Below are 56,174 nucleotides of genomic sequence, written 5' to 3' on the forward strand. Positions count from 1 at the left end.
CTCCGGCTGCGCCTGCCGCGAAGCCGCCCGCGTCGGCTCCGGTGAGGCCTCCGGCTGCGCCTGCCGCGAAGCCGCCCGCATCGGCTCCGGTGAAGCCACCGGCTGCGCCTGCCGCGAAGCCGCCCGCATCGGCTCCGGTGAAGGCGGCACCGGCTCCGGCGAAGTCACCCGCCTCGGCTCCCGCGAAGCCGCCGGCCCGGCCCGCCGGCAAGGGCTCCCGTCCGGTCGCCGATGCCGCACCGGCCCGAGGCGGGACCGCGGAGCAGACCCGGCGTCAGCCCCTGCGCCGTCCCGGCCGTCCGGCCGGCGGTGCCGCCAGGCCTCCCCGGCAGCTGAAGCTCACGCGGCGCGGCCGCGGCGCGGTCGGGGTGCTGGTGTGCTCGGTCCTCGTCGCCGGGGTGGTGCTGACCTTCCAGGGCTTCGCCGGGATGGACGGTCCGCCCCAGCCGTCCGCGGCCTCCGCGGCGCTGTCCGACGCGGCGGGGATCAAGGCGCCGCCGCCGCTCCCGCCGGCCCAGCCGACACGCATCCGCATCCGCTCCGTGAGCATCGACGCGCCGATCATGAACGTGGGGCTGGACAGCCGCGGCGTGATCGCGGCCCCGCCGCTCGAGAAGGCGGGCGAGGCCGCCTGGTTCAAGGACTCGGTCAGCCCGGGGGCCCGGGGCTCCTCCGTCATCGTGGGGCACGTCGACAACGAGAGCGGGCCCGCGGTCTTCTACAGCCTGGGGGCGCTGAAGAAGGGCTCGACCATCGACGTCGTCCGGGACGACGGCACCACGGCGATCTTCACCATCTACGGCATCGAGGTGTTCACCAAGGCCGAGTTCCCCGCCAAGCGCATCTACGCGGACACCAATGACCCCGAGCTGCGCGTGATCACCTGCGGCGGCACCTACAGCAAGGACTCGGGGTACTCGGGCAACGTCGTGGTCTTCGCCCGTATGTCCAAGACGAAGGAGGCCAAGGTGTGACGGGTGCCGGCGGGCGACGGGTACCGGCCGTCAGGTCCAGGCCCCGCGTTCGGTGTACACCGCGCGCAGGGCCTCCAGCCGGTCCGTCATGATCCCGTCCACGCCCAGGTCCAGCAGGGCGCGCATCCGGGCCTCGTCGTTGATCGTCCACACGTGTACCTGCAGGTCCAGTCTGTGCGCCGCCGCGAGGAACGCGGGGTCGACGACCCGGATGCCGTACGCCTGCTCGGGCACCTGCACGCACACCGCGCCGCGCCGCCGCGCCGCGGCGAGGAGCAGCCGCGCGGCGGCCCGGCCGCCGCGCGAGAGCAGCCGGAGCTCCGCCACGCCCCGGGTGCCCAGCGAACTGGCCAGCCGCGGGCCGCCCAGCGCGCGGGCCCGGACCAGCCGGGCCTCGGAGAACGAGCCCACGCACACCCGGTCCCAGGCGTCCGCGCGGCGCACGGCCTCCACCAGGGGCTCGACCGCCGCGTCCGACTTGGTGTCCACGTTCCAGCGGGCGTCCGGGAACTCCTCCAGCAGTTCCTCGAACAACGGCACCGGCTCGCGGCCCGCCACGCGGGCCCGGCCCACCTGGCTCCAGGGCAGGTCCGCGATCCGCCCGCGCGTGTCGGTGACCCGGTCCAGGGCCGCGTCGTGGAACGCGACCAGCATGCCGTCCGAGGTCAGGTGGACGTCGGTCTCCAGGTAGCGGTAGCCGAGGTCGACGGCCCGCCGGAAGGCCCAGGCGGTGTTCTCCAGGCCGTCCGCCGTGCCTCCGCGGTGGGCGAAGGCGATCGGGGCCGGGCTGTCCAGGTACGGATGGCGTATGGCACTCACTCCGGCAGTATGGCGCGCCCCTCCGGCGTGTCCGCCACCGGCCGCCGCCCACGGGCGACGACCACGGATTCGTCCTCCGGCCGCGACCGCGGCAGCTCGAACAGCCGCAGGAAGAACTGGGCCAGCGGCCCGATCGACACCGCGTAGACGACCGTGCCGATCCCGACGCTGCCGCCGAGCACGAAGCCGACCGCCAGCACGGTCACCTCGATCGCGGTGCGCACCAGGCGGATCGAGCGGCCCGTGCGGCGGTGCAGGCCCGTCATCAGGCCGTCGCGGGGGCCGGGGCCGTACCGGGCGGTGATGTAGAGGCCGGTCGCCACGCCGTTGAGCACCACGCCCGCCACCAGCAGCGGGATCCGCACGCCGAGACCGTGCGGCTGGGGCAGCAGGGCGAGGGTCGCGTCCATCGACAGGCCCACGACGAAGACGTTGGAGACGGTGCCGAGGCCCGGCCGCTGCCGCAACGGCCACCACAGCAGCAGGACGAGCGCGCCCACCGCCACCGAGACCAGGCCGATGCTGACCCCGGTGTGCCGCGAGATGCCCTGGTGGAGGACGTCCCACGGGTCGAGACCCAGCGCGGCGCGCACCTGCAGGGCCGCGCTCGCGCCGTAGAGGGCCAGTCCTGCGTACAGGTGCAACAGGCGGCGTGCGGTTCTGGATTGGCCCTCCATGGGACCCCCCTATGGCCATGACGAGTGGATGCGCGACACTATGTGGCATGGTCCTGGGAGAAATCCATGGCCAATATGCGGAAGGTGGACCGGAAACCATGTCGCAGTGGACCGCAACGGTAGGGGTCACTCATCTCGCGCGCCTGCTCGAGCCCCGTCCGGCGCAGCGTGCCACCGGCCGCCGCGTCCCCGCCTACCGGGGGCTCGCCGACGGCATCCGGGTCCTGGTCCTGGAGGGACGCGTGCCCGTGGCCGCGCGGCTCCCCGCGGAACGCGAGCTGGCGCTCGCCCTGGCCGTCAGCCGCACCACCGTCGCCGCAGCGTACGAGGCGCTGCGCGCCGAGGGCTTCGCCCGGTCACGGCGCGGCGCCGGCACGTGGACCGCCGTCCCTGAGGGCCACGCCCTGCCGACCCGCGGCTTGGAGCCGCTGCCCCCGGACGCCGCGGGCACCGTCATCGACCTCGGCTGCGCGGCGCTGCCCGCCCCCGAGCCGTGGCTGACGCGTGCGGTCGAGGGCGCCCTGGCCGACCTGCCGTCCTACTCGGCCACCCATGGCGACTTCCCCGCGGGACTGCCCGTGCTGCGCGAGGCCATCGCGGCCCGCTACACCGCGCGCGGCATCCCCACCCTCCCCGAGCAGATCATGGTGACCACCGGCGCCATGGGCGCCATCGCGGCCGCCGTGCGCCGCCTGGGCGCCCCCGGCGAGCGTGTCGCCGTCGAGTCGCCGAGCTACGCCAACGTCCTGGAACTGCTGCGCGAGAACGGCGCCCGGCTCGTCCCGGTCGCCATGCGCGAGGGGCTCGGCGGCTGGGACCTCGACGCCTGGAAGCGCGTCCTGCGCGACGCGGCACCCCGCATGGCCTACGTCATGCCCGACTTCCACAACCCCACCGGCACCCTCGTCCCCGACGACCAGCGCCGCGCCCTCGTCGAGGCCGCCCGCGCCGCCGGGACCGTCCTCGTCGCCGACGAGACCATGGCCGAGCTGCCGCTCGACGCCGCGGCCTCCGCGCCGCGCCCGATGGCCGCCTTCGACCGCGGCGGCAGCGTCATCACCGTCGGCTCCGCGAGCAAGGCCATCTGGGCCGGGCTGCGCATCGGCTGGGTCCGTGCCGCGCCCGACGTCGTACGCCGCCTCGTCAGCGCCCGCGCCTACCTCGACCTCGGCTCGCCCGTCGTCGACCAGCTCGCCGTGGCCTGGCTGCTGCGCACCGGGGCGTGGGACGACGCGGTCGCGGCCCGTCGCGAACGGGCCCGCGCCCACCGCGACGACCTCGTGGCGGCGCTGCGCGAGCGGCTGCCCGACTGGGAGTTCGCCGTCCCGTCCGGCGGCATGACCATGTGGGTGCGGACCGGCGACGTCTCCGGCTCCCGCCTCGCCGTCGCGGGCGAGCGCCTCGGCGTCCGCGTCCCCTCGGGTCCGCGCTTCGGCGTCGACGGCGCCTTCGAGGGCTACGTCCGGCTGCCCTTCACCGTCGGGGGGCCCGTCGCGCGTGATGCCGTCGAGCGCCTGGCGGCGGCCGCGCAGACCGTCCGCGACGGAGGCGGCTCCGAGGGCGAGGGCACCGGGCTCTTCGTGGCGTGACGTCGCCTGACGTGGCCTGATGAGCCCCCGGACAGGAGCCGGGACGGCTCGCCTGGCGAGCCGTCCCGGGCGGGGACGCCGTACGGCTCAGCGGCCGTCGGGGAGCTCGGTGAGGCGGAGGCGGAGCTCGACCTCCTGGTCGCCGGAGACCGATCCCTGCTCCTCGAGGCGGAAGGAGTCGCCGAGCACCTTCTTGACCTCGCGTACGTGGCGGGGCCCGCCGGAGAGGTCCGCGGTCAGGGAGCCGTCGAGGTGGACGGGGCCGAGTTCGTGGCCGTGGCTGCGGGTGTCGACGGAGGCGGCCCACACGGTCGGGTGGGAGGACCCGGGGCGGGGCTCCACGGCCTCGGTGAGCGACTCGCCGGGACGTGTCGGGAAGGCGGCCTCCAACGCGCCGAGCACGGCTCCGGCGTCCTGCCGCTCGCAGCCGGTGAGGAGGACGTCGACGTGGGAATTGGTGTGATGACTGCTCATCAGCGGTTCTCCTCTCGCGGGAGGCCCGGCACGGTGCGTCCGGCACCGCAAGCCGCGCCCCTCTTCAGCGTAGGACGGTGACCGGGTACCCGCAGCGGGCGCCCCGCGCGCCCGGCGCGTAGAGCGAGGGCGGGGTCACGTTCCGTCGTGGCCCACGTGGGCGGCGCCCGCGATGGTCCGGGTGGCGGCCCCCTGCGTGGGAACGGGGGCCACCACCGGCGCGGGCGGCTAGAAGGTCAGCTTCCAGCTGTTGATGTAGCCGGTGTCCTGGGAGGCCACGTCCTGCACGCGCAGCTTCCACGTGCCGCCTGCGACCTCGCTCGAGGCGTTGACCGTGTACGTGGCGATGACGTTGTCCGCGGAGTCGCTGCTGCTGGAGTTCTTCAGCCGGTAGCTGCTCCCGTCCGGGGCGACCAGGTCCACGACGAGGTCCCCGCGCCAGGTGTGCCGGATGTCCACGCCGACCGCGAGGGCCGCCGGGGCGTTGCCGCTGATGCCGCTGACGGTGATCGAGGACGTCACGGCCGCGCCGTTGTCGGGGACGCTGACGTCCGCGGTGTTCTCGAAGACCGTGCCGGGCGGGGGAGCGGTGGCGGTGCCCAGGGTCCAGATCGCGTTGGCGATCGCGTCGCTGTTGTTGTCCAGCGCGGTGTCGTTGATGTTCGACGCCGTGTCGCAGGAGGAGTGGTAGCAGCGGTCGAAGGCCTGCCCGGCCGTGCCGCCCCACTTCTGCGCCTGGGCCGAGGTCTTGGTGTAGTCGGCGCCGGAGAACAGCCCGCCGACCGGGATGCCGGCGTTCTTGAAGGGCGCGTGGTCGGAGCGGCCGTCGCCCTCGGTCTCGATCTCGGTCGCGATCCCCTTGGCGGTGAAGAAGTCCTTGAAGACCTTCTCCAGCGCGGCGTTGTCGTCGTAGACGAAGTAGCCGGGGTTGGGCGAGCCGATCATGTCGAAGTTCAGGTAGCCGTCGATCTTGGCCCGGTCGGTGGTGGCCAGGCCGTTGACGTACGCCTTGGAGCCGATCATGCCCAGCTCCTCGGCGCCCCACCAGCCGAACCGCAGGTGCTTCGTGGGCTGCAGGTTCTCGCGCGCGACGGCCAGGGCGGTCTCCAGGACCGCGGCGGAGCCTGAGCCGTTGTCATTGATGCCGGGCCCCGCGGTGACCGAGTCGAGGTGCGCCCCCGCCATGATCACGTGGTTGGTGTCGCCGCCGGGCCAGTCGGCGATCAGGTTCCAGCCGGTGGCGCCGCCGGAGGTGAACTGCTGGAGCGCGGTGGTGTAGCCGGCGGCGTCCAGCTTGGCCTTCACGTAGTCGATCGAGGCCCGGTACCCGGCTCTGCCGTGGGCACGGTTGCCGCCGTTGGCGGTGGCGATCGACTGCAGCTGGCTCAGGTGCGCCTTGACGTTCGCCACCGGGATGTCGGGAGCGGCCGCGAGGGCGGCGGGCCGTGCGGAGGCGGGTGTCGCTGACGCGGGTGTCGCGGAGGCGGTGAGCAGGGCCGCGGCAAGCGCGGTGGCGGCCCCGGCCGCGACGATCTTGAATGCGGGCACAGGTCACTCCGGTGTGTGGGGGATGGAGTTGCGCGGGACTGTGCGGGCGGTACGGAGGCACGTTTGACGTGTGCATGCCTGGGCGCATCCTGTGGGCCGCGGGGCCTTCCGTCAAGAGCGCATACCGGACGCCGCGTTCCGGGAACCGGGCGCGCTAGGGTCGTGGCATGGCTGACGACGAAGGCCCTGTGCGGGTCGACGCCTGGATCTGGTCCGTACGGCTCACCAAGACGCGCTCCATGGCCGCCACCGCATGCCGTGCCGGGCACGTGCGGGTCAACGGCGAGCGCGTCAAGCCCGCGCACGCGGTCCGCCCCGGTGACGAGGTGCGGCTGCGAGGTGCGGGGCACGAGCGGATCGTCGTCGTCACGCGCCTGGTGCGGAAGCGGGTCGGCGCGGCCGTCGCCGCGGAGTGCTTCGTCGACAACAGCCCTCCGCCGCCCACCCCCGAGCAGGTGCCGGCCCCCGTCCTCCGCGACCGCGGCACGGGCCGGCCGACCAAGCGGGACCGGCGGGACATGGAGCGGCTGCGCGGCACGCGCTGAGACGGGGCGGTCGGCGGTCAGCCCGTGGCGGTGGCCGGGAGGCCGAGGGCGGTGAGACGCGCGCGTGCCTCGTCGAGCTGCGGCCAGCCGTCCGTTCCGGCGAGCAGCGCCTCGCCGGAACGCTGCTCCCGGGCGGCGCCCGCGGGGTCACCCGCGAGGGCCAGGGCCTCGGCCAGGTGCAGCCGGCACAGCCCCTCCGCCACGGGATGGCGCAGACCGCCCAGCACCGTGAGGGCGGCCTCGAACTCCCGGACCGCCGCGGCGGGATCGCCCAGCAGGACGAGCAGACCACCGAGGTCCCCGTGGGCGGAGGCGGTCCCCGGCGCGTTGCCCAGCTCCTCGAACAGGCGCAACGCCGTACGGTGACAGGCCAGCGCGGTCGCCGTGTCCCCCTCCTCGCGGGCTACCAGGCCCAGGCCGCCCAGACCGTACGCCTCGCCCAGCCGGTTGCCGGCGCGACGGTGGACCGCCACGGCCTCCTCCGCCGCGGCCCGGGCCTCCGCGACGCGGCCCAGCCGCAGGTACGCGGCCGCGGCGAGCCCGCGCAGCTGGGCGTACGCGGGTGAGGAGCCCGCGCCGTCCGCCAGCAGTGCCAGCGCCCGCTCGGCTTCCCGCGCGGCCTCGTCGAACTCCCACCGCACCAGGTGCACCGTGGCCAGTTTCCCGAGTGCGTCGGACTCGTCGGGGGGCATGCCGAGCGCGCGGTACAGATCCCGCGCACGGCGCAGGTGGTGCAGGGCCTCGGCGGTTCCGCCCGTCTGCCGCAGTACGTCCCCGAGGTGGCGGTGCGCGTCCGCCTCCCACTTGGTGTCGCCGGTGCGGCCCGCCAGCTCCGCCGCCTCCCGCAGCAGGGGTGCCGCCTGCTCCAGGTTGCCGTCCGCGCCGTGGATGGAGCCGATGACCAAGGCGGCGCGCGCGGTGACGTGTGCGTCGCCGGCCGCCCGTCCGGCATCCTCGGCCGCCTGCCAGACCCGCAGCCGCTGCGCGTGGTAATGCTGCAGGTGCCAGCCGTGCTCGGCGGCCTCGGCCAGCCGGAACACGCGCTCGGGAGCGCCGGCCGCGGCGCCCTGCCGGGCGACCGCGGCGAGGTTGGCCGCCTCGTCCGCGATCCAGCGGGGCGGGTGGTCCCGGGCGGCGTCCGCGTACCAGTCCAGGAGGCGTTCGGTGATGCGGTCCGCGGAGCCCGGTGGCTCCTCCGCCGCGAGCCGTTCGCGGGCGAAGAGCCGGATCAGGTCGTGCAGGCGGTACCGCTCCCCGCCCGCGCCCTCCACGAGCTGCGCGTCCACCAGGCGGTCGAGCCCGTCACGCGCCTCGGACCCGCCGGTCCCGGCCAGCGCGGCCGCCGCCCCCACGGGGAACTCCCCGCCCGGGAAGGCGCCGAGCCGCCGCAGCAGGCGGCGGTCCCGCGGGGCCAGGTCCTCGTAGGCGGTGCCGAGGGTGGCGCGGACGGCCCAGGCGCGGAAGTGGAGTTCGTCCAGCCGGGTCCGTTCGTCCGCCAGCCGCCGGGCGAGTTCGGCCACCGCCAGCCGGGACCGGGCGGCGCGCGCGCCCGCCACCCGGATCGCCAGCGGCAGCCCCCCGCAGGCCCGGACCACCGCCGCGGCGGCCTCCGCGTCGGCCGCGCCGCCGTCCGATCCGCTGACGCGGGCCAGCAGCACCAGGGCGTCGGCGGTGCCGAGTGGCGCGAGCTCGAACGCGACCGCCTCGGGCAGATCGGCCGGCAGCGGGCGGCTGGTCACGATCGCCACACATCGCGGGCCCGCGGGCAGCAACGGCCGTACCTGGGCGGCGTCCTGGGCGTCGTCCAGGACGACCAGCAGCCCGCGGTCCGCCACCAGGCTGCGGTAGCGCGCCGCCAGGGCCTCGGCGTCGCCGTACGGGGCCGGTTCGGCGTCGCCGAGCGCGGCCAGGAACCGGGCGAGCGCCTCGTCCGGGGGCATCGGATCGCCGCGCCCCGCGCCGAGGTTCACGTACAGCTGGCCGTCCGGATACGCCGCGCGCAGCAGGTGCGCCAACCGGTTGGCCAATGTCGACTTGCCGACTCCCGGGGGGCCGGCGATCGCCACCACCCGGGCGCCGCCCGCGATCGCGGCCCGCAGCGCCGCCTCGTCGGCCTCCCGTCCGGTGAAGTCGGCGACCTCGGGCGGTAGTTGCGCGGGGGTGCGACGCGGGGCCGGATCCGTTGCGACCGCGGCGGACGGCGCCGCGGGGAGTTGGAGACGCTGCTGCCACAGGGCCAGCCCGGCCGCGGCGACCGCACCCGCGCCGACCGCGGGCCAGGCCCAGGCCGCCAACGGGCGGAGCGCGGGCGGCAGGACGCCTCCCGTGGCGACGTTCACCGCGACGGCCAGGGCCACCGACACCACGCCCGACGCCAGTGCCAGCAGCCCGAGCACCCAGCCTCGCCGCACCGCCCCACCCCCAAGACCACCGCCGCCCGGTCCCGCGCAGGATCCCGCGAACCCCACCCCTCGCGGAAGTGCCCCGCCCCACGGAGGCGCGGTGCGTCCGGGCACCGGCATGCCCGGGGAACGCGGTTGCCGCCCGCCGACGCGCGCGCCCGACGCATCGGCAGGGCACCCAAGGTGCCGGTGGCTTCGTCGAGCACGGCCACGGGTGGAGTCGCGCGTGAGCGATGGATCGGTGGAGGCGTCGGCGCCCGCACGGTACCCGTGGCCGGCATCGCCATGCAGGCCACAGCCTCGGCCCGAGGTATGCCTTGGATCCGCCAACGCCTGGTCCTACGCGGGTCAACGCGTCGGGAGCGGTCGCGCAGGCCGCACGTGGGGTCTGTCGGCACCCCCGGCTCTGTGATGCGGCGCAGGTACCCGGCCCGGCGCTGGGGCGACGCCGGGGCGTGCTGAACGCGCGGCGGGCCGCCGGTGGGCCGACGCTTGGAGACGCCCGACGCGCCCCAGGTGCTGACCACTGTGCGCGATCGCGGACGGGACCCGACACGGGGATTTACGTTGTTCCCGGCTGGTTGTTGCCGGGGCACCTTGTGCGGCCGGCAGGTGGGCCTGGGCCAGGCGATGCCTGCGGGAACCCGCCATCCCGGCTTCGGGCGGGCCCACGCCGGGTGCCCCTTCCCCGGCCGGCGGCAGGGGCTCCCGGCGTGGGGCGCGGGGGCGGCTCGCGGGCGCGCCGTCACTCGTTGTGCAGGACCTGCGCGATGGTCAGGCGGGCCGCACGGCGGGCGGGGAGGTACGCGCCGAGGACCGCGATGGCGATGCCCGTCAGGGCGAGGGCGGTCAGGGCCGGGGGGTGCCAGACGTCCGTCATGTACGGGGGGAGGGTGAGGTCGACCGCGTCCACCATGCGCGGGACGACCTGCCGGTAGCCCCAGATGCCCAGCGGGACGCCGAGTGCGGAGCCGAGGGCGCCGAGGGCGGCCATGGAGATCGTCATCATCACCGTGACCTGCCGCGGGGTCATCCCGATGGACTTGAGCATGCCCAGGTCGCGGCGCCGGTCGCGGGTGTTGAGGACGACCGTGTTGAAGACGCCGAGCGACGCGACGACGGCCAGCATCGCGGTGAGCACCGAGGCGGAGCCGACGACGGTGTGGGTGATGGCGTTCGGGCCCGTGACGGCCGGGCTGACGCCCGGGTCGGCGGCCGCGGCCGCGCGGGCGTAGGCCGCCGGGTCGGTGCCGTCGCGGAGCTTGACGTGGTAGGCGATGGGCTTCTCCTCGGGGGCGAGCGCCGTGAACGTCGGCCAGTCGACGACGAGCAGTTCGCCGTTGCTCTCCATGAACGCGCCGACGACGGTCACCTCCTCGCTCCGGTCGCCCTTCCGCAGCCGCACGTCGTCGCCGACGCGCACGCCCGACTGCCGGAGCCAGGCCGTCCCCGCGACGACTTCTCCGGCCCGTTGCATCCAGCGGCCCTCGGTGAGCACGCCGTCCAGTTCGGGCCCGTCGCCGCGGCGGCCCTCGAGCATGGCCTTGCGCGTGGAACCGGCGACCGTCACTTCCGCGTCCCCCCGGGCCGTGATCCCTGCGACTCCCGGCAACGAGCCGAGCAGGGAGTCGAGTTCGGGGTCCGTGTGTTCCGGGTCGACGACCTCGCCGTGCCGCACGTTGCTCGCGTACACGGTGACCTGGTACGCGTCCCGGCCCGCGCTGCCGAACCGGGTCATCGTCGTGGCCAGGCCGGACGCGAACGTCACCGTGGTCACGCCCAGGACCACCGCGGCCACCGTGAGGGTGCTGCGGCCGGGCCGGGCGAACGGCAGCCCCAGGCCGAGGCTCACCGAACGCGGCAGCCGGCTGCCGGCCAGGCGTCGCTGGACGCCCAGGGCGCGCCCCGCCCGCGGGGCGGTGCCCGCGCTGATCGCCCGCGCCGCGGAGAGCCGGTGCGCGCGCAGCGAGGGGGCGAGCGCGGCGAGGACGCAGACGGCCGGCATGCCGAGCAGGGCGAGCACGTTCACCCACGGCGCGATGCCGACGCTGTCGTGGAACACGCCCGCGTCGGGTCCGGTGAACGTGAACTCGAAGAAGGGCCCCGCCAGCAGGTTCCCGGCGACCACGCCGACGGCGCAGCCCAGGACCGCGGGCGCGGTCACCATCACCAGGTACACGGCGAGCACCTGTCCCGGTGTGAACCCCAGGGCCTTGAGGATGCCGATGTGCCGGAAGCCGGAGATCACGGCGCCGCTCACCACGTTGGCCACGATCAGCACGGACACCACGATGCCGAGGATGCCGAAGGCCATCAGGTACGGCGCGTACGCCCGCGCCGCCCCACCGATCCGGTGCTTGAGCGTGAGGTACGACTGGGAACCGGCGAGCGCGCCCTGCGGGAGCCGTGCGGTCACCGCCCCGAGCTGCTCGCGGAGCCCGGCGTCCGACGACGCGTCGGAGAAGCGGAGGAGCAGCTGCGTGGTGGCCGGGTGCAGCGCGTCGATCTGGGCGGGCGCGACCCAGGCGTCGGCGGTGCGGCTCAGGTCGAAGGCGAAGCCCACGATGGTGAGCGTGGGACCGGAGGGGACCGGGATGCGTTTGCCCAGGTCGTCGGCGGTCCAGTCCGGCTGCCGGTTGAGGACCACCTCGCCGGGCGCGGTCGCCCAGCGGCCCGCCCAGAGGTCCAGCCGGTCCACCGCCCCGCCCGGCTCCGCCCGGCCGACGACGGTGACCTCGCCGAAGACCCCGTACTTGGCGGTGTCCCGCGGGAGCTCGACCGTGGCCTGCGGGAACGGTCCGGAGACGGCCTCGACGCCGGGTTCCCGTGCCGCCTCGGCCAGTTGGGCGTCCGAGGTCCTGGACCGGTCGAACGCGGCCACGACATGGGGTCCGTGCTGCTTGCCGAAGGCCTTGTCGAAGGGCGCGGAGGCAGCGTCGACCAGTCCGAGCGCGACGACGATCGCCCCCGTCGAGGTCAGGGTGACCAGCGCGATGACGAGGGTCTGGAGCCTGCGCCGCCGTACGGCCGCCCGCGCGGCCCGCCACACCGCCCTCATGCGGACGGCTCCAGGGTGTGCTGCCCGGTCACCCGGCCGTCGGCGAGGGTGACCAGGCGGCTGGCGCAGCGGCGTGCGAGGTGCTCGTCGTGCGTGACCAGGACGAGCGTCTGCCCGATCTGGTTGAGGTCGAGGAGCAGGTCCATCACCTGCTCGCCCGCGCGGCTGTCCAGGGCGCCGGTCGGCTCGTCGGCGAGCAGCAGGGCGGGCCGGTTCATCAAGGCGCGTGCCACGGCGACGCGTTGCCGTTCGCCGCCGCTCAGCACGGCCGGATAGGCGTTCGCGCGGTCCGCGATGCCGAGTTCCTCGAAGAGTTCCAGGGCGCGGCGCCGGGCCGGCCGGGCGGGGGTGCCGGTCAACTGGGCGGCGAGCGCGACGTTGTCCAGCGCGGACAGGTCGTCGACGAGGTTGAAGAACTGGAAGATCATGCCGATGCGGCGCCGCCGGTACAGGGCGAGGCCCCGCTCGCTCAACCGCCCCACGTCCTCGCCGTGCACCAGCACCGTGCCGGACGTGGGCCGGTCCAGGCCGGCGATCATGTTGAGCAGGGTGGACTTGCCGCACCCCGAGGGGCCCATCACCGCGACCGCCTCCCCGGCGCGGATCTCCAGCGTGACGCCGTTCAGGGCCGTCGTCTCGCCGTATTCCTTGCGTACGCCGTCGAGCCGTACGACGGTCTTCCCGCTGCTGTCCTCAGTGACCATGCACAGGACGCTAGGGGCGCGGCGCGGCCCGGACATCCCTCCCCGGATGGCACCTTGCCGGGGATCTCATCCTGGGGATGCAGGAACCCTGCATCCAGGGGCTGATGCGTCCGGGGTGGTCGTCTGCGAAGGTGATCCCGTGGCGAAGGGGGGAGCCGGACGTGCTGGTCGTGGCCCTGGGGGTGGCGTGCTTCGCCGCCGTGTGCCTGGCGGTGGCCCTGGTGCGCATGCGGCGCCGCTGGCAGGCGGCCGTGGGGGAGCGCGGCTGGCTGCTGGAGCGGGAACGGGAGAGCGCGGCGCGCGCCGCGGTGGCGGCCGAACGGGACCGGATCGCGCGGGAGTTGCACGACATCGTCAGTCACAACGTCAGCCTCATGGTGGTCCAGGCCGGGGCGGCGCGTGAGGTGCTGGGCACCATGCCGGACGAGGCCGCGGCGGCGCTCCGGGCGGTCGAGGACGCGGGGCGCGGTGCCATGACCGACCTCCGGCACCTGCTGGGACTGCTGGCGCCGTCCCCGGACGGCGTGGACGGCGTGGACGGCGAGGACGCCGGGGCCGGGGAGTCTGCTCCGGATGGGCCCGGCGACGAGGGCGTCGAGGCGCTGGCCCCGCAGCCCGGCCTGGACCGGCTGGGGGCGCTCGTCGACCGGGTCTCCTTCGCCGGGCTGCCCGTCGAGGTGCGCGTCTCCGGCGAACCGCGCCCCCTGCCGCAGGGCATCGACGTGACGGCGTACCGCATCGTCCAGGAGGCGCTGACCAACGCGCTCCGGCACGGCGACGGAGGGAAGGCGGAGGTGACGGTGCGGTACGCGGAGCGTGCGTTGCGCGTCGAGGTGCTCAACACCGGCCCCAGCGTGCTGAACGGAGCCGGGAGCGCGCAGCCCGCGCAGTCCGCCCCGGCCCGCGCCGTGGCGCGCCGCCGTGAGGGCACCGGACGCGGTCTGCTGGGCCTGCGCGAACGGGTCGCGGTGTACGGGGGAGACCTGGACGCCCGGCGCCGCCTCGGCGGCGGTTACCGGGTCAGGGCGCGCATCCCGCTGGACCGGCCGTGACGGCGGCCGCGGACGGGGCGGCCCCCCGCGTGCTGATCGCCGACGACCAGACCCTCATCAGGACGGGCTTCCGGCTCATCCTCACCGCGCGCGGCATCACGGTGGCCGGCGAGGCCGCGGACGGCGTGGAGGCGGTCGCCGAGGCACACCGGCTGCGGCCGGACGTCGTGCTGATGGACATCCGCATGCCGGTCATGGACGGCCTGGAGGCCACCCGCCGCATCCTGGAGCGGACCCCGCAGTGCCGGGTGCTCATCCTGACCACCTTCGACCTGGACCGCTACGTCTACACGGCGCTGTCGGTGGGGGCGAGCGGCTTCCTGCTCAAGGACGTCACCCCGGAGCACCTGGCGGCGGCCGTACGGCTGGTCGACACGGGGGACGCCCTGCTGGCGCCGTCGATCACGCGGAGGCTGGTGGAACGCTTCGCCTCCGGGGCCGCGGCCGCGCAGGACGGGCCTTCGGTCCACGCCGACCTCGCCGCCCTGACCCCCCGTGAGCTGGAGGTCCTCACGCTGCTGGGCGGCGGCCTGTCCAACCTCGAACTGGCCGCGGAACTGACGCTGAGCGAGGCGACGGTGAAGTCGCACGTCGCCCGCATCTTCGCGAAGCTGGCGCTGCGCGACCGGGCCCAGGCGGTGGTGCTGGCCTACGAGACGGGCCTGGTGCGGCCGCGCGGCCTCGGTGCCGGGGGCTCCCCGGAGCGGTGACCCCGCCGCCTTCGGACGGCCGGTGAGGCGCCCGGTCCGCGCAGCACCGTCGCCCCTCCGTAGCCCGTGTGCGGGTTGCTCGCTCCCCGCCCTCCCGCCGGCGTTCGGCCGGGGCGTCGGTGCTGCGACGGCATCGCCGGAAGTCGCTTGCTTCCTCGCCGGGGTGCCGCTCCAGGACCGAGCTCAGGCGATGGGCCGGCGGTAGTCCGCCGCGCGGACGGGTTCTCGCACGGCGAGGTGCCGCGGCGGCAGAGACGTCGCACGTCTACCACCTTCTTGCCCCGCTTGGTGTGTGCGACCGCGCCCCGGCAATGGTGCCGCCCCGTGGGGCGGGCGGACGGCATGCACGCCGGGAACCGCCGGGCGGTGGGCCGCAGTCGATGGTGACGCCGCCGGGGCTCCCGGAGCGATGAGCCCCGGCAGACGGGTCAGGTGAGGGGGCGGCCCGGGACGCTCGGCGCCGAGGGCTCCCCGGGCGGTGCGCCCTCGCCGCGACGCGCTCAGGGCAGGGGCGCCACGTAGACCCAGGCGCCGTCGTGGCGGACGAAGCGGCTGTTCTCCTCCATCGCGTCGTGCTCGCCGCGCAGGCTGTAGTGCGCGCGGAAGGCGACGGTGCCCTCGCTGTGGAAGGCGCTGCCGTCGGTCGTGGCGAGGATCTCCAGCCGCTCCCAGCGCAGGTGGTGGTCGAGGTCCAGCTCCGCGGGCCGGGTCTCCGGGTGCCAGGTGCGCAGTACGTACGCCGCGTCGTGCACCGCGTAGGCGCTGTAGCGGGAGCGCATCAGGGCCTCGGCGGTGGGGGCGGCGGCGTGGCCGCGGTGGTAGCGGCCGCAGCAGTCGCCGTACGTGGCGGGCAGCCCGCAGGGGCAGGGCGTGCCGGGGGAGTGCGGCACGGGACGGGAGTGCGGGCGCGGGGCGGAACGGCGGCCGGGGCGGGACTTGGGCATGCCGCCATTGTGCACGGCCGCCGTGGGCGTGCCCGGAGGCCCCGTGACCACCGGCGATTCCCCCCCCGGGTAGCCTGCGGGACGGCAAGATCTCCGCCCGACCCCGAGGAGCCCCCGTGCCGCAGCCGAGGATCGCCCTGGTGACCACCGCGCACCTTCCGGAGGGCACCGTCGACCGCGACCTGCCTGTGCTGCGGGACGCCGTCGCGGCGGCGGGCGCCGAGGCCGTGATCGTGCACTGGGACGACCCGGACGTCGACTGGGCCGGGTTCGACCTGGTGGTCATACGGTCGACCTGGGACTACACCGTGCGCACCGAGGAGTTCCTGGCCTGGGCCGACCGCTGCGGCGCCGCCACCACCTTGTTCAACCCGCCCGCGGTCGTGCGCTGGAATTCCGACAAGCGCTACCTCGGTGAGCTGGCCTCCCTCGGCGTGCCCGCGGTCGCCACCCGCTACCTCCCGCCGGGCGGCGGCACCGGCGGGCTGCCCGGCGACCGGGATTTCGTGGTCAAGCCCGCCGCGGGCGCGGGCGCCCGCTACGCCGCGCGCTACCGCCCCGGGCAGCACGAGGAGGCGCGGGCGCACGTGGCGCGGATGCACGAGGAGGGCTTCACCGCGATGGTCCAGCCCTACATGCCGCGGATCGACACCACCGGCGAGCGCGCCCTGGTCTTCCTCGGGGGCCGGTTCCTGCACGCCATCGCCAAGAACGCCGTGCTGTCCCCGGACACGCGCTACGACCAGCGCAAGGTCGCCCACCCCGGGGTGCGCCCCTGGATTCCGACCGAGGCCGAACTGGCCGCCGCGGAGCGGGCGCTGGCCGCCGTACCGGGCACGCCGGAGCTGCTCTACGCCCGGGTCGACCTGGTCGACGCCGAGGACGGCACCCCGTGCGTGATGGAGCTGGAGCTCATCGAGCCCAACCTGTTCCTGGCGGACCACCCGGGCTCGCTGCCCGTGGTCGCCGGCGCGATCGTGCGCGCCGCGGGCTGAGTCTCAGCGGGTCACGGGCAGCCCGGCACGCTCGGCGGCCGTCGCGAGGACCTCGCGCAGCATGGCGGGGGTGAGCCGCCCGGTGAAGGTGTTCTGCTGGCTGACGTGGTAGCAGCCGAACAGGTGCAGCGGAGGCTCCCCTTCCGCGGGGGCCGCCAGTTCCACGTGCGCGCCGTGCCCGAACCGGGGCAGCGGCCGCGGCAGCCGGTACCCCGCGCCGCCGAGCACGGGAAGCAGCGCCTGCCAGCCGAACGCGCCGAGGACGACGATCGCGCGCAGCGTGGGCCGCAGCAGTTCCAGTTCACGCACCAGCCAGGGGCGGCAGGTCAGCCGCTCCTGGGGGGTGGGCTTGTTGGCGGGCGGCGCGCAGTGGACGGGCGCGGTCACCCGTACCCCGTACAGCTCCAGGCCGTCGCCGCGTTCCGTGGAGGTGGGCTGGGAGGCCAGGCCGACGGCGTGCAGCGCCTCGAACAGCACGTCGCCCGAGCGGTCGCCGGTGAACATCCGGCCGGTACGGTTGCCGCCGTGCGCGGCGGGGGCCAGACCGACCAGGGCCAGCGCGGCGTCCGGCGGGCCGAAGCCCGGCACGGGACGGGCCCAGTACTCCCACCCGGCGTAGGCGCGGCGCCGGACCCGGGCGGTCTCCTCGCGCCAGGCGACCAGCCGCGGGCAGGCCCGGCAGCCGGTCAGCCGCTCGTCGAGCGCGGCCAGGTCCCCCGCACCGGGCGCGGCCAGGGCGGGGAAGTCCGCCGATTCCTGCTGCACCGTGCGCCGTCCCTTCACGGCCCGTACGGCGGTCGCAGGGCCCGCGCCCCACGCTACCCACCAGGCCCCCGGCCCCGCCGCAGGGGCGCGGCGGGGCCGGGGGAACGCGCCGGGGAGAGCGCGGGGTCGGGCGTGGGGTCAGGCGCGGGCCGGCTCCGGTTCCGCCGCCGTACCGGACGGTTCCGCCCCGTCCGCGGCGGGCACGGGGCGCAGCCCCTCGCCCTCGACGTCGACGTTCGGCAGGATCCGGTCCAGCCAGGACGGGAGCCACCAGGCGCGCCGGCCCAGCAGCGCCAGCACCGCGGGGACGATGGCCATGCGCACGATGAAGGCGTCGAAGAAGACCGCGATCGCCAGCCCGAACCCGATCGACTTGATCATCGCCTCGCCCGAGCCGATGAACCCGGCGAAGACGGCGATCATGATGACCGCGGCGGCGGTGACCACCCGGGCGCCGTGCCGGAAGCCGGTGACGATGGCCTGCCCGGGCCGCTCGCCGTGGACGTGCGCCTCGCGGATCCGGGTGACCAGGAAGACCTCGTAGTCCATGGCGAGGCCGAAGACCACGCCCACCAGGAAGATCGGCATCATCGACATGATCGGGCCGGTCTGTTCCACGCCCAGCAGGGAGGCCAGCCAGCCCCACTGGAAGACCGCGACGACCGCGCCGAGGGCCGCGGCCACCGACAGCAGGAAGCCGAGGGCGGCCTTCAGCGGGACGAGCACCGAACGGAACACGACGATCAGCAGTACGAAGGCGAGGCCGACGACGAGCGCCAGGTAGGGCAGCAGCGCGTCGGTGAGCTTCTGCGAGGTGTCGATGTTCAGCGCCGTGGTGCCGGTGACGGAGACCTTGGCACCGGTGCGCTCGGTGATCCCGTCACCCGTGGTGCGGATCGCCTTGACCAGGTCCTCGGTCTCGGCGCTGCTCGGCTTGGACGCGGGCACCACGTTGATGATCGCGGCGTTCCCGGCCTTGTTGAACGTCGCCGGGGTCACGGCCGCCACGTCGTCGAGGCCCTTGATGTCCGCGACGGCCTCCCGGACCGCGCCCCGGGGGTCGTCGGCGCCCTTGACGTCGGCGACCACGACGAGCGGCCCGTTGAAACCGGGGCCGAAGCCCTCCGACAGCAGGTCGTACGCCCGGCGCTGGGTCGTCGAGACGGGCTGGGAGCCGTCGTCGCCGAGGCCGAGTTCGATCGACGCGGCCGGCACGGCCACCGCGCCGAGCGCCGCGACGCAGACGAGCAGGACGGCGACGGGCCGCCGGATGACGAACCGGGCCCAGCGGGTGCCCATGTTGGGACGCTCGGTGGGGGGCCTGCGGTGGGCGTGGTGCGCGTTCCGTTCGCGGCGGCGGAACAGGCCCCCGGCGTCCGCCGGCCGGACGCGCCGGCCGGCGAGGCCGATGAGGGCGGGCACCAGGGTGAGGGCGATGAGGACGGCGATGACGACCGTGCCGGCGGCGGCCACGCCCATCTTCGTCAGCATCGGGATGTTGACGACCGACAGCCCCACCAGCGCGATCACGACGGTCAGCCCGGCGAAGACCACGGCGGAGCCCGCGGTGCCGACGGCGCGGCCGGCCGCCTCCTCGCCCTGCCGCCCCTCGGCGAGTTCGGCGCGGAAGCGGGACACGATGAACAGGGCGTAGTCGATGCCCACGGCCAGGCCGATCATCATCGCCAGGATCGAGGTGGTGGACCCCAGGTCGAGGGCGCTTGCGAGCGCGGTGATGGAGCTGACGCCGATGCCGACGCCGATCAGCGCCGTGACCAGGGGCAGGCCGGCGGAGACCAGCGAACCGAAGGTGATCACCAGGACGACGGCGGCGACGGCGATGCCGATCACCTCGGTGGACCCGGTCTCCGGGCTCGTCTGGAGCGCGTCACCGCCGATCTCCACGGTCAGCCCGCTGTCGCGGGCGTGCCCGGCGGCGGTCTCCAGTTCCTCGCGGGAGGAGTCCCGCAGCTCCATGCCGGGGACCTCGTACGCCACGCGGACGTAGGCGACGGTCCGGTCCTCGCTCACGGCCTTGGCCGTGTACGGGTCGTCGACGGAGGCGACCTCGGCGCCCTGCCGCAGCTCTTTCACGACCTGCCGGACGGCCTTCTTGTTGGTGCTCTCCGTCATCTTCCCGCCGGCGGGGGCCTTGAAGACCACGCGGGCGGTCGCGCCGTCGGAGCCGGCGCCGGGGAAGCGTTCGTCGAGGAGGTCGAAGGCCTTCTGGGACTCGGTGCCGGGCACGGAGAAGGAGGAGCTGCCCGCGGCGGGCGCGTTGGCGGCGCCGACACCGGCGAGGGTGAGCAGCGCCACCCAGATCAGGACGACGAAGTGCCGTCGCCGGAAGGCGAACCGGCCGGTCCGGTAGAGGAACGTGGCCACGGGGGCGTACTCCCTGTCGGGTTGGTGGGTCGGTGGAGGAGGGGCGCCGTCAGGGAGCGGGCGCGGGGACGGGTCCGGGGCGGACGCCGAGCGCGGGCAGGATCACCGCGTCGAGGAAGGCCAGCAGGTACCTCTGGGTGGGCGGGACGCCTTCGAGCACCTGCCGGGTGGCGAAGGCGCCCAGCAGCATGGGCACGAGGTAGGGGATCGCCGGGTTGTCCGCGCTGATCTCCCCGCGGTCGACGGCGCGCCGCAGCAGGGTGTCCAGGCCCGAGCGCTCCGGCTGGATCATGACCTCGCGCAGGGCGTGCAGCAGGTCGGGGTGGGCGTGCAGGGCCATGGCCAGACCGCGCATGAGCGCGCAGTCGCGCTCCAGCCGCCGGTCGTCCTCGAGGGTCAGCAGGGCGCGCAGGTCGCCGCGGAGGCTCCCGGTGTCGACGTCCCCGGCGCTGACGGGCTTCTCGTGCCGCAGTGCCATGGCGACCAGCTCGGCCTTGCCGCCCCACTGGCGGTACAGGGTGGCCTTGCTGCAGTGGCAGCGGGCGGCGACGGCGTCCATGGTCAGGGCCTCGTAGCCGACCTCGCGGAGCAGGTCGAGGGTGCTCGCGTAGACCGCGGCCTCGCGTTCCGGGGTGAGGCGGCTGCCGCGGCGGGCGGTGACCGGGGCGGTGACCGGTGCGGGCATGGGCCCTCTCCCTCCTAAACGAAACGGTTTCGTACTCGTCTGAGCATAGGGTCGGAGTCTATCGAAACGAAACGGTTTCGTACGTGGTCTGTGTCACGCCGCGGACGGGAACTCCCGGAGGAAGCCTCAGAAGGCGTAGCGGATGCGGAGCCACGGCGCGTGCTCCGCGGCGAGCGCCAGCAGCCGGCGTACGGACGCCGCCTTCTCCGCGGCGCGGTAGCGCACGTTCAGATCCCCGTTCTGCGAGCGCTTCGGCTCCTGCAGCGCGGGGCGCCACAGCAGTTCCTCGGCCCGGGGATGCCAGCCCAGGTTGACCTCGTGCAGCCCGGCGTTGTGGGTGAGCATGATCACCTCGGCCGCGGCCTGGGCCTTCACCGCCGCCGGAAGGACGTCGTCCAGGTGCCGGAACAGCTCCGCCCACGCGGCCTGCCAGCCGGGGCGTACGACGACCGGCGACAGGTTGAGGTGCACCTCGTACCCGGCCTCCAGGAAGTCGCCCGCGGCGGCGATCCGTTCGGCCACCGGGCTGGTGCGGACGTCCAGCAGCCGGGAGTCCTCGGGCGGCATCAGCGAGAAGCGGATCCTCGTGCGTCCCCGGGGGTCGAGCCGCAGCAGGTCGGGGTTGACGAACTTGGTCGCGAAGGAGGCCTTCGCCGTGGGCCACTGCCGGAAGGCCGATACGAGGTCGGCGGTGTTGTCGCTGATCAGGGCGTCCACCGAGCAGTCGCCGTTCTCGCCGATGTCGTACACCCACGCCCGCGGGTCGCACTGGTTCGGCGCGGGCTTGCGGCCCTGCTCGGCGACGTGCCGCGCGATGCGGCCGATGACGCGGTCGATGTTGGTGAAGGTGGTGACCGGGTTGGCGTAGCCCTTGCGGCGCGGGACGTAGCAGTAGGCGCAGGCCATGGCGCAGCCGTTGGAGGCGCCGGGCGCGATCCAGTCGGCCGAGCGGCCGTTGGGGCGGACGGTGAGCGTCTTCTTCACCCCGAGGACCAGGGTCCGCGTCTTCACCCGCACCCAGCGCGCGGCGTTGCCCTCGTTGCCGTGCAGGCCCGGGATCCGCCAGTGCGACGGCACCTCGACGACGACGGCGTCCGGGAAGCGGGCGAGGATCTCCCGCCCCCGCGGGGACGCGGCCGCCTCCGGCTCCGCGTAGACGGTGCGGACGTCCAGCAGACGGGCGGCGGCGGGGGAGTCGCGGAAGGACGCGCCGCCCGCCGCCCTGTGCCGCGCGGGCAGGACGTCGTCGAGCGGGAAGAGCCCGTCCGGTTCCGGTGCCACCGTCCCGACCCTACCCGGACGGTCGGGGCCGCCCGGGTAGCCGGCGTGCGGCGGCCCGGTCGCCCGTCACGGGACGGCGGGGCCGGTGATCATCCGGCCGTGCCGGTCGTACGGCCAGGCGTTGGCGACGCAGCCGTGCAGGCCCTTGATCTGTTGCATCATCGCCGGGGCGGGCCGCCCAGGACCGGGGCAGCCACGGTGGCCGCGGCCGAGACGGTGGCCGACCTCGTGGTTGACGATCAGGGCGCGGTACTCGGCCGGGCGGCCCTTGTAGTACGGGCTCAGCAGCACCCAGCGCTTGAGGTTGACCACGACGTCCTTGCCGCCGCTGCAGTTGACCTCGCCGCCGGTGTCCAGGCCGTACCGCGCGCACAGGGCGTCCGTGGTGTCCGGGGTGGCCAGCCGTACGAGGAAGTCGTACGGCGGCGCGGCGACGCGCCGGAAGGCGGCTCCGGCCGTCGTCCAGCCGCGCTTGTCGGCGAGTATGCGGTCGACCTCCGCGGCCACCGAGGCGGCGGAGAACCCGGTGCCGTCCTCGACCTCCACGCCGTACCGCAGCGGGGTGCCGTGCCCGATGGTCCGCCGGCTGCCGGCGGCCTTGGTGAACCTGCCGTCGCCGTGCTCCGGCACCCGGGTCGCGGTCGGAGTCGGGGTCGGCGTTGCCGTCGGCGCCGGCGTCCGTGGGGGTGCCGAAGGCGGCAGGACGGAGGCGGCCGGGCCGTGCCGGCCGGCCGCGGGGACCGCCCGTTCGTGGGCGTTCTGCACGGCCGGCACCGCGCACAGCGCGCCGGCGCAGACCCCGAGGACCGCGAGGCGCGGGACCGTCACACGCCACCGGGGCTTCGTGGCGGGGGCTCGGTCCGTCCGGCGGTGCTTCATTACGTCGTACTCCATACGGCCGCGTGTGGACCGGCGGCGGGCGCCGGAGCTCACGCTCCTCTCACGGTTGTGCGGTCATGCCGGCGGGCAGTGCGACGCCGGCGGAAGGGCTCGACGGGTGCTCCGGCGATCCCGGACCCGCGCAGGTCACAGGCAGGTCCGGCTTTCAAGTATGCGCAGGGAGGTGAACGGGAGGTGAGCCCTCAGGCTTCCCGCGACGCGGCCAGCCGGGCCGCGGCGCTGTCCAGGAGCATGTCGAGGGCGGTGGGGTAGGCGCTGCGGTTCATGCGGTCGACCAGCAGGCCGGCGGTGGCCGCGATGTGCGGATGGGTCCGCGCCGGGAGGCGCGCGTATGTCTCCCGCCACACGTCCCGGTCGGCGGACCGGGCGGCCTCGGGCAGGGCCAGGGTCGCCGCGTCCAGCGCCGCGAAGGCCAGGGCCTGGTCGATGAAGGCCTGGTAGATCGCGACCGCGGCGGGGTCGGGGAACCCGGCGGTGCGCAGGATGCCCAGGACGGTCTCGTCGGCCGCGGTCTCGTGGGCGCGGCCGGAGACCCTGCTGGCGGTGAGCACCGCCGCCTGCGGATGGGCGAGGTACGCCGTGTGGATGCGCAGCCCCAGGTCGCGCAGGTCGGCGTGCCAGGTGCCGGTGGACCGCCAGCCCTCCACCGCCCGGCCCATCAGGTCGTCCGCGATGGCCAGGGTGAGGTCGTCCATGCCGCGGAAGTAGCGGTACAGCGTGCTCGGGTCGGCGCCGAGCGCGGTGCCCAGCCGGCGCACGGTCAGCCCGGCGGAGCCGTGCTCGCGCAGCATCCGCAGCGCGGTGTCGACGATCAGCCGGTGCGAGAGCACCGCCCCGCTCCTGGTGGGGCGCCGGCGCCGGCGTGCCGCCTCCTGGACGACCTTCTTTGGCACGTGCCCCTCCCTTCCCGTCTGGGCCGGCCTTATGCCAACACCATTGACCATACGTCGCGCGGCGGCGTTTCATCCCTGGGCAGAGGCGCCTCCGCCTCGGAAACGGAGACTTGTCAGCCATGCGTGTACTGCTTGTGGGAGCCGGCGGGGTGGGTACCGCCATCACCCGGATCGCCGCCCGCCGCTCGTTCTTCGAGGCCATGGTCGTCGCCGACCGGGACCTCGTCCGCGCCGAGGCCGCCGTCGCGGCCGTGGACGACGGGACGGGCCGGTTCTCCGCCGCCCGCGTCGACGCCTCCGACGAGGCCGCTGTCACCGCGCTGCTCGCCGAGCGGCGCTGCGACGTCCTGCTCAACGCCACCGACCCGCGCTTCGTGATGCCCCTGTTCGGTGCCGCCCTCGCCGCCGGCGCCGACTACCTCGACATGGCGATGTCGCTGTCCCGCCCGCACCCGGAGCGCCCCTATCAGGAGTGCGGGGTCAAGCTCGGTGACGAGCAGTTCGAGCGGGCCGCCGAATGGGAGAAGGCCGGACGGCTGGCCCTGGTCGGGATGGGCGTGGAGCCGGGCCTGTCGGACGTCTTCGCCCGCTACGCCGCCGACGAGCTGTTCGACGCGATCGAGGAGATCGGGGTGCGCGACGGCGCGAACCTCACCGTCGACGGCTACGACTTCGCACCGTCGTTCAGCATCTGGACCACCATCGAGGAGTGCCTCAACCCGCCGGTGGTCTACGAGGCCGGACGCGGCTGGTTCACGACCCCGCCCTTCAGCGAGCCCGAGGTCTTCGACTTCCCCGAGGGCATCGGCCCCGTCAGTTGCGTGAACGTCGAGCACGAGGAGGTGCTGCTGATGCCGCGCTGGGTCGACGCGGGGCGCGTCACCTTCAAGTACGGCCTGGGGGAGGAGTTCATCGGCACCCTCAGGACCCTCCACCAGCTCGGCCTGGACCGCACCGAACCCGTCGCGGTGAGCAGCGACCTGGGAGCGGCCCGGGTCAGCCCGCGGGACGTGGTGGCCGCCTGCCTGCCGGACCCGGCGACACTGGGCGAGCGCATGCACGGCAAGACCTGCGCCGGGACGTGGGTCAAGGGGACGAAGGACGGCCGGGCGCGCGAGGTGTACCTGTACCACGTCGTCGACAACCAGTGGTCGATGCGCGAGTACGGCTCGCAGGCCGTCGTCTGGCAGACGGCCGTCAACCCCGTCGTGGCCCTGGAACTGATGGCCACGGGCACCTGGGCGGGCAGCGGGGTGCTGGGCCCGGAGGCCTTCGCACCGCGTCCCTTCCTCGACCTGCTGACCTCCTACGGCGCCCCGTGGGGCGTACGGGAGTCCTGACAGCCGCCCAGCCAGTCGGCGATGGCCGCGGTGATGGGCTGCCCCGTCGCCAGCTCGACGAAGCCGAACTGCCCGCCCTGGTTGCACTCCAGGAACCACCAGGTCCCGTCGGTGTCCTCGGCGAAGTCGAAGGCGCCGTAGGCGAGTCCGGCCGCGGCCATGTACTCCCGCACCGAGCGCGCGATGCGCGCCGGCGGCTCGACGGGCTCCCAGTCGGCGTCCTCGGGGCTGCCGAACCGGCCGTCGACCTGGTCGGGGCCGGACTTCTTGCGGGCCGCGAACAGCCCCGTCCCCACGCAGGTCAGCCGGATGTCGGCGGCCTTGGGTATGTACTGCTGCAGCAGTGTCGGCCCGGCGGCCACCGCGGAGAAGTCGGCGTCCGGGGCGACCAGCGTGGTCGGCAGCGCCATCGGCGGATCGCCCGGGTGCGTGCCGGAGACCGACTTGACGACCAGCCGCGGGTGCTGCTCGGCGAACTCCCTCGCCGCCTGCGGGAAGGTGGTGATGAGCGTGGCGGGGACCGCGAACCCGCAGTGGTGCGCGGTGAACAACTGCCACGGCTTGTAACGGGCCTGCGCCGCGGCGCCCGGGTGGTTCATCCACCGGGCCCGCACGCAGCGCAGCGCCCCGTACAGTGCTCCGCCGGCCTCGGCGGTCAGCCAGGCGGACTGCTCCGCCGCGCCCGCGCCGGGTGTGCCGGGTCTTCGGATCCAGATCGAGCGCACGCTGTCCATGCTCACCATGCGCTCCTGGACCGACAGGTACCCGCGTACGTCACCGCGTACGTACTCGGCGGACATGGACACCTCGCCGGGGAGGTCCGCAGGGTCCAGGCGGACCACCGGCGTCCCGCGGTCGTGCAGCGCGGCCACCACGAGGTCGGCTGTCACGTCCTCGGGTGAGGTGAGGATCAGGACGGTCATCGGGTTCGGGGTGCTCAGTCGTCGAAGTGCGTCTTGGAGCCTGCGGTGGAGACGGTGGCGGCCGTGGCGAGCAGCAGCGCGCGGTCGGTGATGACGGGGCGTCCGTCGGGGAGCACGTTCAGCTGCAGGGCGGAATCGTAGGTGTACGGCGAGACAAATGTTTCGGGTGTGGCCGGCCGGGCATGAATCAGCGCGAACGGTCGCATGGCTTCTCCTCACTACTCCTGCGCGTCGGGCAGCAACCAGCTCCAGTGCCCAACTGCGGCCCTACGTATGAGACTCACATGGGCCCCTGAACCGTTCCCTGTTACTGGTGTGACGCAGGTAACTATACGTGCCTGAAGTGCATTGAGTTCGCTACGCAGAGTGACGAAGCGACTCTCGTTCGTAGGTATCGCCAGGGGGCACCGGTGTTCGCGTACCCCCTGCACGGCCGAGGTTGCGCACCGTCACGGAGCTCGTCGTCCGCGTTCCTCCTCCAGGGCCAGCACCTCGGGCAGGTTCCCCAGCCGCTCCAGCCCCCGAACCGCCCTCGCCGTACGGTGGTTGGCGGCGAGCAGGTCCCGGTGCCGGTGCACGAAGGACCAGTACCCGGTCGTGTACGGGCAGGCGCGCTCGCCCGTCCGTTCGGCGGGCCGGTAGGCACAGCCCTCGCACAGGTCGCTCATGCGGTGGATGTAGGCGCCGGCCGAGGTGTACGGCTTGGTGGTCATCAGCCCGCCGTCCGCGTACTGGGACATCCCGACCACGTTCGGCGCCATCACCCAGTCGTGGCCGTCGACGAAGCAGCGGTGGAACCAGTCCGTCAACTCCGCCGGGTCCCAGCCATGTTGGAGGGCGTGACTGCCCAGCACCATCAGCCGGGGGATGTGGTGGGTCCACCCCGTGTCGCGGACCTGGGCCAGCACCGTCGACAGGCAGCGCGCCCGCACCGCTTCCGCGTCCAGTTCCAGGAACCAGCGCGGCAGCCGTGTGTGGTGGCGCAGTTCGTTGCGGTGCCGGTAGCCGGCGCCGAAGTGCCAGTACAACTGCTGTACGTACTCCCGCCATCCGGCGACCTGCCGGACGAAGCCCTCCACGCTGTTCAGCGGCGCCTCACCGGACCGCAGGGCGCGCTCCGCCCGCTCGACGCACTCGGCGGGGTGCAACAGCCCCAGGTTCAGGGGGGCGGAGAGCAGGCTGTGGCTCATCACCGGGTCCCCGGCGAGCATGGCGTCCTCGTAGCGCCCGAACTCCGGCAGCCGGTGCGCGACGAAGGCGCGCAGCGCCGACAGGGCCTCGCGCCGGGTCGCGGGGAACAGGCGGGGGCCGTCGCGTCCCACGAAGCGGACCCGGCCCTCGCGCTCCCAGCGGTCCAGGTCGCGCCGCACCTCCTCGTCGATCTCGTCCTCGTGCGGCCGCCAGGGCGGCGGCACCCCGAGACCGTCCCGGTCGCGCGGCGGCGGCTCCCGGTTGTCGTGGTCCAGGTTCCAGCGGCCGCCGGCCGGTTCGCCGCCGTCCATCAGCAGGTCGTGGGAGCGGCGCACCCAGCGGTAGAAGTCCTCCAGCAGCAGGCGTCCGCCGGAGCGGCCCTCCAGCCACCCGGCGAAGTCCTCACGCGGCACCAGGAATGCGCGGTCCGGCAGCACCTCGACCCGGTCCAGCGACTCCACCAGCCGCAGCGCGGCCCGGGAGCTCGGCCGGCACACGGTCACGCCCGCGTCGCCGACCGCCTCGCGCAGCCCCTCGCGGTAGGTGTCGGCCCGCACGTACCGCACGCGGTCGCCGAGTTCCGCCGCCCGGTGCCGCATCGCGGACAGCACGAGATGGGCCTTGGCCCGGTGCGAGCGGCGCCGGGCGAACGCCGAGCGTGCCTCGATCATCACCACGGGGACGCCGGGGTCGAGGAAGTGCGGCCCCAGCTGGTCGCCGAAGAGCCAGTGCGGACGTGGCGCCATGCGGGCTGCCTCCGGTGCGACGTCGGACGGGACGTCCGGGATGTGCGGGATGTCCCGGGCGGGGGACATCCTTCAGCACGGCGGTGCCCGACGCCCGCAACGGCGCCCGTGGCGGTCCGGCAGTGTCGTCGTACCGGAGTACCGGAATAGGCGCCCCGGGCCGCGTCACCCGCCCTGTGCGCCGCCGGGCGGGGTGACGTCGCGCTGCCAGCGGATCTCGCCGTCCACGACGAGGGACGTCGCGGCCAGGCCCGCGGCCGCGGCGACCGCCCCGGACGCCCGGTGCCCGGGGTGGACGTGGGCGACGACGCGGTCCACGGGGAGCGCGGCGAGCCAGGCGACGAGGGCGACGGCCGCCTCGGTGGCGATGCCCCGGCCCTGCCAAGGGGTGCCGACCACCCAGGCGACCTCCGCGACCGTGCCGTCCGGCGTGTCCCACGCCACCGTCGCCTGCAGGGTGCCCGCGAGGCGGTCGTCCGCGCGGAGCCGGATCACCCAGTTCCACCAGGACACGCTCGGGTCCCCGGAGCCGGCGACCAGGCGGGCGTAGCGGGCGCGCAGGCCCGGCGCGTCGTACGGCGTGCCGCCGGTGAACTCGTGGAGCCGGGGGTCGCCGAGCACGGCGGTCATCTCCTCGGCGTGCTCCACCAGCAGCGGTTCGAGCACCAGCCGCGGCGTGGTGAGCGTCTCGGGGCCGCCGGGCCGCAGGGGCGGCGTCACCTGGCGAGCCCGAACAGCCGGACGGCGTTGCCGTGCAGGACGCCCCGCGTCCACGCGTCGCCCAGCTCCAGCCGCGTCAGCGCCTCCAGGGCGTGCGGGTACGCGTACGGGATGTTGGGGAAGTCGCTGCCGAACAGGACGCGCTCCCCGAGGTCGGCCAGGCGCCCCCGCTCCGGGGGCGGGAAGGGCGCCGCGGTCTCGCTGAAGTCCGTGAAGGCCATCGTCGTGTCCAGGTGCACGCCCTCGTACCGCCCGGCGAGGTCCAGGAACGCCCCGTACTCGGGCATCCCCATGTGGGCGACGACCAGCCGCAGCCGGGGGTGCCGGGCCAGCAGCCGCGCGATCGGGCCGGGACCGGTGTGGCGGCCGGGGACGGGCCCGGACCCGCAGTGGGTGACGACGGGGACGCCGCTGTCCGCGAGCAGCCCCCAGACGGGGTCGAGCAGCGGGTCGTTGGGGTCGAAGGCCCCGACCTGGACGTGGCACTTGAAGACCCGGGCGCCCGCCTCCAGCGCCTGCCGGACGTAGCCCGGCGCCTGCGGCTCCGGGAAGAAGGTCGCCGTGTGCAGGCAGTCGGGCGTGCGGGCGGCGAAGCCGGCGGCCCAGGAGTTCAGCCAGGCGGCCATCGCGGGCTTGTGCGGGTAGAGCATCGAGGTGAAGGCGCGCACCCCGAACGCCCGGAGCGTGGCCACCCGCGCGTCCTCGTCGGTGCGGTAGGCGATGGGCCACGGCCGGCCCGTGAGCGGGCCGGCGGAGTCGAAGTACGCCCAGACCTTGGCCAGGACGCGGTCCGGCATGAAGTGCGTGTGCACGTCCACGATCCCCGGCAGGCCCAGGCCCTGCCAGAGCTCCCTCACCCGTACGGCGTCGTCCGGCGGCGCCACGTCCGTCACCTCTGCCACTGTGCCTCCTCCATGGCGGTGATCCTCACACGAACCGCGGCCCGCCGGGGCTGCGGCCCTTGTCAACGGCATCGCGCATCCATAGCATCGCCAGTGTTACAGCAATACTGTCATGCTCGTTTCGAAGCCGGAGGCCCCCGATGACCGAGGCGGGAACGCGACCCGGGGAAGCGGTCTCCGCCGGCGGGCCGCTCGCCGGTGTGCGCGTGGTGGAGCTGGCCGGCATCGGCCCGGCCCCGTTCGCCGCCATGCTGCTCGGCGACCTCGGTGCCGACGTCGTCCGCGTCGACCGGCCCGGCGGCGCACGGCTCGGCATCGACCCGGCGCACGACGTCACCAACCGCAACAAGCGCTCCGTGGTCGCCGACCTCAAGAGCGAGGAGGGCGCGCGGCTGGTCCTGGACCTCGCCGCGCGCGCCGACATCCTGCTGGAGGGCAACCGCCCCGGCGTCGCCGAACGCCTCGGCGTCGGTCCCGCCGACTGCCACGCCCGCAACCCCCGCCTCGTCTACGGCCGGATGACCGGCTGGGGCCAGGACGGGCCGCTCGCCCCGCGCGCCGGGCACGACATCGGCTACATCGCCGTCGCCGGGGCCCTCGGGATGATCGGCTCCGGCGACGGACCGCCCGCGGTCCCGGCCAACCTGCTCGGCGACTACGCGGGCGGCTCCCTCTACCTCGTCACCGGCGTCCTCGCGGCCCTGCACCACGCCCGCGCCACCGGCACCGGACAGGTCGTCGACGCGGCCATCGTCGACGGCGTCGCCCACCTCGGCGCGATGATCCGCGGCATGGTCGCCGCCGGCGGCTGGCAGGACCGGCGCGGCGCCAACCTGCTGGACGGCGGCTGCCCCTACTACGCCGTCTACGAGACCGCCGACGGCGGCTGGATGGCCGTAGGCGCCCTGGAACCCGCCTTCTACGCGGAGTTCGCCCGGCTGCTCGACCTCCCCCACGATGCGCCGGACCGGGGCGACCTCGGACGCTGGGACGAGCTGCGCGCCGTGATCGCGGCCCGCTTCAAGTCCCGTACCCGCCAGGAGTGGACGGAGGTCTTCGAGGGCAGCGACGCCTGCACGGCGCCGGTGCTGTCGCTGACGGAGGCCGCGGCCCACCCCCACCTGGCCGCCCGCGGCACCTTCGCCGGCGCCGGCGGCATCACCCAGCCCGCTCCCGCCCCGCGCTTCTCCGCCACCCCCGGCGCGCTGCGCCGTCCGCCCGCGATGCCCGGCGCGCACACCGCCGAGGTCGCCCGCGACTGGGACCTGCCGGCGCCCGCCCCCGGGGCCGCGCCGCCCACCACCACCCTCGTCGAGCAGGCCGGGGACCGGCTCCCGTAGCCGGGCCACCGGCGGAAGGCAGGCACAAGCATGCAGCGCGACCTCTTCACGGCCGAGCACGAGGCGTTCCGGGAGACCGTGCGGACCTTCCTCGCCAAGGAGGTGCTGCCGCACCACGAGCGCTGGGAGAAGGCCGGCATCGTCGACCGCGAGGCCTGGCTCGCCGCGGGCCGCCAGGGCCTGCTCGGCCCGGCCGTCCCCGAGGAGTACGGCGGCGGGGGCAGCGACGACTTCCGCTACGCGGTCGTGCTGGCCGAGGAGTTCGCCCGCGCCGGCGCGCACGGGCTCGCCCTCGGCCTGCACAACGACATCATCGGCCCGTACCTGACCGGACTGGCCACCGAGGAGCAGAAGCGGCGCTGGCTGCCCGGCTTCTGCAGCGGCGAGACCATCACGGCCATCGCCATGACCGAGCCCGGCGCGGGCTCCGACCTGCAGGGCATCCGCACCACCGCCACCGACGCGGGCGACGCCTACGTCCTGAGCGGCTCCAAGACCTTCATCTCCAACGGGATCCTCGCCGACCTCGTCGTGGTCGTCGCGCGCACCACCCCCGAAGGCGGTGCGCGGGGGCTGAGCCTCCTCGTGGTGGAGCGCGGCATGCCCGGCTTCGAACGCGGCCGCAACCTCGACAAGATCGGCCAGAAGGCCCAGGACACCGCCGAGCTCTTCTTCCGCGACGTACGGGTGCCCAAGGAGAACCTGCTCGGCACCGAGAACCAGGCCTTCTTCCACCTGATGGCCAACCTCGCCCAGGAGCGGCTCACCATCGCCGTCGCCGCGGCGGCCGCCGCCGAGCACCTGCTGGACCTCACCACCACCTACGTCAAGGAGCGCGAGGCCTTCGGCCGGCCGCTCGCCCGGCTGCAGCACATACGGTTCGAGATCGCCGAGATGGCCACCGAGTGCGCCGTCACGCGCACCTTCGTCGACCGCTGCGTCGGCGAGCACGCGGCGGGCCGCCTCGACGCGGTGCACGCGTCGATGGCCAAATGGTGGGCGACGGAACTGCAGAAGCGGGTCGCCGACCGCTGTCTGCAACTGCACGGCGGGTACGGCTACATGAGCGAGTTCCCGATCGCCAAGGCCTTCACCGACGGACGCATCCAGACCATCTACGGCGGCACCACGGAGATCATGAAGGAGATCATCGGCCGTTCGCTGCTCGGCTGATCCGGCCCCATCCCCGCCCGTCACCCCCACCGGCACCGCCACCGACATCCCCACCGACACCCTCATCGAAAGGCACCCGACGTTGAGCACCGACGCCTACGTCTACGAGGCCATCCGCACCCCGCGCGGGCGCGGCAAGGCCAACGGCTCCCTGCACGGCACCAAGCCCATCGACCTGGTCACCGGCCTCATCGACGAACTGCGCCGCCGCCTGCCGGGCCTCGACCCGGCCGCGATCGACGACATCGTGCTCGGCGTCGTGACCCCGATCGGCGACCAGGGCTCCGACATCGCCAAGACCGCCGCCATCGCCGCCGGGCTGCCCGAGACCGTGGCGGGCGTCCAGGAGAACCGCTTCTGCGCCTCCGGTCTGGAGGCCGTCAACATGGCCGCCGCCAAGGTGCGTTCCGGCTGGGAGGACCTGGTGCTCGCGGGCGGCGTCGAGTCGATGTCCCGCGTCCCCATGGGCTCCGACGGCGGGGCCTGGGCCATGGACCCGATGACCAGCTACACCACGGGCTTCGTGCCCCAGGGCGTCGGCGCCGACCTCATCGCCACCATCGAGGGCTTCAGCCGTCACGACGTCGACTCCTACGCCGCCGAGTCGCAGGCGCGCGCCGTCGAGGCCTGGAAGGAGGGGCGCTTCGACCGCTCCGTCGTCCCCGTCGTCGACCGCAACGGCCTGGTCGTCCTCGACCGCGACGAGCACATCCGGCCCGGCACCACCGCGGAGAGCCTGGCCGGCCTCAAGCCCTCCTTCGCCACGATCGGCGAGGCGGGCGGCTTCGACGCCGTCGCGCTGCAGAAGTACCACTGGATCGAGAGGATCGACCACGTCCACCACGCGGGCAACTCCTCCGGCATCGTGGACGGCGCCGCCCTGGTCGCCATCGGCAACCGCGAGACGGGCGAGCGCTTCGGCCTGACCCCGCGCGCCCGCATCGTCTCCGCCGCGGTCTCCGGCTCCGACCCCACCATCATGCTCACCGGCCCCGCCCCCGCCTGCCGCAAGGCGCTCGCCAAGGCCGGGCTGACCGTCGACGACATCGACCTCGTCGAGATCAACGAGGCCTTCGCCGCCGTCGTCCTGCGCTTCATGCGCGAGATGGGCCTGAGCCACGACAAGGTCAACGTCAACGGCGGCGCCATCGCGCTCGGCCACCCGCTCGGCGCCACCGGCGCCATGATCCTGGGCACCCTGATCGACGAACTGGAGCGCCGCGACCAGCGGTACGGACTCGCCACGCTGTGCGTCGGCGGCGGCATGGGCATCGCCACCGTCGTCGAGCGTCTCTGACCTCCTGTCCCGCACCCCGCAACGGAGCCGACCGAACATGACCGCTCTTCCGACGAACACCACCATCCGCTGGGAACAGGACGGGACCGGGGTCGTCACCCTCGTCCTCGACGACCCGAACCAGTCCGCCAACACCATGAACCAGGCCTTCAGGGAGTCCCTGCGAGCCGTCGCCGACCGCCTGGAGGCGGAACGCGACTCCGTCCGCGGCGTCATCGTCACCTCCGCCAAGAAGACCTTCTTCGCCGGCGGCGACCTCAAGGACATGATCAAGGCGGGCCCCGAGGACGCCCCGCAGATCTTCGAGGCCGGCCTGGCCATCAAGCGCGACCTGCGCCGCATCGAGACCCTCGGCAAGCCCGTGGTCGCCGCCGTCAACGGCGCGGCCCTCGGCGGCGGTTACGAGATCGCTCTGGCCTGCCACCACCGCGTCGCGCTCGACGCCCGCGGATCGAAGATCGGCCTGCCCGAGGCGACCCTCGGCCTGCTCCCCGGCGGCGGCGGGGTGGTCCGCACGGTGCGGCTGCTGGGCATCACCGACGCGCTGCTGAAGGTGCTGCTGCAGGGCAACCAGTACGACCCGCGGCGCGCGCTGGAGAACGGGCTGGTGCACGAGGTCGCCACGGACCACGACGACATGCTCGCCAAGGCGCACGCCTTCATCGACGCCCACCCCGAGTCCGCGCAGCCGTGGGACGTCAAGGGCTACCGCATTCCCGGCGGCACCCCCAGCACCCCCGCGTTCGCGGCCAACCTGCCCGCCTTCCCGGCCAACCTGAGGAAGCAGCTCGCCGGCGCCCCCTACCCGGCGCAGCGCAACATCCTGGCAGCCGCCGTCGAGGGCGCCCAGGTCGACATCGACACCGCCTTCACGATCGAGGCCCGCCACTTCACCGAGCTGGTGACCGGCCGGATCGCGAAGAACATGATCCAGGCCTTCTTCTTCGACATGCAGGCCGTCAACTCCGGTGCCAGCCGCCCCAAGGACGTCCCGGCCCGGCAGGTCACCAAGGTGGCCGTGCTCGGCGCCGGCATGATGGGCGCGGGCATCGCCTACTCCTGCGCCAAGGCGGGCATCGAGGTCGTCCTGAAGGACGTCACCGCCGAGGCCGCCGAGCGCGGCAAGGCGTACTCCGCGGGACTCCTCGACAAGGCCCTGGCCAGGGGCCGTACCACCCAGGAGAAGCGGGACGAGCTGCTCGCCCGGATCCACCCCACCGCCGACCCGCAGGAGCTGGCGGGCTGCGACGCCGTCATCGAGGCGGTCTTCGAGGACCCGGCCCTCAAGCACAAGGTCTTCCAGGAGATCGAGGGCGTGGTCGCCCCCGACGCCCTGCTGTGCTCCAACACCTCCACCCTGCCCATCACGCTGCTCGCCGAGGGCGTGCAGCGCCGCGAGGACTTCATCGGCCTGCACTTCTTCTCGCCGGTCGACAAGATGCCGCTGGTCGAGATCATCAAGGGCGCCCGCTCCGGCGACGAGGCGGTCGCCCGCGCCTTCGACCTGGTCCGGCAGATCCGCAAGACCCCGATCGTCGTCAACGACTCGCGCGGCTTCTTCACCTCGCGTGTCATCGGGCACTTCATCAACGAGGGCGTCGCCATGGTCGGCGAGGGCGTCGACCCCGCGACCGTGGAGCAGGCCGCCGCCCAGGCGGGCTACCCGGCCAAGGTGCTCTCCCTCATGGACGAGCTGACGCTCACCCTGCCCCGCAAGATCCGCGAGGAGTCGCGGCGCGCGGTGGAGGAGGCCGGCGGCACCTGGCAGCCGCACCCGGCCGACGCCGTCATCGACCGCATGGTCGAGGAGTTCGGCCGCCCCGGACGCGGCGGCGGCGCCGGCTTCTACGACTACGCGGACGGCAGGCGGGCGGGCCTGTGGCCCGGACTGCGCGAGCACTTCACCAAGCCGGAGGCGGGGGCCGTCCCCTTCGAGGACCTCAAGGAGCGCATGCTCTTCGCCGAGGCGCTGGACACCGTCCGCTGCCTGGAGGAGGGCGTCCTCACATCCGTCGCCGACGCCAACATCGGCTCCATCCTGGGCATCGGCTTCCCCGCCTGGACCGGTGGCGTCCTGCAGTACGTCAACGGATACCCCGGCGGCCCGGCCGGCTTCCTCGCCCGCGCCGAGGAGTTGAGGGCCGCCTACGGCGAGCGCTTCGCGGCACCTGAGCTGCTGGTGCGCAAGGCCGAGCGGGGCGAGACCTTCACCGACGGCTGACCCGTACGGCGGCCGGGACGCACCGGCCGGTACGACGGTGCCGCGGCCCCCGCACCCAGGGGACCGCGGCACCGTCGTCTCAGTCCTCGCCGCGCCCCCGGTCGCCGAGCCCGGCGGCCGTGGCCCGCAGCTCCTCGGCGAGCGACCGCTGGAAGGCGGTGACCAGGGCCTGGACGACCATCGGCTGCAGGTCGTCGGTGAGCCTGCGCATCCGGGCCCGCTCCTCCGGCGCCGGACGTCCGGCCACGTACGGCTGCCACACCTCCTGCTGGAAGAGCCGGTGCAGCTCGTGGGCGACCGCGCGGGCGTGCTTCAGCACGATCTCCCGGGTGGCGAGCAGCGTCTCCAGCGGGATCGGCACGTCCAGCAGGCGTACGCCCAGGTGCAGCAGGGCCGGGTTCACCAGCAGCACACCGGGGTCCGCGGTGGGGTGCAGGACGCCCATCGCCGCGAGCCGGTCCAGGTCATGGCCGCTCAGCGGCCGGCCCGCCCGCTGCTCCAGTCTGTCGCGGGCCAGCTCCTCCGCGGCGTCCGGCATCCACGTCGCCACCAGCGCCCGGTGCAGCGCGAGGTCCTCGGGGGTGATGTCGGCGGGCAGCTGGTCCAGGTAGCGGCCGATCGCGGCCAGCGTCAGTCCCTGCCGCTGCAGCTCCTCGATCAGCGCCAGACGGGCCAGGTGGTCCGGCCCGTACAGACCGACGCGGCGGGTGCCCAGTTCCGGCGGCGGAAGCAGGCCCTTGGCGCTGTAGAAGCGGATCGTGCGCACCGTCGTACCGGACCGTGCCGCGAGTTCGTCCACCGTCAGACGCGGCTCCTCGGCCGCCGGCGCGGTCTGCCGGGCGGGGGACTGCGTCATGCGCCGGATCTCGCTCTCTGCCTCGCCGCGCTGGTCATGACACCAGTATGACCGGTCACGGTGCGCAGCCGGGGCCACGCCGGCGTCCGCGGCGGGCCAGGACCGGTCCCCGCCGTCGCGCGGGGCCCGCGGCGGCTCACGCGGGCCGGACCGCGCCCGGCACGAGCACGGGGCCGCCCCAGCCGAACAGCAGCCCGAGGGACCGTGCCCTCGCGGCACGCCTGCCCGGGAGGACCGCTGAACTCACGCCACACGCCGCGCCCGTCGAGGAATCCGGCCGGCGGTGCTGGTCCCGCGGGCCTCAGGACCCCGCGGGGCGGCGGGAGTCGGGCTCCGCGTCGTCGTGGGTGCCGCGCGGGGCGGCCATGCCGACCAGCGCGATGTCGTCGTGGGGGCGGTCGGCGAGCCATTCGGTGGTGCGCATCTCCACGTGCTCGACCAGGGCTTCCACGGGCATGCCGACGCACCCGGCCATGGTCGTCTTCAGGCGTTCCGAGCCGAAGAACTCACGGCCCGTCACCCCGCCGCGGGCCTCGGTGACGCCGTCCGAGTAGAGCAGGCAGCTCTCGCCGGGCTGCAGCACCGTGGTGAAGGTCGTGGCCCGCACGTCGGGCACCGCGCCGATCAGCGTGCCGGTCGTGTCGGCCTCCTCCACCTCGCCGGAGGCCCGAAGGATGAGCGGGGCCGGGTGGCCGCCCGCGGTGAGCCGCAGCCGCACCTGGCCGTGGCCGAGCGGGGTGACACCCGCCAGCACCATGGTCGCGAACCGCGCGTGCGCGGTGTCGAGGAGCGCGTGGTTGAGCAGGGTCAGCAGCCGCACGTGGTCGGTCTCGACCAGGCGCAGGGCGCTGAGGGTGTTGCGGATCTTGCCGGTGAGGACCGCGGCCTCCAGGCCCTTGCCGCACACGTCCCCCAGGACCACGGTGCTCTCGCCGTCGGAGTCCACCGCCGGGTAGGCGTCGTAGAAGTCCCCGCCGATGCGCAGCGTCTCGCGGGCCGGCCGGTAGGAGCCCGCGACCTCGGTGCCCCTGATGGGCTTCAGCCGCGGCGGCAGCAGGTCCTCCTGGAGCAGGGCGGCGCTGCGCGCCTGTTCGGTGTAGAGGACGCAGGCGCAGATCGCGGCGCCGGCCCGGGCGGCGAAGACCCGGGCGAAGGTCTCCTCCTCGACCGTGAACGGCCCGCCGAGGCGCCGCATCAGGATGAGCGCACCCGCCGGGACCCCGTTGCCCGGCAGCGGGATCACCAGCAGCGACACCGGGGCGCCGAAGTCCTCGGGGACCACCCAGTCCGGGGTCTGCGCGGGGTCGATCCAGCGGGACGGCGCCGGGGGGAACCCGGCCAGCGCCTCCGCCAGCCCCGGCACCTCGGCGGGATCGGCGGACAGCGCGCGCCCCTCCACGCCCGGGCGGCCCGCGACGGCCCGGGTCAGCCGCAGCCGCCGCCGGTCGGGCGGGGTGACGACCACCGCGGCGTCGGCGAGCCGCGAGGCGGCCAGTTCGGCCGTGGCGGCCACGCACGTGCGCAGGTTGAGCGAGGAGAGCAGCCGGGCGGACGCCTCGGCCAGGAACGCCGTCCGTTCCTGGGCCAGCCGCAGTTCGCGGTCGGCGCTGCGGGCGTCCGTCACGTCGGTGAGGTACCAGGCGTGGTGCCCGCCCGGGAGGTCGGCGCGGCGTGCCGTGACCTGCCGGCTCCCCACGCCGCCGTGGGCGGTGGACGCCCCGGAGGCGTCCGCCGTGGTCAGCCACGCGGGCGCGGTACCGGCGAGCGGGCGGCCGGGCACCGCGTGCGGCGCCCAGGAGGTGATCACGGCGTTCACGGCACGGATCACCCCGGCGTGGTCGCACACCACGACGCCGGTCTCGGTCAGGGACTCGATCAGCGCGCGCAGCACCCGCTGCCCGACCCGAGCGGAGGTGCCTGACCCCTGCTCTCGAGCCACTGGTGAGCGCGGAGGCGGGAGAGACGTCACGATGCGGTAGGAGCAGGGCCGGGGCCGTGTGGGACCGTCGGGCTCGCTCCGGTCACCCTCTCGTACCTGGACGAAGGTTGGCTGGGCAAACAGTTGCCCTTCGGCAAGAGTCTTCCCCATCGTCCGTCACCGGGCAAGCTCCTCCCAGCGGTTCACCGCCAGTCCAGGCACACGATCAGCGCGTCGTCCTCGGCCTCCGGCAGGACGCGGTGACCCGGCAGTTCGCCCAGGATCGCCCGCGGGACGTCCGCGGCCGGAAGCAGCCGGGTGGCCAGGGCCGCGCGGGCCAGGGCCCGTTCGCCGTAGGTCTCGCCGGCCGGGGAGGCGGTCGCGTACACGCCGTCGCTCACCACCAGGAGCCGGTCGCCGGAGCGCACCTCGAACGGCTGCGGCACGTACGGGGTGTCCTCGAACATGCCGAGGGGGAACTGCGCCTCGAAGTCGAGCGTCTCCACCGCCGAGCCGCGCAGCCGGTACACGCGCGGCGATCCGGCCTCGACGACCTCGGCCGCGCCGGTCGCCAGGTCGAAGCGCATCAGCAGGACCGAGACGTACCGTTCGCCCCGGTGCCGGGCGTAGACGGCCTGGTCCGCGAGCGCCGCCTGGTCGGCGAGGGGGACGCCGGCGCGCCGGGCGTTGCGCAGCGCGTTCACGGTGAGGCTGGTCAGCAGGGCGGCCTCGATGCCCTCTCCCATGCCGTTGGTGACGGTCAGCGTGAGGTCCCGCTCGGAGGCCGACCAGTCGAAGTTGTCGCCGTGGATGTCGTACGCGGGTTCCAGCTGGGCGCCGAGGGCGTACTCGGGGCGGGCGCACGCGCGTCCGGGCAGCAGCTCCCACTGCACCTCCGCGGCGAGGGTCAGCCGCTCCCGGCGGCGGGCACGCAGGTAGCGGTCGGTGTCCCGGTCGGCGACGAGGAGGTGGTGGCCGAGGATCTCCGCGATCTCCGCGAGGTCCCGGACCTCTTCCGGCGCGGGTTCGCCGGCGAGGCCGACGCTCAGCACGCCGATCCGGTCACCGCGCACGCTCACCGGCAGGTGGAGGCGCACGCCGTCCTCGCCGGCCGGCTCGGCGAACGGTTCCTGGGCGCCGAAGCACCGGCCTTCGGGCGTTCCCGCGACGGGTACGGCGGCCTCCGCGGGTTCGGGCGCGGAGACCGGCTGGAGCACCGCCAGGCCGTAGTCGGCGAGCAGGATCTCCACGGAGCGGGCCGCGCAGTGCGTGCGGAGGACCTCCGCGAGGGCGGCGGGCAGGGCGTGCGGCGGCGCCGCGCGCAGGGCGCGTTCGGCGGCGAGCGGGGCGTGTCGGTTCACCGGGGTGCGACGGTCCTTCTGGGTCCGGGGGCGGGTCGGTTAGCGTGGAGGCGCGCCGTTCGGCGCGACCTGTCCTGTCTTCGTCTACCCGCTCGCCCGCGGTACCCCGCGGGCGGCGCGCCGTGAGGAGGTGCCCTTGCCCGCAACCGCCGGATCGCAGCGGGACGCCGCCGTGGCCGCGGCGTCGTCCGTGGTCGAGGCACTGGAGGTGCTGTGGGGCCGCGGCCGGGAGGCGGGCGACCCACCCGTGCCGCCCTCGCAGTTGCGCGTGCTGTTCGCGCTGGAGGGCAACGAGGGGATCAACCTGAGGACGCTGTGCGACGTCCTGGGTGCCGCGCCGCCCGCGGTGAGCCGGCTCTGCGACCGGCTGCAGGCGGTGGGGTACCTCACCCGGGACGCCAGCCCCACCTCGCGCCGGGAGGTGTGCCTGTGGCTGACGCCGCGAGGTGCCGCCTTCCTCGCCCGGCTGCGGGAACGCCGGGAGCAGGAACTGGCGACGGTCGTCGCCGCGATGCCCGAACGTGCCCGGCGCGCGCTGCTGGAGGGGCTGACCGCGTTCCGCTGCGCCGCCGAGGCGACGGGGCTCGGTGCCGTACGGCCGCTCCCCGGCGACCGCAGCCACACCGCGTAGCCGTCCGGCCCGCGCTCCCCGCCGTGCGTCCGGCGCCGGGGACGTTGGCCGGCGGGGCGCTCTCCGTGCAATTGTTGCGTTCGACTACTGTTGCCAAACGGCAATGATCGAAGATGATCGGCACAGTCCCAAAGGGCATCCGGCCAGGGTGCCGGTCGCGTACGATCCCATCGCCCCACGTGGGGCACCGCAGGGGTGGGGAGACGATGTGGAAGGCAACACGCTGACGCCCCCCGAGGGCGTCATCCCCAGACAGGGCGACGGCCGGCGCGGCCGGCTGTCCGTCCTCCTCGTCGAGGACGACGCGGGGGACGCGCTGCTCGTCGAGGAACTGGTCGCCGACAGCGGGGTGCCCGTCGAACTGCGCTGGGTGCGCACGCTGGCCGAGGCCGGCACCGAACTCGCCGCCCGCCCCGCCGACTGCGTCCTGCTCGACCTGCACCTGCCCGACGGCCAGGGCCTCGACGCCCTCGGCCGGGCCCTGTCGCTCACCGACCGCGCCGCCGTCGTCGTGCTGACCGGTCTCGCCGAGGAACGGACCGGCCTCGCCGCGCTCTCCGCCGGGGCGCAGGACTACCTGGTCAAGGGGCGCGTCGAGGGCGAACTCCTCGGCCGCGCGCTGCGCTACGCCGTCGAACGCAAGCAGGCCGAACGCGCGGCGCTCGCCCTGCGGGCCAGCCAGATGCGGGCTCAGGAGAACGCCCGCCTGGAGCGCGGACTGCTCCCGCTGCCCATGCTGCGCACCAAGGACGTGACCGTCACGCCCCGTTACCGCCCCGGCCGGGCCGACTCCCTGCTCGGCGGGGACTTCTACGACGTCGTGGAGACCACCGAGGGCGTCGTCCACACCCTCATCGGGGACGTCTCCGGGCACGGGCCCGACGAGGCCGCGCTCGGCGTCGGACTGCGCATCGCCTGGCGCACCCTGGTCCTGACCGGGGTCGAGGGCGCGCGGCAACTCGCCCTGCTGGAACAGGTGCTGGTGGCCGAACGCGCCGCCCCCGAGATCTTCGCCACGGCCACCATCCTCACCCTCGCCCCCGACCGCCGTACCGCCCGGGTGTGGCGGGCCGGCCACCACGGACTGCTCAACCTGACCCCTGAGCGCACCGTCGAGTACACCGAGCCGCCCCGCGGGCCCGCGCTGGGCGTGGTGCCCGGCGTGGGGGAGTGGCCCGAGGGCCGCCTGGAACTGCGTCCCGGGCAGTCGCTGATGCTCTTCACGGACGGGCTGTTCGAGGGCCGCACCGACCAGGGCCGGCTCGGTGAGGAGGGCCTGCTCGCACTGGCCAGGCAGCACGCCACCCTGCCCCCCTCGGAGTTCGTCGACACCCTGATCGCGCGCGCCGAGGCCCTGGCCGCCGACCACGGCGGCCTGGACGACGACCTGGCCGTGGTCCACCTCACCTGGAACCCCTCGCCGTGACCGCCGTCCGCGCGCGGCCGAGGGCCCAGGACCGGATCGTGCTGGTCCTCGCCGCCCTGCCGGCAGCCGCCGAGCGGGAACCCGTACCGCAGGAAGGATCCGCGTGAACCTGCAGGAACCGGAACCGATCATCGTGCTGCTCGTCGAGGACGACCCCGGCGACGAACTGATGACCCGCGAGGCGTTCCAGGAGAACAAGGTCCGCAACGTCCTGCACGTCGTGCGGGACGGCGAGGAGGCCCTGGACTTCCTCAACCGGCGCGGCGCCCACGCCGGCGCGCCGCGCCCCGGCTTGATCCTCCTCGACCTCAACCTGCCCCGCTTCGACGGCCGTCAGGTGCTCGCCGAGATCAAGGCCGACGCCGACCTGTGCACCATCCCGGTCGTCGTCCTCACCACCTCCGAGGCCGAGGAGGACATCCTGCGCAGCTACACGCTGCACGCCAACGCGTACGTGACCAAGCCGGTGGACTTCGACCGGTTCATCGAGGTGGTCCGGCAGATCGACGACTTCTTCGTGACGGTGGTCAAGCTCCCGGGCCGCTGAACCGCGCCCGGCACCGGCGGCCCGCCGCCGCTCAGACCCTCCGCCAGCGGGCCATCGCCCAGGAGAACACCCCGAACAGCCCCAGGCCCACCGCGACCACGGCCAGCAGCCACGGCCCGGCGGGGGTGTCCCGGAACGTGCGCAGCGTGTCGTCCAGCCCCTTCGCCCGGTCCGGGTCGAAGCGCACCGCCGCGACGACGACGAAGCAGCCCGCGGCGGCGAACACCACGCCCCGGCTGGCCCCGCCGGCCACCCCGAGGAAGTCGACCACCCTGCGGACCCGCGGCGACATCGCCCCCGTCCGCAGGTGCTTGCGGAACTTCCGCAGCAGGGCCCGCACCGCGATCCACCCCCCGGCCCCCGCCAGGACCAGGCCCGCCGCCCCCACCAGCCAGCGGCCCATGGGCCAGTCCAGGGCGTGCGCGGTGACGTCCTTGGAGGTCTCGTCGCTCGACCCGCCCCCGGAGGAGCCGTCCACCGCGAAGGTCACCACGGAGTACGTCACGAAGGCGTAGAAGACCGCGCGGGCCGCGGACATCAGCCGCTTGCCGGCCTTGTCCCCGTCCGGTCCCGCCGTGCCGAACGCGGCCTCCGACAAGCGCCACAGCGTCATCCCGGCGAACCCCACCGCCAGGGCCCAGACCAGGAACCCGCCGAAGGGCTGCGCCGCCAGGCGGGCGACCGCGCCGCCCCGGTCGGCCTGTTCCGAGGACCCGTCGAAGGCGACCTGCAGGGCCAGCACGCCCAGCAGCGCGTAGATGACCCCGCGCGCCGTGAGGCCCGCCCGCGCCCCGGCGCGGATCGCCTTCTTCCCCTGCGTCCCGGGCCGTACCGCGCCCCTACCCACCGTCGTGCCCACACCGGCCTCCCTGCCCCAAGTGCTCCGGTCCACCGGGTGCCCCGTCGTGGGCGGAACACACCAGGCGACACCGGGGCGCGCGGCTGCGTGGAGCGCCCGGCCCGGGGTATCCGCGTGGTGCGAACACACTTCCGGCCAGGGGCCGGACGAGGTTGGGGTTGAGGTGGAGATGGAGATCTCGAGCATCATCAGTGCCATCGTGATCGGTCTGGTCGTCGGTGTGCTGGGGCGTCTGGTGGCGCCGGGGCGGCAGCCGATCGGAGTGCTGTGGACGATCGTCGTCGGCATCGTGGCGGCCTTCATCGGCAGCGCGATCGCCCAGGGGTTCGGCGTCGCCGACACCGACGGCGTCGACTGGATCGAGTGGCTGATACAGATCGGCCTCGCGGCCGTCGGAGTGAGCCTGCTGTCGCGGAGCAAGGCGCGGCGGTGAGCACCGCGGTCCGGCCGCCCCGCCCCGGGGCGGCCGGACCGTGTGCGGGACGGCGACCGGCCCGGTCGCCGTCCTCGTCGTGTCCCGGGCACGGCGCGCGCGACAGGGGTTCCTGATGGTAAGTCACCTATGAGGTGCACGACCGAGGAGTGGGAGGGTGCCATGGCCAGGGACGACGCGGACGGCCGGACCGGCCCGGGAGACGGGCGCGACGAGACCGAGGACGAGCGCGCCGACCGGAAGTGGAGCGAGCTCATCCAGGAGGTGCGGGTCGCCCAGACGGGCGTGCAGATCCTCTTCGGCTTCCTGCTGACGGTCGTCTTCACCCCGCACTACCAGCGGCTCGGCACCACCGACCACACGATCTACATCGTCACGGTCGTGCTCGGCGCCTGCGCGACCGGGGCGTTGATCGGCCCGGTCTCCTTCCACCGGATCGTCTCCGGCCGCCGCATCAAGCCGCAGGCCGTGCGCTGGGCCTCGCGGCTCACCTTCGTCGGACTCGTGCTGCTGCTGGCGACGATGACCTCGGCGCTGCTCCTGGTGCTGCGGGCCGCCACGCACGACGCCTATGTGCCGTGGCTCGTCGCCGGGGTCCTGGTCTGGTACCTGGTCTGCTGGTACGGACTGCCGTTCTGGGCCCGGTACCGGCACACGGGCGACTGAGCCGCGACGCGGGACGCGTGAACGCCGTGGCCGGGCAACCCTCGGGTTTCCCGGCCACGGCGTTCACGTCGCGCGGTCCTCAGACGTGCAGGACGCGGTCGACGAGGTCGCGGTAGCCCCGCAGGGCCACGCGCAGCCGCTCGGTGTCGCCGTCGTCGTGCTCGCCGGCCCGCCAGCCCGAGCGCAGTTCGTCGCGCCGGCTGCGCAGTTCCTCGACCAGCCGCTCGGTGGCCTCGCCGAGGACCTCGTCGGCCTCCTCGACGGCGTGGCGCGGCTCGTCGACGAAGCCGCCGACCGCGTGCTGCAGGCGCTGCTGCAGCTTGTCCACCGCGCCGTCCACCCGCGGCGGCGTGCCGGGGGCGGGCACCCGCCCGTCCTGCGCCGGCCGCCGGGCCGCCGCGGGCCGCTCCGCGTCGCCGGGCTTGTCCGCTGCCGCGGGCTTGCCGACCGTCGCGGGCCTCTCGGCTGCCGAGGGCTTGCCGGCTTCCTCGGGCCGCGACCATCCGGCGGGCCGTTGCGCGCCAGGCGCCCCGCCCTTCTTCCCCGTGGTCTGCGGTGCCTGGGGGGACTGCGGTTCGCGGGTGCCGCCGGCCGCGGGGGACGTCCGCTCGTCGGGGGTCCGCTCGGCAGAGGCCTCGGCCGGGCCGTTGCGTATCTCGCGGCCGGTGCCGGTGCCGGTGCCGGTGCCGTCGGTCTCGTCGATGCTGTCGGTGTCGCGGTGCTCGTGCGTGGGATTCATCGGCTGCTCCAGGTCGGCATGTGGAAGCGGTGGGAGCCGCGTCGGCCGGAGCCCGTGTCGCCTGCGCCGTCCTCGCGCGAGGTGGTGCGGGGCTCCTTGTCCACCGCGATGAGGTCGTCGAACAGCGCCCGGGCGTGGAGCAACCGAGCGCGCAGTTCCTCGGTGTCCGCCGCGGTGCGGTCACCGTCGTTCCGGGGTTCCGAGACCCCGCGCAGGTCGCGGTAGGCCTGGAGGTGCCGCGGGCGGTGGACCGACAGGGCGTCGATCTGCTCGCCCGAGGTGTGCTCCGGGAAGCCGCGGTCGTGCGCCAGCCGGTCCAGCAGCTTCGACGCCTCCTGCACCGCCTGCGCGGGGGAGTCGACGAACCGCTCCTGCAGGGCGGCCCACCGGGCGCGGTACTCCTCGGCCTGACGTGCGCTCAGCGGCTCCGGGGCCAGGCCGCCGTGCCGGTCGATACGCTCCTGCAACTCCCGGTGCGCCGCGTCCGTGTCGCCGTCGTGCCGGGCGACCGTGCGTTCGTACTCCGGTCCGAAGCGGCGCCTGAGCTGCCCCGTGCCGCCGCCGCGCCGCGGCATGACGGCCGCGGCGAGGACGATCAGGACAACGAGGACGACCGCCCCGATGATGATGCCCGTGGTCATGGTGTGCCTCCTGGGGGCCGTCGTCGGGCCCCGGCATTCGAACTGACCTTGATGCGGGTCCTTGGTGTGCTCACGGTGCGTGTTTCCGCAATCCGTTCGTCCACACGTACGACGTCGGGAGGTGACGGTGCGTCAGCGCGGCAGGTTCACGTGGATGACCTTGCCGCCCGCGCGCAGGAGCGTCACCCGGAAGTCCCGGGCCAGCCGGCGCACCAGGCGCAGGCCGTAGCCGCCGGGCAGGAAGCGGTCGGAGGGCTGGGGCGTGGCCGGCAGCCGGTCGTTGTGGTCCTGGACGGAGACGCGGATCGCGTCCGGTACCGCCACCACGTCGAGGGCCGCCAGCCCGCCGCCGTACCGGAAGGCGTTGGTGACCAGTTCGGAGACGACCAGCAGGCAGTCCTCGACCCGCTCCGGATCCACGCCTCTGAGCCGGGCGCGGGCGAAGTCACGCGCCTCGCCGATGGTGGTGGGCAGCGGCCGGTCCGCAGTGGCGGGCCGCACGCTCCCCCCGCCTTCCGCGTCTAGGTCAATGCTGTACACGCACGATCACCCCGTAGGCATCATCGGTCCCTCTGTGGTCTGCCCCTACTGGCCGGTCCTACGCTGCCTTTGGCGCGATTCACGTTCTTCCGGGATCGGGGGGAATGCTTCGCGGAGGAGGGGGTACCCGAGGGGCAACGTACGGGAACATGACGTAGAGGTGCAGAGGTGCGAGGAGGAGCCGTGATCGCCCACGTGAGCGGGACGAGCACCGGGGTCGAGAGCCCCGAGGTCGACGTACTGCCGCAGATCACCGACCCGAGCAGCGTGGCCCCCACGAGCGCGCGCCGGCTGTCCAAGCTCTTCCTGGAGCGCCTGACGGTGCTCGAGGAGGGCACTCACGAACACCAGTACGCCCGCAACACCCTGATCGAGATGAACATGTCGCTCGTGCGGTTCGCGGCCAGGCGCTTCCGCGACCGCAGCGACGAGATGGAGGACATCGTCCAGGTCGGCACGATCGGGCTGATCAAGGCCATCGACCGGTTCGACATCTCGCGCGAGGTCGAGTTCACCACCTTCGCGGTGCCGTACATCGTCGGTGAGATCAAGCGGTTCTTCCGCGACACCACCTGGGCCGTGCACGTGCCGCGCCGCCTCCAGGAGCGCCGGGTGGAGCTGGCCCGCGCCCGGGACGAGCTGTCCTCCCGGCTGGGCCGCGCCCCCAAGGTGAGCGAGCTCGCGGCGCTCATGGACATCTCCGAGGCCGAGGTGGTCGAGGCCCAGGTGGCCTCCAACGGTTACACCGCCTCCTCCCTCGACGCCGCCATGAACGGCGACGACGGCGACGACGGCGAGACCGTGCTCGCCGACTTCATCGGCGCGGTCGACCCCGCCATGGAACTCGTCGAGGACCTCGGCTCCCTCGCGCCGCTCGTCGTCGAGCTCGGCGAACGCGACCGGCAGTTGCTCCATCTGCGCTACGTGGAGGAACTGACGCAGGCCCAGATCGGCGAGATCATGGGCTGCACGCAGATGCACGTCTCCCGGCTGCTCTCGCGCACCCTGGCCCGGCTGCGGGCCGGACTGCTCCAGGACGGCTGCGCCTGACCTCCACCCCGTCCCCCGCCACGTGCCCGCGCCCGGTCCCTTCGGGCGCGGGCACGTGCGCACCGCCTACGATGCGCGGATGACCGATCACGATCACGTGGCGCCGGACCGCCGCTTCCGCCCGCTGGTCCGGATGACGGCCCGCGACCCGCACGAGCCGCACCGGGTCGCCACCCCGCTGGAACTGCTCTTCGACCTCTGTTTCGTGGTGGCGGTCGCCCAGGCCGGCGCCCGGCTGGTGCACGCGGTCGCCGAGGGTCATGCCGGGCGCGGTGTCCTCGGCTACTGCCTGGTCTTCTTCGCGATCTGGCTGGCGTGGATGAACTTCACCTGGTTCGCCTCGGCCTTCGACACCGACGACGTGCCCTACCGCATCGCCACCTTCGTCCAGATCACCGGCGTCCTGGTCCTGGCGGCCGGGGTTCCCCGCGCCTTCGACGCCAACGACTTCTCGATCGCCGTGGCCGGCTACATCATCATGCGCGTCGCACTCGCCTTCCAGTGGCTGCGCGCGGCACGCAACGCGGCCGGACCGGCACGGACCACGGCGCTGAGCTACGCCGCCGGTCTGGTCGTCGTCCAGGTGGGATGGGTCATCCTGCTGCTCCAGCCCGTCGGCGGGCTGTGGAACTGGGGCTTCCTGATCCTGGCCGTCGCGGAACTCGCGGTGCCCGCCTGGGCCGAGCGGGCGCAGCGCACCACCTGGCACCCGCACCACATCTCCGAGCGCTACGGCCTCTTCACCATCATCGTGCTCGGTGAGTCGGTGGCCGCCGCGACGGTGGCCGTGCAGTCCGCCCTCGACGAGTCCACCGCGCTCGGCGAGCTGCTGCCCGTCGCCATCGGGGGACTGCTCATCGTCTTCTGCGCCTACTGGATCTACTTCGCCATCCCCATCCACCAGCACCTCACCAGCAGCGCGCGGGCGTTCCTGTGGGGCTACGGGCACTACCTCGTCTTCGGCTCGGCCGCCGCCATCGGCGCGGGGCTGGAGGTGGTGGTCGAGCAGGCCGTGCACAAGGCGCACATCTCGCAGACGGCCGCCGCGGCCGCCGCCACGCTGCCGACCGCGCTCTTCCTGCTGACGGTCTGGCTGATCCACTCCCGCAGCGCCAAGCGCGGGTTCGCCGAGCACGCGGTGCTGCCCGCCTGTGCCCTGGTGGTGCTCGCGAGCACCTTCTGCGGGAGTGCGGCGGTGCCGGTGGCGGGGCTCGCCATGGCGGCGGCGGTCGCCGTGGGCGACGTGCTGCACTCCCGGCGCCGGCCGGCCGCCTGAGGACGGCGGAGGGGGTGCCCCGCCGGAGGACGGGGCACCCCTGCCCGGTGTGCCGTCAGGGGAACGAGACCACCGTGGACGGCGTGGTCGAGGTGCCGGAGGTCGCGGCACCGGTGCTGTTGATGACGTGGTCGTACTGGCCCATGCCGCCCAGGGAGACCACCAGGACGTCGTGCATCTTGATCCCGGACTTCACCGGGACCTCGAAGCCGTGGTCCATGCGGATCGTCGGATCGGTGGTGAAGTTGCAGTAGCTGCCCAGGCCCCAGGCCTCGTGGGTGTTCACCGAGTCGTCCACCTTGTAGGCGGCCCAGCCCTTCGTCGCGCCGTTCTGGATGGCGGCCTGGCTGGGGGCGTCGTAGGCGATCTCGTTCTGGAAGAAGACCGTCCTGCCCCGCTCGCCGCTCCACTGGACGTCGTACTTCTTGAAGTGCTCGACGAACAGGCCGGTGGCCAGGACGTCGTCGCCGTTCACGCGCAGGCCGTAGTCGGCCGGGTTGGTGTCCCAGCCCACTCCGGCGCCGTGGTCGGCGCGCCAGATCCAGGTGTGGTCGATGACGGTGTCGTCGCTGTTGACCTCCATGCTGGTGGTCGCCTTGCCCGGTCCGGCGCCGCCGATGCGGATGAAGACGTCCTGCACGGTCGTCGGGTTGGCGGCGTGGTCGGCGGCCGCGCCCTGCGGGCCGACCTGGAGCAGCACCTGGGAGTTGACCGCACCGGCGTCGATCAGGAAGCCGGCCAGCTTCACTCCGTCGACGTCGGCGACCTTCATGGCGGTGACGCCGTTGTCGGGGATGACGGTCGCGAGGCCGAGGCCCAGCACGACCGTGTCGGCGCGGGTGACGTTGATGGTCTGGTCGACGTGGTAGATGCCCGGGGTGAACAGCAGGTTGAGGCCCTGGGCGAGCGCGGCGTTGATGGTGGCGGCCGTCGCGCCCGGCTTGACCACGTAGAACTGGCTCAGCGGGATCGACGAGCCCTGCGGCGCGCCGTTGCCCCAGCTGGTGCCGCGGGCGTTGGTGCGCTTGGCCGGCACGAAGACCTTGTAGTCGTTGCCGTCGAGGTAGAGGAAGGGCTTCTCACGGGAGACGGGGGTGGTGTCGAGCGTGGTGTACGGCGGGTTGGGGAAGCTCTGCGCGGGAGCGCCCTGGACGCCGGAGAAGACCATGTTCCACACGCCGTTGGTCCAGCCGCCGACCGAGCTGTCGCGGGTGTACCACTGCTGCTGCGAGTACGGGCCCACGGTGCCGTCGATCTTGCTGTCGGCGATGTAGCCGCCGCTGGCCCAGCCGTAGCCGTTGGGCGCGAGGTTGAGGCCGCCCTTGACGTGCATGCGGCGGAAGGGCGCGGCCTGGGCGACGGCCCAGCGGTCGGTACCCGAGACCGGGTTGAGGGCGAGGTTCTCCGCGGAGCGCCAGAAGTTCTGGGTGGCGTTGCCGTTGAACCAGCCGGCGTCCACGGTCACGTCGCCGTTGAAGGTGGTGTCGTCGGGGGAGAGGCCGAGCCCGGCGATCGAGGTGTAGAAGCCGATGTTGGCGTTGATGTTGTTGTAGGTGCCGGGCTTGAACAGCAGCGCGTAGCGTCCGGTGCCGAACTGCGCGGACTCCTGCTGCTGGAAGACCTGGTCCAGCTTGGCCTGGATGCCCGGGGTCGAGGGGTCGAAGACCAGGACGTTCGGGCCGAGGTCGCCGCCGCCGGGGATCACCGGGCCGGTGCCGCCGTCGGTGGTGTGCACGGCGAGCTCCCACAGCGAGTAGCCGTATGCGGTGGCGCGGGTGGTGCCGTACACGCGAAGGTAGCGGCCGGTGCCGCTGACGGCGCGGGTCTCGGTGCCGCCGGCACCGGTGGTCGTGGAGGCGACCGTGGTCCAGTCGGTGCCGTTGGCGGAGAGCTGGATCTGGTAGGCCTTGGCGTAGGCGGCCTCCCAGGTGAGGACGACCTCGCAGACGCTCTGGGAGCCGCCGAGGTCCACCTGGATCCACTGGGGGTCGCTGAAGGCGCTGGACCAGCGGGTTCCGGCGTTGCCGTCGACGGCGCCGCCGGCGGTGAAGGAGCCGTTCTCGGTGGAGGAGGCGGTGGCGGTCCTGCCCTGTGCGGCATTGGCGGTGCCGCAGGCGGCGGCGTGGGCCCCGGTGAGCGGTCCGGCCGGGACGGTGATCAGGGCGAGCAGCACCGCCAGGAGGGCGATCAGCCCCAGGGGTCTGCGGCGGGCGGCATTGACTTCGGGTCTCATAGGAACTCCTGTGTCAGCCTCACGACTTAATTTAGGGCGTGAGTTAAGACGTGACAGAAGTCGCGGTCAAGAGTCCTCGCAGAAAGTGTTTCTGACGGGTTAACAGCTCGGCTGCCGCTGCAGGCCCTTACGTCGCCGTGACCTGCAGGGAGTCTCATCTGTTCGGAACTTGAACGCGAGCAGCCCCTTCCGGGCCGCCCGAAGCTCCCCGCACCAATCTTGACGTGAAGTCTTGACGTCATCCGGGCCGCTCGGTTGACTGCCGCCGCAGCAGCCGGAACCGGCTCGGGTACCGGTTCCGGCCGCTGCCACCACCATGCCCCCGTTCCTACGCGTCCCCGCGCTTTCCGCCGCCCGGGTCGGCGTCCGGCAGAAGGGCCGGCTCCACGGGTCCCACAGATGATCTTCACGGGTTAGACTCCGCAGGTGTCCGAACTCCGCACACTGGCCCTCGGGTTCCGGCAGGCGATCGTCGACTGCCCCGACCCGGGACTGGTTTCCCTGGAGCGTTTCCCGTACGGCTCGTGCGGGGACGCCTCGATCCTCCTCGGCCAGTACCTGTACGAGAACGGCCAGGGCGTGTGGACCTACGTCAGTGCCTGGGAGAACCGCGCCTCCCACGCGTGGATCGAGAAGAACGGCCTGCGTGTCGACATCACCGCCGACCAGTTCGACGGGGTCGACGCCCCCGTGATCATCGCCTCGGGAGGTGGCTGGCACGACCGCTTCACGGTCGACCCCACCGCCTCCCACGGCGCCCTCATCGACGTCCGCGAGGACTTCGCCCGCCACGAGATGCGCGAGGCCTACCGCCGGCTGACCGGCACCATCCGGCGGCACCGTCCGTCCGGGTCAGGTACCGTTTCCGCGCACGGCGGACGGGTACACGGGAGCGAGGGAGGCAGACATGGACCTGGGTGACTGGTCGACCACGGCCCTGGTGATCGTCGCGGCGGCTGTCGTGGTGATGCTCGTGGTGGCCGTGGTGCTCGTGGTGAAGATGGCGCGGATCCGCGCCCTGCTGCGCAGCGCCGACGTGCCGCGCTCGGGCAAGCTGGCCTTCTGGGCCGCGGTGGTCTACCTGGTGTGCCCGGTGGACCTGCTGCCGGATCCGATCCTCATCGACGACATCGGTGTGCTGCTGCTGGCCCTGCGGTCGCTGAAGAGCGCGGCCGACGGACAGCTGCCCCTCGGCCGCGACCGCGCCCGGACGCTCCCGAAGAGCCCGGTGGCCTGAACCGCCCCGCGGTCAGGGGGAGGGCTCAGCCCGTCCGCTCCGCGTCCCCCGGCTGCCTCTCGGGCTGGGCGACCGGCAGGCACACGGTGAAGCGCGTGTCGCCGGGGCTCGACGCGACCCGGATGTCGCCGTGGTGCTTGTTGACCACGATGCGGTACGAGATGTCCAGGCCCAAGCCGGTGCCCTCGCCCACCGGCTTGGTGGTGAAGAACGGCTCGAAGATCCGCGGCCGGATCTCCGGGGAGATGCCGGGACCGGTGTCGCCCACCTCCACCACCAGGCGGTCCGGGCCGTCCCACGAGCTGCGCAGTGTCAGGGTGCCCGAACCGTCCATGGCGTCCAGGGCGTTGACGATGAGGTTGGTCCACACCTGGTTGAGCTCGGCGCCGTACGCCTGGATCTGCGGCAGGCTGCGGTCGTACTCCTTCACGACCCGCACCCCGCCGGGGATCTTCGCGTGGAGCATCGTGAGCGTCGCGTCGAGCAGCGCGTGGACGTCCACCGTCTGCTGCGGGGCCCGGTCGAGCTGCGAGTACTGCTTCGCGGCCCCCACCAGTCCGGAGATCCGGGTGACGGCGTCGTCGATCTCGCCCATGAGCAGTTCGGTGTCGAGGGTGTACGTGAGCCAGCGGATCGCCGCCTCCAGCCGGTCCTCGCCGACCGCGTCGACCACGGAGTCCAGCCACTCGGCGTCCACACCGCCCGCGACCAGCGTCGAGGACAGCTCCCAGGAGCCGTTGACGCCGTGGTCCTCGAGCCAGTCCGTCAGTTCGTCCTCGGCGTCGGCCGCCTCCAGCGCCGACCGCTCGGGCGCCGACGCCATGCGCTTGATCGCGGCGTCCTGCAGCTCGACCAGCTGGTGCAGCTGCCGGGTGTCGAGCCGGCCGTCCGCGATCATCGCCAGCTTGTGCCGCATCCCGGCCACCCGGTCGCGCAGCGCCGAGGTGGCGCGCACCGCGGCGGCGGCCGGATTGTTCAGCTCATGGGTGAGCCCGGCGGACAGCGAGCCCAGCGCCAGCAGCCGCTCGCGCTCCCCGACGATCGTGTTCTGCTTGCGGTAGCCGAAGAACGCCCCCTCCAGCAGGTGCACCGCCATCGGGAACCACGAGCGCATCGCCCCGGCGAACTCCTCGGCCGGGATCACGAAGAACTCGCAGTCGGTGACCGCCTTCAGCGAGTTGGGGTACGTCTGCTCCACCCGGTCCCCGAGGTACGCCTGCGTCGCCCCGGCGTACACGCCCCGCAGGTCGGTGCGGTTGACCTCCACCACGTCGCCGTGGACCAGGCGGCCCAGCGACACCGTGCCGCTGAGCAGCACGTAGAAGCAGGTCGCCGGATCGCCCTCGGCGTACACGGGGTTGTTCGCCGGGACCCGCTCCACCCGGCCCTGTTCGCCCAGCCAGTCCAGTTCCTTCGCGCCGAGCGACTCGAACAGGAACAGGGTCCGCAGCTGCTCCGGCCCGAGCCGGTCCGTCGTGGTCACTGCGCCTCCAGATACCGGTGCACCAGGGATACGGCCATCGCGCCCTCGCCGACCGCGGAGGCCACCCGCTTGACCGACTCCGCCCGCACGTCACCGGCGGCGAAGACACCCGGCACGCTGGCCTCCAGGTGGTACGGGTCACGGGGGAGCGGCCAGCCCGCGGGCCGCTTGCCGCCGCCGATCAGGTCGGGGCCGGTGACCACGAAGCCGCGCCGGTCACGCTCCACGACACCCTCCAGCCAGTCCGTGCGGGGTTCGGCGCCGATGAAGACGAACAGGAACGAGGCGTCGACGGTGGTCACCGTGCCGGTCTTCGCGTCGCGGAGCATCAGTTGCTCCAGGTGGTCGCCGCCCTTGCCGCCGACGACCTCGGTGCAGGGGCTGACCTTGATGTTGTCGATGGCCGCGATCTGGTCGATCAGGTACTGCGACATCGAACGCCGCAGGTCCGCGCCGCGGATCAGCAGGTGGACCCGGCACGCGTTGCGGGAGAAGTAGACGGCCGCCTGCCCGGCCGAGTTGGCCCCGCCGACGATGTAGACCTCCTGGCCCGCGCAGTTCATGGCCTCGGTCATCGCCGAGCCGTAGAAGACCCCGGCGCCGGTGAACTCCGCCAGCCCCGGCGCTTCGAGCCGCCGGTAGGACACCCCGGTCGCCAGCACCACCGTGTGCGCCGCGATGGACGAGCCGTCACCGAAGGACAGCACCCTTCCACTGCCCACCGCCTCCAGCGTGACCACCTCCCGGGTGCTGAGGATCTCCGCCCCGAACTTCGTCGCCTGCCGGCGGGCCCGGTCGGTCAACTGGGCGCCGGAGACGCCGTCCGGGAAGCCGAGGTAGTTCTCGATGCGGCTGCTCTGCCCCGCCTGGCCGCCGGTCGCCCGGCGCTCCACCAGCACCGTGCGCAGACCCTCGGACGCGCCGTACACCGCCGCGCCCAGTCCCGCCGGGCCGCCGCCGACCACCACCAGGTCGTAGAAGTCGGAGGCCGGGACGGTGCTCAGCCCCACGTGGGCGGCGAGCTCCGCCTCCGTGGGCCGCACCAGGGTCGTCCCGTCCGCGGTGACCACCAGCGGCACGTCGGTGGCCGTCAGCCCGGCCGCGGTCAGCAACTGCCCGGCCTCGGGCTCCTCCGCGGGCAGCCAGCGGTAGGGCACCAGGTTGCGGGTGAGGAAGTCGCGCACCTTGAACGAGGGCGCGGACCAGCGGTGGCCGACCACGCGGGTCTCGGACGCCGTCGGGTCCGGCGTGGTGATCCACGCGTCGAGCAGGGTGTCGATCACCGGGTAGAGGTTCTCCTCCGGCGGGCTCCACGGCTTCAGCAGGTAGTGGTCGAGGTCGACGACGTTGATCGCGTCGATGGCCGCGCTGGTGTCGGCGTACGCCGTGAGCAGCACACGCCGGGCCAGCGGGAAGAGGTCCATCGCCGCCTCGAGGAACTCCACCCCGTTCATCTTCGGCATGCGGTAGTCGGCGAGCATCACCGCGAGTTGTTCCCCTCGCAGCTTGATCTCCCGCAGCGCGCTCAGGGCCTCGTCCCCGGAGGTGGCCCGCACCACCCGGTAGCGGTCCCCGTACCTGCGGCGGATGTCCCGGGCCACGGCACGGGACACGGCCGGATCGTCGTCGACGGTCAGGATCGTCGGATTCGCCATGTGACCATCATTGCTCCCCGGCGGCCGTCGTGCGCAGTAAACCGAACAGTCGTGCTTGCACCTGCGGCCGGGGACCCGCCGCAGGCCGCGGGCACGCTCCGGGACGTCGTGACGGACGGTGCGCGCCCGCGCACCGTCCGCCCGGTCAGGCGTCCTCGACGGCGACGGCGGCCACGGTGTCGTAGAAGGAGAGATGGCCCGTGATCTCGGGCACCGACGCGAGCGGCTCCTCGTAGACCCAGGCGACGTCGTTGTGGCCGCCGTACGACCAGTAGGAGGCGACGCCCTTGTAGGGGCAGGTGGTGTTGGTGTCGCTGGCGCGGAAGAGCGCGAGGTCCACGTCCTGCGGCGGGATGTAGTAGCGCACCGGCAGACCGGTCTCGTGGACCAGTACCGGCCGCCGGGTCTCGGCCACGACCTTGCCGTCGATCGTGACGGTCACGTGCTGGGTGCCGGGTACCGCGTCCACGCGGTGACCGCGGCGGCTGTCCGTGGGGGGCATGGTCTTCCCTTCCTCGGGTCCGTCCGGATCCGGTGCAACGGCGGCGGTGCCGCCGCACATTCCCCGGGCGCCCCGGGGTCCCCCGCATGCACGCATCTGCGTGACTCCGGCGGCGGTCCCCCGTTGGCCCTTCAAGATCACAGTGAAGGAGGTCCGCCCGATGAGCACCCGCCGTCACCAGAAGGGCCGCAAGCACCGCACGGTCAATCGCACGCCGAGGCCCGTCGCCCCCGTCCGTACCGCCCCGGCGGCCGCCCCGGTGGCCTCGCCGGTCCCGCCCGCCCCTTCCGGCACCGCGGTACCCGCCCCCGTCCCCGCCCCGTCCGCGCCTCCGGGAGCGTCGACCGCCCGGCCCCCGGCGCCGGTTCCGGCCCCGGCCCCGGCGTCTGCCCGGACGCCTGCCGCGGCCGCCGTGCCGGCTCCCGCCGAGCCCCGCCCCGAGGAGTCCGGCCTCGCCCGCACGGCGCTCAAGACCCTCCAGGAACTCCGCGCGGCCGGGAGCGACGGGACGACCATCGACGCCCTGAGCGCCAGCGTCGGCTACCAGCCCGCGACCATCGCACGGCACATCGACAGCCTCGCCGCCCACCACCTGGTCCACCAGCGGGACGGCCGTTGGTACGCCGTGACCACGTCCTGACCGCGGGCGTGGCGGCCGGCCGGTGGCGCGCTCCCCGCAGAGGTCCACGACGCCGAACCCCAGGCGCCGGTGGGGACCGATCCCCGTCCTCCGCCACGCCAGCCGCGCCAGGTCCTCGGGGGAGGGGGCGTCGCCGCCCTGCCCCGCCTGACGGGTCCGGCAGCGGGCCCTGGCGCGGCCGTCAGCAGGTACGGAAGACGTGGCCCGGCTCCCTGGCGGGCGCGACGT

At 73.9% G+C, this 56,174-nt stretch carries 52 protein-coding genes (1 of these 52 running past the window's edge); 21 read left to right on the forward strand and 31 right to left on the reverse strand.

Annotation, left to right across the window (positions count from 1 at the left end; all coding sequences use genetic code 11):
- The first annotated feature begins 332 nt into the window (after positions 1–332).
- The gene (locus ACFV3E_RS32400; protein WP_500538004.1) at positions 333–974 is read left to right on the forward strand and encodes a class F sortase; all 642 of its coding nucleotides are present in this window, start codon (positions 333–335) and stop codon (positions 972–974) included.
- Positions 975–1,004: 30 nt separating this feature from the next.
- Here ACFV3E_RS32400 and ACFV3E_RS32405 read toward each other — a convergent pair whose 3' ends face one another.
- Together ACFV3E_RS32405 and yczE are read right to left on the reverse strand one after the other, a co-directional pair.
- A complete protein-coding gene (locus tag ACFV3E_RS32405) occupies positions 1,005–1,793 on the reverse strand; it encodes a glycerophosphodiester phosphodiesterase family protein (protein ID WP_500537891.1) in 789 nt (262 codons plus the stop codon).
- Positions 1,790–2,470, reverse strand: a complete 681-nt coding sequence (gene yczE / locus ACFV3E_RS32410; protein WP_500537892.1) for a membrane protein YczE — start codon at positions 2,468–2,470, stop codon at positions 1,790–1,792. The genes ACFV3E_RS32405 and yczE overlap by 4 nt, the downstream gene beginning before the upstream one ends.
- Before the next feature lie 98 nt (positions 2,471–2,568).
- On the opposite strand from yczE, the gene yczR reads away from it, so the two are divergent.
- Positions 2,569–4,059, forward strand: a complete 1,491-nt coding sequence (gene yczR / locus ACFV3E_RS32415; protein ID WP_500537893.1) for a MocR-like transcription factor YczR — start codon at positions 2,569–2,571, stop codon at positions 4,057–4,059.
- Positions 4,060–4,146: 87 nt separating this feature from the next.
- Here yczR and ACFV3E_RS32420 read toward each other — a convergent pair whose 3' ends face one another.
- On the reverse strand, positions 4,147–4,533 hold the full coding sequence (locus ACFV3E_RS32420) for a hypothetical protein (protein WP_499515581.1): 387 nt from the start codon (positions 4,531–4,533) through the stop codon (positions 4,147–4,149).
- Positions 4,534–4,761: 228 nt separating this feature from the next.
- Positions 4,762–6,081: a M28 family metallopeptidase gene (locus ACFV3E_RS32425; RefSeq protein WP_500363602.1), complete on the reverse strand. Its 1,320-nt coding sequence runs from the start codon at positions 6,079–6,081 to the stop codon at positions 4,762–4,764.
- Between the two features lie 167 nt (positions 6,082–6,248).
- Between ACFV3E_RS32425 and ACFV3E_RS32430 the strand changes: the two genes are divergently transcribed.
- On the forward strand, positions 6,249–6,626 hold the full coding sequence (locus tag ACFV3E_RS32430; RefSeq protein ID WP_499515583.1) for an RNA-binding S4 domain-containing protein: 378 nt from the start codon (positions 6,249–6,251) through the stop codon (positions 6,624–6,626).
- Between the two features lie 17 nt (positions 6,627–6,643).
- Here the strand turns inward: ACFV3E_RS32430 and ACFV3E_RS32435 are convergent, their stop codons facing one another.
- The 3 genes from ACFV3E_RS32435 to ACFV3E_RS32445 all read right to left on the reverse strand — a co-directional run bounded on the left by ACFV3E_RS32435 (position 6,644) and on the right by ACFV3E_RS32445 (position 12,790).
- Positions 6,644–9,037 carry an ATP-binding protein gene (locus tag ACFV3E_RS32435; RefSeq protein WP_500537894.1) on the reverse strand — a complete coding sequence of 798 codons (2,394 nt, stop codon included), beginning with the start codon at positions 9,035–9,037 and terminating at the stop codon, positions 6,644–6,646.
- 736 nt (positions 9,038–9,773) lie between these two features.
- Positions 9,774–12,086, reverse strand: a complete 2,313-nt coding sequence (locus tag ACFV3E_RS32440) for an ABC transporter permease (RefSeq protein ID WP_500537895.1) — start codon at positions 12,084–12,086, stop codon at positions 9,774–9,776.
- A complete protein-coding gene (locus ACFV3E_RS32445) occupies positions 12,083–12,790 on the reverse strand; it encodes an ABC transporter ATP-binding protein (protein WP_499515586.1) in 708 nt (235 codons plus the stop codon). Before ACFV3E_RS32445 ends, ACFV3E_RS32440 begins: the two co-directional genes overlap by 4 nt.
- 161 nt (positions 12,791–12,951) lie before the next feature.
- On the opposite strand from ACFV3E_RS32445, the gene ACFV3E_RS32450 reads away from it, so the two are divergent.
- Together ACFV3E_RS32450 and ACFV3E_RS32455 are read left to right on the forward strand one after the other, a co-directional pair.
- Entirely contained in the window at positions 12,952–13,842 is an 891-nt protein-coding gene (locus tag ACFV3E_RS32450) for a sensor histidine kinase (RefSeq protein ID WP_500537896.1), read from the forward strand.
- A complete protein-coding gene (locus ACFV3E_RS32455; RefSeq protein WP_500537897.1) occupies positions 13,839–14,552 on the forward strand; it encodes a response regulator in 714 nt (237 codons plus the stop codon). Before ACFV3E_RS32450 ends, ACFV3E_RS32455 begins: the two co-directional genes overlap by 4 nt.
- A 500-nt stretch (positions 14,553–15,052) precedes the next feature.
- On the opposite strand, the gene ACFV3E_RS32460 is transcribed toward ACFV3E_RS32455, so the two are convergent.
- Positions 15,053–15,496, reverse strand: a complete 444-nt coding sequence (locus ACFV3E_RS32460) for a YchJ family protein (RefSeq protein WP_500537898.1) — start codon at positions 15,494–15,496, stop codon at positions 15,053–15,055.
- 116 nt (positions 15,497–15,612) lie between these two features.
- On the opposite strand from ACFV3E_RS32460, the gene ACFV3E_RS32465 reads away from it, so the two are divergent.
- Complete coding sequence (locus tag ACFV3E_RS32465) at positions 15,613–16,491, forward strand: DcsG N-terminal domain-containing protein (protein WP_500537899.1); 879 nt, start codon at positions 15,613–15,615, stop codon at positions 16,489–16,491.
- Positions 16,492–16,494: 3 nt separating this feature from the next.
- Here ACFV3E_RS32465 and ACFV3E_RS32470 read toward each other — a convergent pair whose 3' ends face one another.
- The 6 genes from ACFV3E_RS32470 to ACFV3E_RS32495 form a co-directional block, all read right to left on the reverse strand.
- On the reverse strand, positions 16,495–17,256 hold the full coding sequence (locus ACFV3E_RS32470) for a uracil-DNA glycosylase (protein ID WP_500537900.1): 762 nt from the start codon (positions 17,254–17,256) through the stop codon (positions 16,495–16,497).
- A 138-nt stretch (positions 17,257–17,394) separates the two neighbouring features.
- A complete protein-coding gene (locus tag ACFV3E_RS32475; protein ID WP_500537901.1) occupies positions 17,395–19,641 on the reverse strand; it encodes an MMPL family transporter in 2,247 nt (748 codons plus the stop codon).
- A gap of 49 nt (positions 19,642–19,690) precedes the next feature.
- Entirely contained in the window at positions 19,691–20,326 is a 636-nt protein-coding gene (locus tag ACFV3E_RS32480; RefSeq protein WP_500537902.1) for a TetR/AcrR family transcriptional regulator, read from the reverse strand.
- A gap of 126 nt (positions 20,327–20,452) precedes the next feature.
- Positions 20,453–21,607, reverse strand: a complete 1,155-nt coding sequence (locus ACFV3E_RS32485) for a spore photoproduct lyase family protein (RefSeq protein ID WP_500537903.1) — start codon at positions 21,605–21,607, stop codon at positions 20,453–20,455.
- 66 nt (positions 21,608–21,673) lie between these two features.
- Positions 21,674–22,501, reverse strand: a complete 828-nt coding sequence (locus ACFV3E_RS32490) for a DUF3152 domain-containing protein (protein WP_500537904.1) — start codon at positions 22,499–22,501, stop codon at positions 21,674–21,676.
- Positions 22,502–22,689: 188 nt separating this feature from the next.
- On the reverse strand, positions 22,690–23,400 hold the full coding sequence (locus ACFV3E_RS32495; protein WP_500537905.1) for a TetR/AcrR family transcriptional regulator: 711 nt from the start codon (positions 23,398–23,400) through the stop codon (positions 22,690–22,692).
- A gap of 119 nt (positions 23,401–23,519) precedes the next feature.
- Between ACFV3E_RS32495 and ACFV3E_RS32500 the strand changes: the two genes are divergently transcribed.
- The gene (locus tag ACFV3E_RS32500; protein ID WP_500537906.1) at positions 23,520–24,740 is read left to right on the forward strand and encodes a saccharopine dehydrogenase family protein; all 1,221 of its coding nucleotides are present in this window, start codon (positions 23,520–23,522) and stop codon (positions 24,738–24,740) included.
- Here ACFV3E_RS32500 and tgmB read toward each other — a convergent pair.
- The 5 genes from tgmB to ACFV3E_RS32525 form a co-directional block, all read right to left on the reverse strand.
- Positions 24,707–25,663 carry an ATP-grasp ribosomal peptide maturase gene (gene tgmB / locus ACFV3E_RS32505; RefSeq protein ID WP_500537907.1) on the reverse strand — a complete coding sequence of 319 codons (957 nt, stop codon included), beginning with the start codon at positions 25,661–25,663 and terminating at the stop codon, positions 24,707–24,709. The genes ACFV3E_RS32500 and tgmB overlap by 34 nt on opposite strands.
- Positions 25,664–25,677: 14 nt before the next feature.
- Positions 25,678–25,869: a putative ATP-grasp-modified RiPP gene (gene tgmA, locus ACFV3E_RS32510; RefSeq protein ID WP_500363573.1), complete on the reverse strand. Its 192-nt coding sequence runs from the start codon at positions 25,867–25,869 to the stop codon at positions 25,678–25,680.
- A gap of 243 nt (positions 25,870–26,112) precedes the next feature.
- Positions 26,113–27,600: a cryptochrome/photolyase family protein gene (locus ACFV3E_RS32515; RefSeq protein ID WP_500537908.1), complete on the reverse strand. Its 1,488-nt coding sequence runs from the start codon at positions 27,598–27,600 to the stop codon at positions 26,113–26,115.
- Positions 27,601–27,765: 165 nt separating this feature from the next.
- Complete coding sequence (locus tag ACFV3E_RS32520; RefSeq protein WP_500537909.1) at positions 27,766–28,320, reverse strand: GNAT family N-acetyltransferase; 555 nt, start codon at positions 28,318–28,320, stop codon at positions 27,766–27,768.
- On the reverse strand, positions 28,317–29,222 hold the full coding sequence (locus ACFV3E_RS32525) for an amidohydrolase family protein (RefSeq protein ID WP_500537910.1): 906 nt from the start codon (positions 29,220–29,222) through the stop codon (positions 28,317–28,319). Before ACFV3E_RS32525 ends, ACFV3E_RS32520 begins: the two co-directional genes overlap by 4 nt.
- Positions 29,223–29,362: 140 nt before the next feature.
- Between ACFV3E_RS32525 and ACFV3E_RS32530 the strand changes: the two genes are divergently transcribed.
- The 4 genes from ACFV3E_RS32530 to ACFV3E_RS32545 all read left to right on the forward strand — a co-directional run bounded on the left by ACFV3E_RS32530 (position 29,363) and on the right by ACFV3E_RS32545 (position 35,253).
- Complete coding sequence (locus ACFV3E_RS32530) at positions 29,363–30,562, forward strand: CaiB/BaiF CoA transferase family protein (RefSeq protein ID WP_500537911.1); 1,200 nt, start codon at positions 29,363–29,365, stop codon at positions 30,560–30,562.
- Positions 30,563–30,592: 30 nt separating this feature from the next.
- On the forward strand, positions 30,593–31,735 hold the full coding sequence (locus tag ACFV3E_RS32535) for an acyl-CoA dehydrogenase family protein (protein WP_500537912.1): 1,143 nt from the start codon (positions 30,593–30,595) through the stop codon (positions 31,733–31,735).
- Between the two features lie 82 nt (positions 31,736–31,817).
- Positions 31,818–33,032, forward strand: coding sequence for an acetyl-CoA C-acetyltransferase (locus ACFV3E_RS32540; protein ID WP_500363563.1), 1,215 nt, complete (start codon positions 31,818–31,820; stop codon positions 33,030–33,032).
- A gap of 37 nt (positions 33,033–33,069) precedes the next feature.
- Positions 33,070–35,253 (forward strand): 3-hydroxyacyl-CoA dehydrogenase NAD-binding domain-containing protein, encoded by a 2,184-nt coding sequence (locus ACFV3E_RS32545; protein ID WP_500537913.1) that lies wholly within the window; start codon positions 33,070–33,072, stop codon positions 35,251–35,253.
- Positions 35,254–35,332: 79 nt separating this feature from the next.
- On the opposite strand, the gene ACFV3E_RS32550 is transcribed toward ACFV3E_RS32545, so the two are convergent.
- The 3 genes from ACFV3E_RS32550 to ACFV3E_RS32560 form a co-directional block, all read right to left on the reverse strand.
- Complete coding sequence (locus tag ACFV3E_RS32550; RefSeq protein WP_500537914.1) at positions 35,333–36,109, reverse strand: MerR family transcriptional regulator; 777 nt, start codon at positions 36,107–36,109, stop codon at positions 35,333–35,335.
- A 301-nt stretch (positions 36,110–36,410) separates the two neighbouring features.
- Positions 36,411–38,000, reverse strand: coding sequence for a PP2C family protein-serine/threonine phosphatase (locus ACFV3E_RS32555; protein ID WP_500537915.1), 1,590 nt, complete (start codon positions 37,998–38,000; stop codon positions 36,411–36,413).
- A gap of 230 nt (positions 38,001–38,230) precedes the next feature.
- Positions 38,231–39,388 (reverse strand): PP2C family protein-serine/threonine phosphatase, encoded by a 1,158-nt coding sequence (locus tag ACFV3E_RS32560; protein ID WP_500537916.1) that lies wholly within the window; start codon positions 39,386–39,388, stop codon positions 38,231–38,233.
- A gap of 136 nt (positions 39,389–39,524) precedes the next feature.
- Here ACFV3E_RS32560 and ACFV3E_RS32565 point away from each other — a divergent pair, with 136 nt between their 5' ends.
- The 3 genes from ACFV3E_RS32565 (at position 39,525) to ACFV3E_RS32575 (ending at position 41,992) form a co-directional block, all read left to right on the forward strand.
- The gene (locus tag ACFV3E_RS32565; RefSeq protein ID WP_500363553.1) at positions 39,525–40,019 is read left to right on the forward strand and encodes a MarR family winged helix-turn-helix transcriptional regulator; all 495 of its coding nucleotides are present in this window, start codon (positions 39,525–39,527) and stop codon (positions 40,017–40,019) included.
- Positions 40,020–40,227: 208 nt separating this feature from the next.
- Positions 40,228–41,445 (forward strand): PP2C family protein-serine/threonine phosphatase, encoded by a 1,218-nt coding sequence (locus ACFV3E_RS32570; RefSeq protein ID WP_500537917.1) that lies wholly within the window; start codon positions 40,228–40,230, stop codon positions 41,443–41,445.
- A gap of 109 nt (positions 41,446–41,554) precedes the next feature.
- Positions 41,555–41,992 (forward strand): response regulator, encoded by a 438-nt coding sequence (locus ACFV3E_RS32575; protein ID WP_500372570.1) that lies wholly within the window; start codon positions 41,555–41,557, stop codon positions 41,990–41,992.
- A gap of 31 nt (positions 41,993–42,023) precedes the next feature.
- Here the strand turns inward: ACFV3E_RS32575 and ACFV3E_RS32580 are convergent, their stop codons facing one another.
- Entirely contained in the window at positions 42,024–42,851 is an 828-nt protein-coding gene (locus tag ACFV3E_RS32580; RefSeq protein ID WP_500537918.1) for a DUF1206 domain-containing protein, read from the reverse strand.
- A 169-nt stretch (positions 42,852–43,020) separates the two neighbouring features.
- On the opposite strand from ACFV3E_RS32580, the gene ACFV3E_RS32585 reads away from it, so the two are divergent.
- Positions 43,021–43,284: a GlsB/YeaQ/YmgE family stress response membrane protein gene (locus ACFV3E_RS32585; RefSeq protein ID WP_499517014.1), complete on the forward strand. Its 264-nt coding sequence runs from the start codon at positions 43,021–43,023 to the stop codon at positions 43,282–43,284.
- Positions 43,285–43,446: 162 nt separating this feature from the next.
- Positions 43,447–43,950, forward strand: a complete 504-nt coding sequence (locus tag ACFV3E_RS32590) for a DUF6328 family protein (RefSeq protein WP_500538006.1) — start codon at positions 43,447–43,449, stop codon at positions 43,948–43,950.
- 79 nt (positions 43,951–44,029) lie between these two features.
- Here the strand turns inward: ACFV3E_RS32590 and ACFV3E_RS32595 are convergent, their stop codons facing one another.
- The 3 genes from ACFV3E_RS32595 to ACFV3E_RS32605 all read right to left on the reverse strand — a co-directional run bounded on the left by ACFV3E_RS32595 (position 44,030) and on the right by ACFV3E_RS32605 (position 45,831).
- Complete coding sequence (locus ACFV3E_RS32595) at positions 44,030–44,689, reverse strand: hypothetical protein (protein ID WP_500537919.1); 660 nt, start codon at positions 44,687–44,689, stop codon at positions 44,030–44,032.
- The gene (locus tag ACFV3E_RS32600; RefSeq protein ID WP_500537920.1) at positions 44,686–45,330 is read right to left on the reverse strand and encodes a hypothetical protein; all 645 of its coding nucleotides are present in this window, start codon (positions 45,328–45,330) and stop codon (positions 44,686–44,688) included. The genes ACFV3E_RS32595 and ACFV3E_RS32600 overlap by 4 nt, the downstream gene beginning before the upstream one ends.
- A gap of 132 nt (positions 45,331–45,462) precedes the next feature.
- A complete protein-coding gene (locus ACFV3E_RS32605; RefSeq protein ID WP_500537921.1) occupies positions 45,463–45,831 on the reverse strand; it encodes an ATP-binding protein in 369 nt (122 codons plus the stop codon).
- A gap of 222 nt (positions 45,832–46,053) precedes the next feature.
- Between ACFV3E_RS32605 and ACFV3E_RS32610 the strand changes: the two genes are divergently transcribed.
- Both ACFV3E_RS32610 and ACFV3E_RS32615 read left to right on the forward strand, forming a co-directional pair.
- A complete protein-coding gene (locus ACFV3E_RS32610) occupies positions 46,054–46,920 on the forward strand; it encodes a SigB/SigF/SigG family RNA polymerase sigma factor (protein ID WP_500326457.1) in 867 nt (288 codons plus the stop codon).
- Positions 46,921–46,999: 79 nt separating this feature from the next.
- On the forward strand, positions 47,000–48,196 hold the full coding sequence (locus ACFV3E_RS32615; RefSeq protein WP_500537922.1) for a low temperature requirement protein A: 1,197 nt from the start codon (positions 47,000–47,002) through the stop codon (positions 48,194–48,196).
- Positions 48,197–48,251: 55 nt separating this feature from the next.
- Here the strand turns inward: ACFV3E_RS32615 and ACFV3E_RS32620 are convergent, their stop codons facing one another.
- Entirely contained in the window at positions 48,252–50,429 is a 2,178-nt protein-coding gene (locus tag ACFV3E_RS32620) for a pectate lyase-like domain-containing protein (RefSeq protein ID WP_500537923.1), read from the reverse strand.
- A gap of 426 nt (positions 50,430–50,855) precedes the next feature.
- Between ACFV3E_RS32620 and ACFV3E_RS32625 the strand changes: the two genes are divergently transcribed.
- Positions 50,856–51,350, forward strand: coding sequence for a hypothetical protein (locus ACFV3E_RS32625; RefSeq protein WP_500537924.1), 495 nt, complete (start codon positions 50,856–50,858; stop codon positions 51,348–51,350).
- A complete protein-coding gene (locus ACFV3E_RS32630; protein ID WP_500537925.1) occupies positions 51,337–51,666 on the forward strand; it encodes a YkvA family protein in 330 nt (109 codons plus the stop codon). Before ACFV3E_RS32625 ends, ACFV3E_RS32630 begins: the two co-directional genes overlap by 14 nt.
- 25 nt (positions 51,667–51,691) lie before the next feature.
- Here the strand turns inward: ACFV3E_RS32630 and ACFV3E_RS32635 are convergent, their stop codons facing one another.
- From ACFV3E_RS32635 to ACFV3E_RS32645, 3 genes are all read right to left on the reverse strand, one after another.
- Complete coding sequence (locus ACFV3E_RS32635) at positions 51,692–53,149, reverse strand: ATP-binding protein (RefSeq protein WP_500537926.1); 1,458 nt, start codon at positions 53,147–53,149, stop codon at positions 51,692–51,694.
- Positions 53,146–54,804 (reverse strand): NAD(P)/FAD-dependent oxidoreductase, encoded by a 1,659-nt coding sequence (locus ACFV3E_RS32640; protein ID WP_500537928.1) that lies wholly within the window; start codon positions 54,802–54,804, stop codon positions 53,146–53,148. The genes ACFV3E_RS32635 and ACFV3E_RS32640 overlap by 4 nt, the downstream gene beginning before the upstream one ends.
- 145 nt (positions 54,805–54,949) lie before the next feature.
- Positions 54,950–55,306: a DUF427 domain-containing protein gene (locus ACFV3E_RS32645; RefSeq protein WP_500537930.1), complete on the reverse strand. Its 357-nt coding sequence runs from the start codon at positions 55,304–55,306 to the stop codon at positions 54,950–54,952.
- Between the two features lie 160 nt (positions 55,307–55,466).
- On the opposite strand from ACFV3E_RS32645, the gene ACFV3E_RS32650 reads away from it, so the two are divergent.
- Complete coding sequence (locus ACFV3E_RS32650; protein ID WP_500537932.1) at positions 55,467–55,946, forward strand: hypothetical protein; 480 nt, start codon at positions 55,467–55,469, stop codon at positions 55,944–55,946.
- 181 nt (positions 55,947–56,127) lie between these two features.
- On the opposite strand, the gene ACFV3E_RS32655 is transcribed toward ACFV3E_RS32650, so the two are convergent.
- Positions 56,128–56,174: the end of an endo alpha-1,4 polygalactosaminidase gene (locus ACFV3E_RS32655; RefSeq protein WP_500537934.1), read on the reverse strand. 802 nt of this gene lie beyond the right edge of the window; the window shows 47 of its 849 coding nt (coding positions 803–849); its start codon lies beyond the right edge, outside the window; its stop codon occupies positions 56,128–56,130.

Origin of the sequence: Streptomyces sp. NPDC059718 (assembly GCF_042733315.1) — a bacterium.
Lineage (GTDB): Bacteria > Actinomycetota > Actinomycetes > Streptomycetales > Streptomycetaceae > Actinacidiphila.

What these genes read in the sequence shown, in the direction of transcription:
- yczE (WP_500537892.1), bottom strand. Translation starts at nt 2,470, where the DNA reads ATGGAGGGCCAATCCAGAACCGCACGCCGCCTGTTGCACCTGTACGCA.
- yczR (WP_500537893.1), top strand. Translation starts at nt 2,569, where the DNA reads ATGTCGCAGTGGACCGCAACGGTAGGGGTCACTCATCTCGCGCGCCTG.
- ACFV3E_RS32420 (WP_499515581.1), bottom strand. Translation starts at nt 4,533, where the DNA reads ATGAGCAGTCATCACACCAATTCCCACGTCGACGTCCTCCTCACCGGC.
- ACFV3E_RS32430 (WP_499515583.1), top strand. Translation starts at nt 6,249, where the DNA reads ATGGCTGACGACGAAGGCCCTGTGCGGGTCGACGCCTGGATCTGGTCC.
- ACFV3E_RS32440 (WP_500537895.1), bottom strand. Translation starts at nt 12,086, where the DNA reads ATGAGGGCGGTGTGGCGGGCCGCGCGGGCGGCCGTACGGCGGCGCAGG.
- ACFV3E_RS32445 (WP_499515586.1), bottom strand. Translation starts at nt 12,790, where the DNA reads ATGGTCACTGAGGACAGCAGCGGGAAGACCGTCGTACGGCTCGACGGC.
- ACFV3E_RS32460 (WP_500537898.1), bottom strand. Translation starts at nt 15,496, where the DNA reads ATGCCCAAGTCCCGCCCCGGCCGCCGTTCCGCCCCGCGCCCGCACTCC.
- ACFV3E_RS32480 (WP_500537902.1), bottom strand. Translation starts at nt 20,326, where the DNA reads ATGCCCGCACCGGTCACCGCCCCGGTCACCGCCCGCCGCGGCAGCCGC.
- ACFV3E_RS32490 (WP_500537904.1), bottom strand. Translation starts at nt 22,501, where the DNA reads ATGGAGTACGACGTAATGAAGCACCGCCGGACGGACCGAGCCCCCGCC.
- ACFV3E_RS32500 (WP_500537906.1), top strand. Translation starts at nt 23,520, where the DNA reads ATGCGTGTACTGCTTGTGGGAGCCGGCGGGGTGGGTACCGCCATCACC.
- tgmB (WP_500537907.1), bottom strand. Translation starts at nt 25,663, where the DNA reads ATGACCGTCCTGATCCTCACCTCACCCGAGGACGTGACAGCCGACCTC.
- tgmA (WP_500363573.1), bottom strand. Translation starts at nt 25,869, where the DNA reads ATGCGACCGTTCGCGCTGATTCATGCCCGGCCGGCCACACCCGAAACA.
- ACFV3E_RS32515 (WP_500537908.1), bottom strand. Translation starts at nt 27,600, where the DNA reads ATGGCGCCACGTCCGCACTGGCTCTTCGGCGACCAGCTGGGGCCGCAC.
- ACFV3E_RS32530 (WP_500537911.1), top strand. Translation starts at nt 29,363, where the DNA reads ATGACCGAGGCGGGAACGCGACCCGGGGAAGCGGTCTCCGCCGGCGGG.
- ACFV3E_RS32535 (WP_500537912.1), top strand. Translation starts at nt 30,593, where the DNA reads ATGCAGCGCGACCTCTTCACGGCCGAGCACGAGGCGTTCCGGGAGACC.
- ACFV3E_RS32545 (WP_500537913.1), top strand. Translation starts at nt 33,070, where the DNA reads ATGACCGCTCTTCCGACGAACACCACCATCCGCTGGGAACAGGACGGG.
- ACFV3E_RS32550 (WP_500537914.1), bottom strand. Translation starts at nt 36,109, where the DNA reads ATGACGCAGTCCCCCGCCCGGCAGACCGCGCCGGCGGCCGAGGAGCCG.
- ACFV3E_RS32585 (WP_499517014.1), top strand. Translation starts at nt 43,021, where the DNA reads ATGGAGATCTCGAGCATCATCAGTGCCATCGTGATCGGTCTGGTCGTC.
- ACFV3E_RS32590 (WP_500538006.1), top strand. Translation starts at nt 43,447, where the DNA reads ATGGCCAGGGACGACGCGGACGGCCGGACCGGCCCGGGAGACGGGCGC.
- ACFV3E_RS32595 (WP_500537919.1), bottom strand. Translation starts at nt 44,689, where the DNA reads ATGAATCCCACGCACGAGCACCGCGACACCGACAGCATCGACGAGACC.
- ACFV3E_RS32600 (WP_500537920.1), bottom strand. Translation starts at nt 45,330, where the DNA reads ATGACCACGGGCATCATCATCGGGGCGGTCGTCCTCGTTGTCCTGATC.
- ACFV3E_RS32615 (WP_500537922.1), top strand. Translation starts at nt 47,000, where the DNA reads ATGACCGATCACGATCACGTGGCGCCGGACCGCCGCTTCCGCCCGCTG.
- ACFV3E_RS32620 (WP_500537923.1), bottom strand. Translation starts at nt 50,429, where the DNA reads ATGAGACCCGAAGTCAATGCCGCCCGCCGCAGACCCCTGGGGCTGATC.
- ACFV3E_RS32630 (WP_500537925.1), top strand. Translation starts at nt 51,337, where the DNA reads ATGGACCTGGGTGACTGGTCGACCACGGCCCTGGTGATCGTCGCGGCG.
- ACFV3E_RS32640 (WP_500537928.1), bottom strand. Translation starts at nt 54,804, where the DNA reads ATGGCGAATCCGACGATCCTGACCGTCGACGACGATCCGGCCGTGTCC.
- ACFV3E_RS32645 (WP_500537930.1), bottom strand. Translation starts at nt 55,306, where the DNA reads ATGCCCCCCACGGACAGCCGCCGCGGTCACCGCGTGGACGCGGTACCC.
- ACFV3E_RS32650 (WP_500537932.1), top strand. Translation starts at nt 55,467, where the DNA reads ATGAGCACCCGCCGTCACCAGAAGGGCCGCAAGCACCGCACGGTCAAT.